Origin of the sequence: Pontibacter beigongshangensis (assembly GCF_014332515.1) — a bacterium.
In the GTDB taxonomy this organism is placed as follows: domain Bacteria; phylum Bacteroidota; class Bacteroidia; order Cytophagales; family Hymenobacteraceae; genus Pontibacter; species Pontibacter beigongshangensis.
Map to the genome: position 1 here is coordinate 57,672 of NZ_VFSD01000016.1, position 56,117 is coordinate 113,788.

The window sequence follows — 56,117 nt, forward strand, 5'->3', positions numbered from 1 at the left end:
ATTGAACGGGTCGTTTATGTTTGCCTCAGACCTGCTGAAACGGGTAACGGTGCCCTGCGAGATTGCTTTTGTGCGCCTCTCCTCGTACCAGGATATGCAGAGCACCGGCAAGGTAAAAGAGGTGTTGGGGCTGGTAGAAGACATTAAAGGGCGCCATGTCATAATATTAGAAGACATTGTAGACACCGGGCACACCCTGCAGCTTCTGGAGCAGCAGCTTCTGGAGAAGCAGCCTGCCTCGCTGGAGGTGGCGGCGCTGCTAGTCAAGCCCGAATGCCTGCAATACCCCCTGGAACTCAAATACGTCGCGAAAAATATTCCAAACGATTTTGTGGTAGGGTATGGGCTCGATTATAACGGAACAGGTAGAAACCTGCGCGATATTTACAAGATCGTGTCCTGACCGCAGCCCGCAGAACTTCTGCATCAGAGGCAATAAATAACATTTTTTGTGAAGGTTGTCTCCAGAAAAACGAACAAAATATTAATTTTATACTTACTTTTGCCTTTTACATTCACGAAAAGATATGCTCAACATTGTTTTGTTTGGCCCTCCAGGAGCTGGCAAGGGAACACAAAGTCAGAAATTAATCGAGAAGTACAACCTGATCCACCTCTCAACCGGAGATTTGTTACGGTCAGAGATTGCAGCTGGTTCTGAGCTAGGGCTTAAGGCCAAGTCTCTGATGGACAGTGGTTTGCTTGTTCCTGATGAAGTGGTGATCGGCATGATTGCAAACAAAGTGAAGGAGCATACCCATGCCTCCGGATTTATTTTCGACGGGTTTCCGCGCACCGTGCCGCAGGCGCAAAGCTTGGACAAACTGCTGCAGGACAACGGAACAGAAATTACTGCCATGCTGGCCCTGAAGGTCGATGATGAGGAACTGACCAAGCGCTTGCTGCTTCGTGGCCAGACTTCAGGCCGCCCTGACGACCAGAATGAAGAACTGATCCGGAAGCGGGTGCAGGAGTATAACACCAAAACAACCCCCGTGGCAGATTTTTATGCTGGCCAGGGCAAGTTCTTTGCCGTGGATGGAATCGGTGAGATAGACGAGATCTTTGATCAGCTCTGCCAGCACATCGATAGCCTGAAACAATAGCAGCAAAGTTTCGAACTAAACATTTTCATAGTTTTAAAAACCAGGTTTGGCATCATCAAACTTTATAGATTACGTTAAGATCTGCTCGCGCTCCGGCCGTGGCGGCGGCGGTTCTGCCCACTTGCACCGCGACAAGAGAACCGCCAAAGGCGGCCCTGACGGCGGCGACGGCGGCAGAGGCGGGCACGTTATCCTGCGCGGCAACTCACAGCTCTGGACTTTACTGCACCTGCAGTACCGGAAGCATGTAATCGCCGAAAACGGACTTAACGGAGGCTCCGACCACTCTTCAGGAGCGCAGGGGCATGATGAGGTGCTGGAGGTGCCTTTAGGTACTATTGCCCGGGATGCCGAAACAGGCGAGTTTAAATGTGAGATAACGCAGCACGGGCAGGAAATAATACTGACGCCCGGTGGTCGTGGAGGCCTCGGCAACGCGCACTTTAAATCGCCCACCAACCAGACACCGCGTTACGCTCAGCCCGGCGAACCCGGCATAGAGGAGTGGGTGGTGCTGGAACTGAAGCTGCTGGCCGACGTGGGGCTGGTTGGTTTCCCGAATGCGGGCAAATCTACGCTGCTCTCTGTTGTGTCTGCCGCCAAACCCAAAATAGCCAACTACGCCTTTACCACGCTGGTCCCCAACCTGGGCGTGGTCGCCTACCGCGATTACAAATCGTTTGTGATGGCCGACATACCAGGTATTATTGAGGGAGCCTCTGAGGGCAAAGGCCTGGGGCTGCGCTTTTTGCGGCACATAGAACGAAACTCGATGCTGCTGTTTATGATCTCCTGCGATAGTCCTGATATTGCAGAAGAGTATAAGGTGCTGCTGACAGAACTGGAGAAATACAACCCGGAGCTGCTCGACAAAAAGCGGATACTGGCCATCACCAAAACAGATATGATTGATGAGGAACTGGAGGCAGAGATAAAAGCGACCCTGCCAGAGGACCTGCCAACCGTCTTCATCTCTAGCATCACCCAAAAGAACCTTGGTCAGCTAAAGGATATGATCTGGGCCGCGCTGAATGGCTAACTGGCTTGTTTAGTGGGCCTTGTCGCCTGGCTCTGTATCAGGCATCAGTGAGTATTCTGTGAGTATTCTGATAAATTACGAGATCGGTAGAGGGTTTGTCAGCCCTCTACCGATTTTTTTATAGTCGAAGCAGGCAGAACAGCCTGGGGGAGGGCTGCTAAAGTCTGCAGCTGATGAACCTAATTTTTGTTTATAACATTAAAGTTAAAGCACAGGTAGAGTGGAGACTTGGTAGCATTAAGAAGGTTGTACCTCAACCAATGCTGCTTATTACTCAAATACTCATTCAAAATTATAAACAGTCACTCATTCACAATTCCAAACGTGCCACTATGTCACGGGGCCAGGTTTGGCAAGTTAATTGAAAAGGAAAGAGAGACTTATCAACCGAAATTTTTAAGGCATTATGTCAGATAAAAAGAACAGGAAAGAGCAGAACCCCGAGGAATTACAGGATGCTACTGCCAATTTGGAAGAAATCGGTCAGGAGCAGGCAGAGGCAGACGAGCAGTCTGACCTGACGGCCGAAGCAGCTGACACTGATACGACTGCCATAGAACTGGCAGAAATGAAAGATAAATATATACGCCTGATGGCTGAGTTTGAGAACTTCAGACGCAGAACGGCTAAAGAGCGGATCGATCTGACAAAAACAGCCACCGAGGACCTGATGAGCAACCTGCTGCCTGTGCTCGACGATATGGACCGGGCTAAACAGGCATTAGTGGAGGTGCATGACGTAGAGTCTGCCCTGCAGGGCCTGGACCTGGTTTTTCATAAACTTGACGGTGTGTTGCAGCAGAAAGGGCTGAAAGTGATAGAGATAGGCGTGGGTAGCGAATTTGACAGCGACTTCCACGAGGCTGTTACCCAGATTCCGGCTCCGTCAGAAGACCTGAAAGGCAGGATAGTAGATGTGATTGAGAAGGGATATATCTTAAACGAGAAGGTAATCCGGTTCGCGAAAGTAATTATAGGAGCGTAACGAATGGCTAAGAGAGATTATTACGAGGTTTTGGGGTTAAGCAAGGGAGCCAGTCCGGAAGAAATAAAGAAGGCTTACCGCAAGATCGCCATTAAATTTCACCCCGATAAAAACCCGGACGACCCGACTGCCGAGGACAAGTTTAAGGAAGCAGCCGAGGCGTATGAGGTGCTGAGCAACGAACAGAAGCGGCAGCGCTACGACCAGTTCGGGCACCAGGGTATGAACGGCGGCTTCGGCGGCGGTGGCGGCATGAACATGGAAGATATCTTCTCCCAGTTCGGCGACATCTTTGGCGGTGGCGGCGGCAGCCCTTTCGAAAGCTTTTTTGGAGGTGGCAGGCAAGGCGGCGGCCGGCGTACGCGCAAGGGCTCTAACCTGCGCATTAAGCTCAAACTCAACCTCGAGGAAATTGCCAACGGAGTAGAGAAAAAGATAAAGGTGAAACGGCATGTGGCCTGTGGCACCTGTGGAGGCAACGGCGCCAAAAACGGCACTGACATGCAAACCTGTAACTCCTGCCAGGGATCAGGGCAGGTGCGCAAGGTGGTAAACACCATGCTGGGCCAGATGGTATCTACCGCTACGTGCCCTACCTGTAACGGCGAGGGCCGTATTGTAACCAAAAACTGCGACGTGTGCCATGGCAGCGGCCGGGAACTGCAGGAAGAGGTAATCACCATCAACGTGCCAGCCGGCGTAATGGATGGCATGCAGCTCTCCATGAGCGGCAAAGGCAACGTGCCGGAGCGCGGCGGCGTGCCGGGCGACCTTCTGATCCAGATAGAGGAAGAGGTGCACCCATCCCTGAAACGTGACGGCAATAACGTCATTTTCGACCAGTACATCAGCTTTGTAGATGCTGCACTTGGCGCCGACATAGAAGTGCCGACCATTACGGGCAAAGTAAAAGTAAACATAAAGCCGGGCACGCAAAGCGGCGAAATATTCAGGCTGCGCGGCAAAGGCATTAAAGATATAAACGGCTACGGCAAAGGCGACCAGCTGATCCATATCAACGTCTGGACTCCGAAATCGCTGAACAGTGAAGAGCGTGCCGCCCTGGAGCGCCTGCGCGAATCAGATAATTTTGCGCCGCACCCAGGCAAAAACGACAAGGGCTTCTTTGAGAAAGTAAAAGATTATTTTCAATAAATAGCTCCCGCTACAGTTTCTACAAAAGCCTGCCTTTTACCTAAAAGGCAGGCTTTTTTGGCTTTACAAGTGCAGCAGCGGAGCCTCCGGAGGGGCTTTTTGATTCAAATAATTGCTGATTGTTATACCTAACCGCCTAAACCCTCTTCCATTAAAACCTTTATTCTTTTGTCAGTTGGGAAAAATCTTGTGGGCAAGATCCGTCTGTGGTCGAGAAGGGCAGTGAGTAGGCAAAACTGCTATGGGAGGATCTGATATTGACTGGTTGTTGGTTGCTGCCTGTGGAATGGTTGATAAGGGAGTATTGGAAGATGTGAAGATTTGAAAATTTGAGGATGAGGTGCAATAATTTTATATGAATTTCAGATCAGACTTTAGAAATATCAACTCTTACCTCAGAACTATTAACTCAAAACTCTTTGGGGTTCTGATTCAGACAAAAAATATAATGTCTATAATCTAGTCTCTATCATCTAAAAAAGCGTTCTGTTACAAAAATATTGCCCTATCGCCAGAATAAAACTATTTTTACCTAAACTTAAATGCAGCACCTTGAGCATCCTGAAAATTGATGGCGTTTCTAAGCGCTACGCCAATCATACCGCCCTCGACAATGTCAGCTTCGTTATTCCGACTGGCTGTATTTTCGGTTTGCTGGGCCCTAACGGTGCCGGTAAAACCTCCCTGATCCGGATTATAACCCAGATTACCGGAGCCGATACCGGCGAAATACTATTTAGAGGAGAGCGTCTGAAGCCGCACCACATCCGGGAGATGGGCTACCTGCCCGAAGAGCGGGGGCTTTATAAGAAAATGAAGGTGGGTGAGCAACTCCTGTACCTGGCGCAGCTCAAGGGCCTGACGAAAGCAGACGCCACCGAACGCATAAAAGGCTGGATAGACCGGCTCGAAATCAGGGAATGGGTAGGCAAAAACATTGAGGACCTCTCCAAAGGGATGCAGCAGAAGGTGCAGTTCATCGCCACGGTGCTGCACGAGCCCTCGCTGATTATTCTGGATGAGCCTTTCTCCGGCTTCGACCCGATAAACGCCAACCTGATTAAAGACGAGATACTACGGCTGCGCGAAAGAGGCGCCTCTATTATTTTCTCGACCCACCGCATGGAGTCGGTGGAGGAGCTTTGCGACAATATTGCGCTCATTAACCGGGCCCAAAAAGTGCTCGACGGTTCTGTGAAAGAGATAAAGGAAGCTTATAAAACGGATACCTACCAGGTAATTGGCAACGGCAAGCTCCTGATCCTGAACCCGGATTTTGAGGTGCTGGAGCAGCACGAGAACCATGGCGTGTTCAGGGCTTCTATAAAGCTCCTGAATGGCACGCAACCAAACGACCTGCTCCGGTACCTGATCGAGCGGGTAGAGATTCACTCCTTTATAGAGCTGGTACCGAGCATAAACGACATCTTTATCAGAAAAGTAAAAGAAACACACCATGCATAAAATCTGGTTGATTATTCAGCGGGAGTACCTGACGCGTGTCCGGAAAAAAAGCTTCATCATCATGACTTTTCTGACGCCGCTGCTCCTGGCTGCCTTTATGGTGGTGCCCGCCTGGCTGGCCACCGTGTCCGACAGCTCCGACGTGGTGATGGTGCTGGACGAAAGCGGCCTGTTTGTCGACAAACTGGAGACAAAGAAAGACCTGCTTTTTATACCCATACAAGGCGACCTGGAGAGTGCCAAGGAGTTGTACCAGGAAACCGGGAACACAGCTCTGCTCTACATCCCGCAGATGGATATCAACGATCCGCAGGGTTTTAAAGTCTACTCCAAAAAGAACACCAACATCCAGACAAAAGCCAGGCTGGAGAATATGCTGGAGAAGGAGATCGAAAACCAGCGTTTTATAGCCTCCGGCATAGATCGGGAGCAGCTCAACAAAATGAAAGCCGACATCAGCATTGCCACCGTAAACCTGAGCGAAGAGGGCGAGCGCGATAACAACGCCTGGGTGACCTCAGGGGCCGGCATTATAGCGGCGGTAATTATTTACTTCTTCATTTTTATGTACGGCGTGCAGATTATGCGTGGCGTAATTGAGGAGAAGACCAACCGGATTGTGGAGGTTATCATTTCGTCGGTTAAGCCATTTCAGCTCATGATGGGCAAGATTGTGGGCATTGCCGCTGTGGGCCTGACGCAGTTCCTGCTCTGGGTTATCCTGTCGATGGTGGTGGTAACGGGGGTGCAGGCCGCCTTTGGCATTAAGGCCGCTCCCACGCCTGCCGAACAAATAATGTCGGGGCAGGCAGCGGCAACAGGGGCCGACCTGACCGAAGAAGAGCAGGCGGCAGAAGACAACAGGGCCAAAGAGGTGATGGGCACTACGCTAAGCGCCCTCGGCAACCTGAATATTCCACTTATACTTGGCTGCTTCCTGTTTTACTTCCTGGGTGGCTACCTGCTCTACGGCTCCCTGTTCGGGGCAGTGGGTGCGGCTGTAGACAACGAGACCGACACGCAGCAGTTCATGTTCCCGATCACCATTCCACTGGTTATCTCGTTTATTTTATCGTATTCTGTGGTGCTGCAGAACCCCGATGGGCCGGTGGCTTTCTGGCTGTCTGTTATTCCGCTCACATCGCCTATTATTATGATGGTGCGGGTGCCGTTTGGAGTTCCGGCCTGGGAACTGCTGGTTTCTATGGGTGCTCTGATCCTGGGCTTTATCTTCACCACCTGGATTGCCGCCCGCATTTACAGAGTTGGTATCCTGATGTATGGCAAAAAAGTAAGTTACCGGGAGCTGTCTAAGTGGCTGTTTTATAGGGTTTAGTTTCCAGACAAAGACAACCATAGTGCACTGCTGTACTGCTGCAGCACGAGGAGGAGCACTTCCGCAGTGGCTATTTTGATTAGAATAATCTGCCTTTGCTTAAACCTCGCAGCGTGCGCAGCTCCTGCGAGTGTTCTGGCCACCTTTTCTAGGTGTAGTTTATAACTACACCAAAATATTAAGCTGGAATACTAGTTACCTGCAGATTTGTCTGCAGTTCGAAACGTTCTTCAGATCTGCCCGGAACAGAGTTCCTCCTGATCCATTATTAGTTTGAAGTCCACCTGCGGAAGGCTCCAAACAGCGGGGGTTGGAAATAGATAGTTTATCATATTGTCTTTATACTAATCCTTCTTCTTAATTACAATATCACCTATATAGGTATCCTCTTCTCCGTGACCTGTTTGTATAAAGACACCTAAAATAATCGTTTGAGGAATATTATCAACTTCAATTCTTAATATTCTATTTCCAGTACTATAATGCTTATTATATTCAGTCGTATTCTTCTTTGCAAATTTTATAGAAGGATAAAATTGGTCCTGTGGCCCTATGGAAGCTGGATCTGTGATAAGTAGTCTATTGCCTTCTGCATAATAAATTTTTCTGAAAAATAAGTATTCATACCTCGCTCCCCATTTTTGTTCAACCCAGTACTCAAGGTTGGAAAGATCTAAGTGAGGAAAGCCGTATTTACTTAGTGAGTCTGATAAAAATGGTGATAAAGACTCTACCTGGTATTCTGCATGAAATGCAGACACTTCTTTTGATTCTTCAATAGTTTGTGAATCAAATATCATCCCTCTATTTATAGAGTTCGAAATATGAACCAGAGCTGCATATGCTACTAAAAATAGAACACAGAGTGATCCTATAATTATGTATATTTTTTTTGCCATTTATTTACTAGTAGTTATTGTCTTATTGTCAATTTAAGTACATTCTGTTACCCAATTCCCCCCGCTGGCGCGGGCTTGTAGCCCGTGCCGACATTGCAGGTTAAATTACAAAAGCCCATCCTCTGACGGATGGGCTTTCTACTTTAGCTGCTACCGGTGCTGCGGAACAGAATTATTCCAATGAAAACAGCCTTCCGGAGCATTCTGCTGTTCCTGCTGCTGCTGATTAATGGCAAATACAGCCTCACGCTCCTTAAAAAGATTTATTGAACCAGCCTTTGCGGTAGAAGAAGTAAAGCTGCAGCAGGATGAGCAGCATCATCAGGCTGATCAGAATAGGGTAGGCGTAGGGCTGGTAGATTTCCGGCATACTGTAGCGATATACTTCGCCGGTTTCGGGGTTCTCGCGCGCGAAGTTCATGCCGTACACGCCTGCTATAAAACTGAGCGGTATAAAAATACTGGAGATGATGGTGAGCACCTTCATGATCTCGTTCATCCGGTTGCTGACCGTAGACATGTACAGGTCCACCAGGCTGGAGGCCATTTCTTTGTGGCTGTCGATCAGGTCAATGAGTTGGATGGTGTGGTCGTAGGCGTCGCGGAAGTATACTTTCAGGTTCTCGGGCAGTACGTCCTCTTCCATCCGCAGCAGCTCCACCAGCTTGTCGCGCTCTGGCCAGGCGATGCGGCGGAGTTTTACCAGTTCGTTTTTCAGGTCGAGGATATGCTGCAGTGTCACCTTTGAGGAAGCTTTCAATACCCTGTGCTCCAGCTCATCCACATATTTCCCGATTTCGGCTACTACCGGAAAGTAAAAATCGAGCACAACATCCAGCATGGCATACACCATATAAATAGGCGGGCGCTGCCGGATAATGCCACGCCCGGCACGGATGCGCTCGCGCAGTGGGTCCAGGCAATCGGCATAGTCGCTTTGCAGGGTGAGCACAAAATTGGCGTTTGAGAAAACAGAAAGCTGCACATCTTCTACCGATTTCTGTTCTTCGGACCAGCGCAGCATGCGGGTGATCATAAAAAGGCCCTCCTGGTACTCGTCTACCTTTGGCCGCTGGTAGTCGTTTATCACGTCTTCCATCTGCAGCGGGTGTATCTGGAAATCAGTTACCAGCTGCTCCTGTATGCTCAGGTCGCCATAGCCTCTTATATCGATCCAGTGCTTTGCATCTGGAAGTTCCCTGAAGCGCTTCAGCATTAGCGTGTAGCTGGCAAACTCCTGCTCCTCAAACATCTCCTCATTAAACGACATCAGGAAGAACCGGGGCGCAAACGCCTCGGAGGGAACAAACAAATGGCCGGGTTTGATCCCCACTTTCCGGTCTAGTATTTTATTGTTTCTGGATCGCCTGGATTTTCGTTTTGCCATGGGCAGGGGAGAAATTAAAAATTAGAAATTAAACATGCCCCCTGTAGCCTCAGCCCTTGCGGGTGCTCATGACCCCAAACAAGCAGCAGCAAAAATACTGTGGAGGGCCATTTTCATTAGAATAATTCAGTTATTCACTCAATCACTCAATCAAAACTCAAAATTATAAAAGCTCCTGCACCAGCACACCCGGCATGCTTTCGAGTTTAGACGTTACCTCCTTCTGCAGGTTTTTCCTGACCTCCAGCGTGAGTTGGCAGCTGAGCTCGAACTGCTGATCGCGCATCTCGAGGTTATATTCCTTTACCAGGCTCATCACCTCGTTCATCTGCAAATACTCAAATTTTACCTGCAGCAGGGTTGTCTCGTGCTGTTCTACAATAGTGGCGTGGGCCAGGGCATCGGCAGTGGCCGTTTTGTAGGCGGTTATCAGGCCGCTTACGCCCAGCTTAATGCCGCCGAAATACCGGATTACCACCACCAGCACGTTGCTCAGGTCAGCGGAGCGGATCTGCCCCAGTATCGGGTCCCCGGCCGAGTGGTTGGGCTCGCCATCGTCGTTGGCGCGGTAGCGGCTCTTGTCGGCTCCCAACACATAGGCGTAGCAGTGGTGGCGGGCATCGTAATACTGTTTTTTGATGACTGCATAAATTTCCTTTACCTCCTCTTCGGAATAGACAGGGTACGCCAGGGAGATAAACTTGCTTCCCTTCTCCTTATAAAGTCCCTCTGCCGGTGCCGCAATGGTGCGATAAGTGTCCTCCATTAATTTGTAAGCTGCCAATGATGTAAGGCAAGTATAGCAAATTAAGCTGATTTGGGTTAATTTGTAGCTGAAATTAAAGATACAGATTTGGCTATCGTACCCTATATTTTAAAATTCGACCAGTTTGGCGATGCGTCTGAAGGATTTATTGCCTCCACGCAATACGCCGAAAGGCTGCCCTTTGCTGTGCGCCGTGTTTTCTGGACCTACGATACGCCCATAGATGTGGTGCGGGGGCACCATGCCAATAAAACCACCGAAGAGGTGCTGGTAGCCCTGACCGGATCCGTAACAGTGGTAGCCGAAACCAAAGCTGGCAAAAATACCTTTACCCTGTCCTCGCCTGCCACAGGGTTGTATATACCAGCCATGTGCTGGACCCAGATCATCTTCTCGCCCGATGCCATCGCCCTCTGCATGACCTCCACCGACTACGACCCGGACGACTACCTGCGTGATTACGAGGAGTTTAAGCGCCTGACAGCCCATCGCTAATTATACTCTAATGGCAGCAATTCCTTATTTTGAGTTCAGAGATTTTCCGGAGGGGAGCATGGCTGCCGTGGAAGAAGCTTTGTTGCAGGCCGTGCGTAGCAACAGGTACATCCTCAGCGAAAAAGTAACTGCATTCGAAACATCGTTTGCTGCCATGTTAGGAGCAGCGCATGCCATTGGCGTAGGCAACGGTTACGATGCGCTGGTGCTGGCCCTGAAAGCGATAGGCACAGGCCCTGGCGACGAAATAATTGTGCCGGCCAACACCTTTATTGCTTCTGCCAATGCCGTGGTGCAGGCAGGCGGCGTGCCGGTGCTGGTGGAGCCAGATCGGAATACGTACAACCTGACGGCTGCTGTAGCCGAACGCGCCATAACAGCACGCACCAAAGCCATTATGCCGGTGCACCTCTACGGCCAGGCCTGTGAAATGGGCACTTTAGTAAAACTGGCCACCCAGCACAAGCTCCACCTGATCGAGGATTTTGCCCAGGCACACGGAGCCACCTATGCCGGTAAGGCGGTCGGGACCTTCGGAACCGTGAATGCCACCAGCTTTTACCCCACCAAAAACCTGGGAGCCCTCGGCGATGCAGGTGCCGTGGTAACCAACGATGCTTCCATAGCGGCTTTTGTGCACAGCTACCACAACTACGGCGAAACAGAAAAGTACCACAACAAACTTATTGGTGTAAACTCCCGCCTCGATGTGCTGCAGGCGGCTATGCTGCAGGTAAAACTTGCTTCTCTTCAGAAAACCAATGCCGAGCGACAGCGGCAGGCGCAGCTGTACCTGCAGAAACTGGAGGGGGTGGGAGACGTGGTGCTGCCAATCACTGCTCCGGATTGCAGCCATGTGTACCATGTGTTCAACATCCGGAGCAGTCGCCGCGATGCGCTGAAGGCCTACTTGCAGGAGCAAGGCATCCAGACGGCCATTCATTACCCGGTGCCGGTGCACCTGCAGCCTGCCTACCGCTACCTTGGTTATAAATCCTGCGACCTGCCCATCGCGGAGGAACTGGCTGCCGACAGCCTGAGCCTTCCGCTGTTCCCGGGGCTGCGGGAGGAGGAGCAGCTAGCGGTGGTGAAGGCGGTGAAGGAGTTTTTTGGGTAGGGGTAGGGATGTGATTATTCTAATGATTTTGACCCTCCAGAGGTGCTGTTGCTCCTGTCTGTCTGAATCAGGATTTACAGGATGAGAGGATTAGCAGGATGACTTTTGTCTGAATCAGAATTTACAGAATAAAAGAATGTACAGAATAGTTGAGTGCTGATATTGCCTGAAAATTTGCGACTCCGTTATTGTCAGCCAAAAAATCATTTCTAAATCTTTGTATCTTCAAATTTCCAAACCTTCTAATCTGCAAATCCCCAAATTAACCATTTAACCTTTATCAATTAGCACATCAGCACATTACACCATTAGCACATTATTTTCCCCTCTTGAGCCTCTACTACTCCTGGTCCAACTCCTCCTCCCAACCTGCTAATTTTTAATTCTAATTTTTAATTTGGCGCAGCTTGAGCCGGGTACCCGATCAGGTAGATAACGTGCTTGCCGGGCTTGTCGCCGGCTTTTCCGGCTTGCCAGGTGTAGTTGGGTGCCTGCACATGGGCAACCATTTTGCGAAGCATGTCAGGCGTGTACATGCGGAGCAGCGATACCGTTCCATCCCAGATAATGCCAACCGGGATAAGCGGTACCAGGTAAGTGAAAAAAAGCCTGCTGAACTTGAACGGGCGGATAAATGGCGTTACGATCAGGATAATGAAGGGAAATACCAACCAGAGAATGGCTAACTCCCACCAGCTTTTGCTGGCTCCCTCAAACACGCCGATAGGGACCCTTTTAGAGGCCGCATCCTGCAGTATAGCCTGCGCCTGCTCCGGCCTGAAATGATGGAACGAGGAGAAAATAGTGCGGGTGCCCTGTACAGCAGCTGGCACGGCGGTGGCATCAACAGGGTCAGGGATGTAATCAATCAGGCCACCGGAGCGCTCCTGCAGGTATTGGTAGGCTTCCAGGTTGGGGTACAGGTCCGATAGTGTAACTTTTACGGGAGTGCCCATTTGCCTGCCAAGTTCCTCCCTTATTACTTCTATGCCTCCTCCGGCACCTGAGCACAGATCCGTAAAATGTGCCTGCCGGGTTTTGCGGAGGAGTTGTTGGAGGAGCGGAATGGCCGCTTCGTAGGCTCCCAGCCTGGAGATCATGAAGCGCAGGAAGTCCAGCATTCCTTGCCGGATAATGTGCGGAAACCAGGCCTGGTCCTCGAACTCAAAAAGATGTACGCGAAAGTTCACAGCAGTTTTTGATGGCATACTGTGCTGTACTTAAAAGGTTGCTGCTGCCTTAGCGTATTAATCCTGCAGGACCCGCCTCAGCTTTAAACCCATCGCCCAGGTTGCTGAAAATCTGCCAGAAAAATTCGCCCTTATCGGCAGGTGTGGGTGTAACAGAAAGCATAGCTCCATTGGTAAAGTAAAGTTTAAAACCAAAGTTCTCTCCTGGTTCGGCTTTTTCTGCCACCATCGGGTAGCCGCCTTTCAGCAGATCCTTTAGCCGCTGGTCGCGCATGTTAGAGCCGGGCACTTTCCAGTCGAAGGTAGGGTCAGGCAGGCCGGCTGCCTGTTTCTGCAGGAAAATTTGCCTGTGCGTAATCGCTTCGCCCTGTGGGAGCTCCAGTTGCCAGGGGCAATCGAGGGCCAGAGTATAAGCCCCGATGTCGAGCACCAGGCCCTGGCTGGTGGTGTAGTGGGTGCTGCCGAAGTGGAAGTACTGCACCTGCCCGTTTCGGGTAGTGCGTGTCAGGGGCAGGCTGATTATAGGCTGGAACAACTCCTCTGGTTTCTGTTGCATAATGGTGTAGCTGAAAGCAGACAAAGATAGCCAGACGGCAGAAAGAAGGAAACATTCGCTAAGTTTTAAGATCTAAAATCACGTATATTAAGTACAAAGGGTATATTTGCAGTAGATTCGAAAGAAGCGTGAACTGGAATTTTAGAGACTGACTCTCTGTTTAATAAGCATGCCGCAAGAGCAAGAAAAAGTAGAAAAGCCCAAAAAAACGGTACACAGGTTTGTTGTTAGCTTTATCTGGAAGATTTTCTTTCTGGGTGTGGCTGTGGTTGGGCTCTACCTGTTTAGTGTTGAAAATAACCTTTTCTACCTGTTTGGGTCATCGCCGAGCCTCGACAGGCTGGAGAACCCGCGCAGCGATCAGGCCTCGGAACTGTATACAGCAGATGGGAAACTGATAGGAAAATACTTCCGCGAAAACCGTAGCCCGGTGTCTTACGACCAGGTGTCGCCGGTGCTGGTAAAGGCCTTGGTGGCGACCGAAGATATTCGTTTTTACGAGCATTCCGGCATCGACCCCTCTGCCCTGGCCTCTATTTTATATGGAACGCTGCAAGGTGGCGAGAGCCGCGGAGGCAGCACCATTTCGCAGCAGCTGGCCAAAAACCTCTACAAAACCCGAACCGACGACTCCAGAGGGGTGCTGGGGCGTGTGCCGGGCCTGAGCATCCTGATCTCCAAAACCAAAGAGTGGATTACGGCTATCAAGCTCGAAAAGCGCTACACCAAAGAAGAAATCCTGGCCATGTACCTCAACACGGTGGACTTCGGCAGTAACTCCTTCGGGATAAAGGTAGCCTCCAAAACCTTCTTCAATACCTCCCCCGACAGCCTGAAGCCGGAACAGGCGGCGGTGCTGGTGGGCCTGCTGAAGGCGCCCACCTTTTACAGCCCCCGTTTTAACCCCGAAAACTCCCGGCGCAGGCGCAACACCGTGCTGTCGCAAATGGCCAAGTACAACTTTATACCCCAGGCGGAGGCCGACTCGCTGAGCAAGCTGCCGCTGACGCTGGAGTATAAGGTTGAAAACCATTACGATGGGCCAGCCACCTATTTCCGGGGAGCTGTGGCCGATTACCTGAAAGAATGGTGCACCCAGAACGGCTATGACCTGTACCGCGACGGCCTGAAAATATATACCACCATAGATTCCAGGCTCCAGCAGCATGCCGAGAACGCTATGGAAAAGCACATGCGCGTGTTGCAGCGCCGCTTCGACAACCACTGGAAAGGCCAAAACCCCTGGGTAGATGAAAAGAACCGCGAAATTCCGGGCTTTATTGAGACCACCATTAAGCGAACCGCCTATTACAAGCGGCTGCAGCAGAAGTATGGCAACGACACGGAAGCTATTAACCGCGATCTGAACACGCCCCGCGACATGATGGTTTTCACCTGGGACAATCCGCAGCTGGAGAAGAAAGTAACCATGTCGCCACTTGATTCGCTTCGTTATTATAAACGTTTCCTGCACGGCGGCATGATGAGTATGGACCCCTTTAACGGGGAGATTAAGGCCTGGGTTGGCGGTATCAACTTCAAGTATTTTAAGTACGACCACGTAAAGCAGGCGCGGCGCCAGCCGGGATCTACCTTTAAGCCTTTTGTGTATGTAGCCGCCATTGATAACGGCTACTCGCCCTGCGATAAAATTGTGGACCACCGCATCACGATAAATTATGTAGAGAACGGCGAAAAGAAAAACTGGTCGCCGACAAATGCCGACTGGGAATACACAGGCGCTCCTATGACGCTGCGCCGTGCCATGGGTAAATCGGTAAACTCGGTTACGGCGCAGCTAACCGAACTGGTGGGCTGGGAAACGGTGGTGAAGTATGCCAGGCGGCTCGGCATTAGCAGCCCGCTGCAGGCGGTGCCATCTATAGGCTTAGGGCCGAGCGATGTGTCGGTGTACGAAATGGTGGGCGCTTACAGTACCTTTCCGAACCGTGGGTTCTATACCACACCCCGCTTTATTACCCGCATCGAAGACCGCAACGGCAACCTGATCCATCAGTTCGTGCCCAAGCAGAAGAAGGTGCTGAGCGAGGAAACCGCTTTCCTGATGATGCACATGCTCAAAGGCGGTATGGAAGAACCAGGAGGCACCTCGCAGGCGCTTTGGGAGTACGACCTCTGGAAAGGCAATGAGATAGGAGGGAAGACCGGCACCACCTCTAACCACTCCGATGGCTGGTTTATGGGCGTTACCAAAGACCTGGTAACAGGCGTGTGGGTAGGGGCTGAAGACAGGAGCATCCACTTCCGTACCTCCGCCCTTGGCGAAGGCTCCAAAACCGCGCTGCCTGTGTTTGGGCTGTTTATGGAGCAGGTGTACAAAGATACAGCACTTGGCTACACCCAGGGCCGATTTCCGAAACCAACCGTCGAGATCAGCAAAAAGTACAACTGCACCACCGTGCTGCCGAAAGCGGCGCCAGATTCTACGGCCATAATAGACGCGGAACTGGAGATACTGAACCTTGGTGACGGTAATATTTGATTTATACATTTAGCCTGCTTCTCCAATTGGTTCTCAGGGTTCTGATACCAAAACAATTCGGGACCTTCAGGCTTATGTGCGTTCTCTCAAACCACCGCCACCTCTGGTTTTTTGACTTTGCGTTACCGTGCACTGTCGCATGGCAGTGCTCTTTTGGAAATACAGAAAATGATTCTATTATTCAAAAGCAGAGACTGTCAGGGAACAGCTCACGGGAGTAGAGACGCAGAAAGAGATATGTAGTAAGATTATGTGCTGAATTATTCTAATCAAAAGGCCCCTCCAGAGCTGATTTCTACTGCTGTTGCTGCAGCACCTTGAGGCTTGCCGGAGTGTTGGCAGCTGAAGCCCTAGACCTCTTTTGCAAAAAAAGAATTGAGGGCATCGCCGAGCTGGCTGTACTCGAAGGTGAAGCCGGTTTGCAGTACCTTGTTGGCACTTACACGCTGCCCGCCTAACACGACCTCACTCATCTCGCCCAGCATGAGGCTTACGGCAAATGCCGGAACTTTAGGCAGCACCAAGGGGCGGTGCATCGCGCTGGCGAGCTCTTTTGTAAATTGGGAGTTGGTGACAGGGTGCGGGGCCACTGCATTATAGACGCCCTCAAACTGCGAATCTTCGATCGCCCTGATAAAGAGGCGGCAGGCATCGTCTATATGAATCCAGGACATGTACTGTTTGCCGGAGCCTAAGGGAGCGCCGGCCATCAGCTTCATGGGGCGCGCCAGTTGGGGCAGCGCGCCGCCTTTGGTGCTCAGCACAATCCCCATCCTGAAGATGACAGTACGCAGGCCAAGATCTCGGATCTGCCAGGAGGCTCCTTCCCAGGCCTTGCAAACCTGCGCCAGAAAATCATCGCCATACAGGCTCTCCTCCGACATCAGCTGGTCTCCTGAGTTGCCGTATATGCCTATACCAGAGGGCGCAAAGAAACCTTTTACATGGTGGTCCGCTTTCTGCAGGCAGTTGTAGAGCAGGTGCGTGCTTTCTACCCGGCTGTTGAGAATTTCCTTTTTATGTTCCTCCGTCCATTTCTCATCGGTAATGCCTGCCCCTGAGAGGTGCACAATATAATCGGCCCAGGTTATGGCGCTGTCGTCGATGTGCGGGTCTTTTATGTCCCACTTAAAGGTTTTGTAGTTGGAGAATTTATCAGGGGTTCTGCTCAGGTGAGCCACTTCATAGCCCAGATCAATCAGCATTTCTGATAAACGGGTGCCTACCAGTCCTGATCCGCCTGTAATAAGTATCTTACCTGGCATAATTTCTTTTTATATTAGAAGCATATCTTGTTCTGCCTATACGTATACAGGCCACTAAACAGTTTTCACTGCCCTATAAAGAGTTATATCAAGGATGTCTTCTGGTGAAGGTGGGTGGCGGCTACAATTTATTTCTGACGGATGTGGCTCAGAAATTCTTTGCGGTACTGCTCCTGCTCAAACAAGCCGGAGTACTCTGCGGTAATAGTGCTGCTGCTCACGTCGTTTACGCCACGGCTCATCACGCAGAGGTGGTCGGCCTCTATGAGCACGGCCACGTTCTCTGTTTTCAGCGCCTGCTTCATCTCATGGGCGATCTGCATCGTCATGCGCTCCTGCACCTGTGGGCGGCGGGCATAGTACTGCACAATCCTGTTGAGCTTCGACAAGCCTATTACGTGTTCGTTGGGCATATAGGCTACGTGGGCCTTGCCAATTATGGGCACAAAATGGTGCTCGCAGGAAGAATAAACGGTAATGTCGCGCTCAACCAGCATCTGGTTGTATTTGTATTTATTCTCAAACCGCCTGATCAGGGGCTTGTTCACAGGATTCAGGCCGCTGAAGATTTCCTCCACGTACATTTTGGCTACACGCATGGGGGTTCCCTTCAGGCTGTCATCAGCCAGGTTCAGGCCCAGGGTGTGCATAATTTTTTCGAAATGCGCGGCAATGATGGCTATTTTCTCTCCATCCGGCAATTCAAAGGCATCGGGGCGCAGCGGTGTTTCGAGCGAACTCATGATATGGTCTCCCATCGCCTCCAGATCGTGCTCCTTGTCCTGCTTATCCATTATATTCAACAAAGTTTCGTTCAGTTTCATAAAGCGTTACAGCTAGTTCCAGGTCTTCCCTGATATTTGGCCGGAGGATGTCCCAGATAACCCTGGCAATGTTCTCGGCCGAGGGGTTCAGGTGCCTGAACTCCTCAGTGTCCAGGTTCAGGTTCTTATGGTCAAACCGGTCCAGAATCTCCGTTTTTAGCAGGTCGCTCAGTTTTTTAAGGTCATAGACATAGCCCGTTTCCGGGTCTATGGCCCCGCTAAGCTTTACGATTAGTTCGTAATTGTGCCCGTGGTAATTCGGATTGCTGCACTTCCCGAAAATTTCAGCATTTTTTTCGTCAGACCAGGCCTGGTTGTAAAGCCTGTGTGCGGCATTAAAATGTTCTTTTCGGCAAACGGTTAGTTTCATAATCTAATCAACATCACCGGGTGGGTTAATGTTCGGCTTAGCACAAAAAACATTGTAGAAAGCTGTTGCTACAAGAGTACAAAGGTAGCGTTGCCAGCCTGATCCGCAAATCAAATGAACGCTAAATTAAATAATTCATTTTTTGCCCGAAAAATAAGCCTGATTACCTAAATTAGTAGCTGGAAGGTTTTAACAGTATAAGGACATTTTTTTAGTATGAGAACAAAATTACTTTTAGCCAGTGCGATGATGTTGATGACGGTATTTGCGAAGGCGCAGTCGGTGCGGGTGGAGGAGCGGGAGCAGCCCATAGACGGGGTGGCACGGCGGGGCCAGCAGCTTACGGTGCAGCTCGACCAGAAGGTGGTGGAAAAGTCGTGGAAGGAGCACCTGGGGCAGAAGGCTGGCAAGTTAAAGTACCGCAAAGGGGTGTATGCCGTAGAGAATGCCCAGATCGACACCATTACAAGCACACCGCTACGGGTGCTGTCGAAGGTGGGGAGCACGGCAGAAGATGGCAGCTACGTATGGTGGAGCCTGGATATGGGCACTGCCTATGTAGATAAAAGTGCCACGCCTGCCGAATATGCCGCCGCCGAGAACTTTATGCGCGGCTTTGCCCGGAAGTTATACCGGCAGGATGTGCTGCGCCAGATAAACGAGGCAGAGGATGTGTTGCGTACCACCAAGCTGGAGCAGGACCGCGTCGTGAAGCAGGCCAACGATTTGCAGCTGAGCATCGAGAAGAACAGGAAAAAGAAACAGGAACTGGAGGCCGAACTGGCCAAAAATGAGGAGGAGATGAAGCAGCTCGAGCTGAGTGTAGAGGCCAATGTGACCCAGCAGGAACTCAGCCGCCAGCAGGTGCTGGAAGTGGAAAAGTCCGTGGAAGGAGTGAGGCTGCAGCTGCAGGCAATTAAATAAGGATCAGGAAGTAGGGCACAAGACTTTTGGAGATTGATTGCCTTTGTAAATTTCAATTCAACACAAACGGCCGGCTACTTAGCCGGCCGTTTGTGTTAATCCTGTTTGCACAAACTATTTGCTGACGTTATGCAATGGCTTCAGTCTTTAAAGATGGTTCGAACAAGCTACCCATCAACCTATAGGTGTGCTGTAAATTCTTGGCAACAGCAGCCAAGGACTGCGCACGGTGCGAGGTTTCTACAAAGCCCGATTATTCTAATCAAAAAGCCCCTGCGGAGCTTATTATGCCGGCTGATACTGCTCCTTTACATCCAACCAGTTTTATTCAACAGCCAGTTACAGCTTCATCCAGCGCTGTATCATCTGGTTGGCGAACTTTTCGTCGCGCCAGCCGCCCAGGCGCGCCGGGGCAGCCGGGTTGTGGTGCAGGAACCATTGCTCCAGAATTGTTTTGATGGCAGGGTAGCGCTTGCTGAAGCTGGCAAAGTCGTGGGCGGTAATCAGCTGCTCGCTGGGCCGGGCCGGGATGGCTATGATCTGGGGGTGCAGCTCGCCGCTGATGTCGAGCTGCAGCACACCGACGGGGATTATTTCCAGCACCGTGCCGGGCGCCGCGCTTTCGGCAATCACGAGCACTTGCAGTGGGGCACTTTTTCCGCCTACCTCCGTGGAGGGAATAAACCCGTAGTTGCCCGGGTAAGGCAGAAACCGGATCACACGGTCTTTGCCAGCCTCTTTCTCGTTCACAAACGCTTTGGTCGCCCTATCGAAGAGCAGTTTATGACTGCTGCCGGCTGGCGTTTCTACTACGGCCTGCAGTTGCTTGTTGGGCGTGTAGGTGGGCAGGTTGGCATAATCTGTGGTGCAGGCGGAGCAGAGCAGCGCTAGCCCGAGCAGGAGAAAGGTGAAGCGTTTCATCGGCAGGATAATGGTTGGTTCTGAATCAGCACAAAGGTACGGTGCAGCAAAGTTACATCGCTTGCACCGGCTGCGTTACAAAAACAGAGCAAAAAAAAGAGGAGTCGGACTTAACCGGCTCCTCCTTACTAAAACTATACTTATGAAAACAGGTATTTTTATCTTCTTTCTTTGATTCTGGCAGCTTTACCTTGTAAACCTCTCAGGTAGTACAGGCGCGCTCTTCTTACTTTACCTCTTCTTATAAGATCAATTTTCTCGATGTTAGGTGAAAGAAGTGGGAAAATACGCTCTAAGCCAATTTGGTTAGACACTTTTCTTACAGTGAAGGTCTCACCGTTGGTGTTTATGTTCTTGCGCTGGATTACAACACCCTGAAACTGCTGCACACGCTCTTTGTTTCCTTCGCGGATCTTAACGTGTACATTAATGGTATCACCAGATTGGAAAGCAGGGAAAGAGGCACGCTTCTCTGTTGATTCCTGCTCAATTAATTTTAATAGTTCGCTCATGGCTATGTTCTTAAAGCTAAATATCTTCTTCAGATTTCGGACTGCAAAGATAGATAAATATTTCTTAGTTAGGAATGTTTAAGAGGAAAAATGTTTAAAATTGTTGCAGCGGCTGCTTTTAGTTCCCGATGCTGTAATTATTTGAATGAAAAAGCCCCTCCGAAGCGTTTTTGCTGCTGCTCTTTTAAAAAGGACACAAGACGCAGGACTTTCCTTAATAAAGTAATGAGTGAAGAGTTGATCGGTTTTAATGCCTGTTATGGTCATTCATTTCCAAATCAGCCATTTAACAATTAAGCCATTTCACCATACATGAATTAGCACATCAGCACATTAAAAAATCAGCTCATTACCTTTAGTCCAGCAGATCGGGGCGGCGCTCGCGGGTGCGGGCTACGGCCTGCTCAAAGCGCCACTGCTCTACCCTGGGCGTGTCGCCGGATAGCAGCACCTCCGGCACCTGCAGGCCTTTGTAGTCGGCCGGACGGGTGTATACGGGCGGGGCCAGCAAGCCATCCTGAAAAGAATCGGTCAGGGCTGACGACTCATCGTTGAGCACGCCTGGCACAATCCGGATAATGGCATCGGCGAGTACGGCTGCCCCGAGCTCACCACCCGAAAGTACATAATCGCCGATGCTGATTTCGTGCGTTATAAACTGCTGCCGTACGCGCTCGTCCACGCCCTTGTAGTGGCCGCAGAGAATGATCACGTTTTGGAGCAGCGAGAACTGGTTAACTATTTTCTGGTTGAGGGGCTGCCCATCGGGCGTCATGTAGATGATGGCGTCGTAATCACGCTCGGCCCTAAGTCCGGATATGCATTTGTCGATCGGCTCGATCATCATCACCATGCCAGCACCTCCGCCAAAGGCATAATCATCTATCTGGCCGTATTTGTTGATGGCGAACTTTCGCAGGTCGTGGAGGTGGATTTCTACGAGGCCTTTGTTCTGGGCTCTTTTTACGATAGAGTGGCTGAAAGGGCTTTCCAGTAAGTCGGGCTGACAACTGATTATATCGAAGCGCATGGGGTTATTCGGTCTCCTCGTCGTCCTGATCGTCGGGTGTGCCGGGTTGGGTATATACTTCGAGCAAGCCTTCGGGCAGGCTCACGTGCAGTATTTTTGCCTGGTGGTCGGCACGCTGCATTACCTCATCAATTACGGGTACCAGCATTTCCTGGCCCAGGTATTCCATGGCCATCAGCTGCTGCTGGGGCATGTCGTAAAAGTCCTTCACAATGCCCAGCTCCCCATGGTTTTCGTCCACCACCTGGTAGCCGATCACATCATGAAAATAGAACTGGCCATCTTCGAGTTCGGGCAGCTCGTTTAGTGGCAGGTACAGCGCCGTGTTGCGCAGTTTTTCGGCCTGTTCCATGGTTTTTACTTCTTCAAACCTGATGATGAAACGGCCTTTCTGCTGAGGCTCCATGTCCTCAATAAAAAATGGAACCAGTCTTCCCCCTTGTTCGAGGAAGACTGATTCCAGATCATCATAATCTTCGGGGTAGTCCACGTCGAAAAACGCCACTACCTGCCCCTTGGTGCCATGGGTCTTGACAATATAGCCTAACAGGAAGCAGTCATCAATGTTCATGGCAGCCTGAATTATGCTTGTTCTTCTGTAGCAGGAGCTTCGCCTTCGGCAGGAGCCTCTGTTTCGGCTTCAGCAGGAGCCGGTGTGTTAGCGGCAACTTTAGCAGCTTCACGCTGGCGGATGGCCTCTGCACGTGCTTCTTTCACTTTTGTCTCAGCATCGAAAGCGGCTTTCTTGGCGGCTTCTTTCGTAGCTCCAAGCGCCTGACGCTTGCTTTCAACTTTAGCTTCTTTGGCCTCTTTCCACTCGGCAAGACGGGCATCAGCAGTTTCCTGGGTGATAGCGCCTTTTACAACACCAATCTGCAGGTGCTTTCTGAAAAGGATTCCACTGCTAGAAAGCATGCCTTTTACAGTTTCGGTAGGTTGAGCACCGTTCATCAGCCACTGGAACGCTTTGTCCTCGTCGTAGTTGATAGAAGCAGGGTTTGTGTTCGGGTTGTAAATACCCAGTTTCTCGATGAACTTACCATCACGTGGTGATCGAGCGTCAGCAATTACGATATCATAGATTGCTGCCTTTTTGCGGCCTCTGCGGGCCAGTCTGATTTTTACTGCCATTTTTTTATTTAAGTAAAGTCGGCGGAACCCGTCCGCCAGTTTTTTTTAGAACCGCAAAGATAGTGAAAAGCGCGGGTATATACCAAATTTCTGGAAATCAATGTTGTGGGGGAGTGGCAGCAGGAGGCACAGCAGACCCGGAGGGCTGTTTTGATTGGAATAATTGGTTGGCGGGGCAACAGTTCTTATAAGTAAAATGGTCGCACCTAGGTGTAGTTTAAAACTACACCTATAATATTCTTCTCTCGCGACACATCTATTCGCCTTCACTTCGACTTTCTGTACAGCTTTGGCTATTGCGCTGTAAATAAGAAAGGTGTAGTTACAAACTACACCTGGTGACAATTACCCTGATCCTTTGTTTTGCCACGCAGTCTAATGTTGAACAGCAGCAGCAGCAGCAGCAGCAGCGCTTCAGGAGGACCTTTTTCATTAGAATAATTTGGCCGGATTTGCCGTTGAGGCTACCTGTGCCTGACAGCAGTTCATTCTCACCAGGTTGTAAGCTATGTAACATTGGGTGCTCGCTGCTTTTATCTTTGTCCGATCTTCCTTCTTCCACGGCTAATTTAGTACTTTGCAGCCTGAACCTGCTGTGCCACATGCTCCGTCACCTGAAATCTTCTTTCTGGTCTTTCTGCTCCATCTTTATTCGAACCATCGGGAGTTTGGGCATCAATAAACTGATTGCCCTGTACTATGGGCCGAACGGTATCACCCTGTATGCGCACTTTCAGAACCTGGTCTCTATCGTTACCACCGTGCCCGACGGGGGCATCAACATCGGGACCATTAAGTTTTTGGCAAACGAGGACCCTACCTCGCAAAAGTACCGGCAATACTTTTGGGCAGGCATCTGGCTGAACCTGCTGTGTGTGTTGGTGGCGCTGGCGCTGATCTTCTCCTTTTCTGATTATTACCTGGGAGTTTTTCTGGAAGAGGCCGGCATGGTGCAGTGGTGGTGGGCAGGAAGTTTTGCCCTGGGCAGCCTGTTGCTCACTTACAACCTGTTCCTGCAGGCCATGCTGCTCTCCAAAAGGGTGCTGAAATGGCATGTGGTGAGCACCAGCACCATGAGCCTGGCAGGCCTGGCGGTCGTGTACCTGCTGGGAGGGGAGCTGTCGGTGGGGGCATTGCTGCCGGTGGTGCTGGGGGCACAGTGCGCCACCTTTTTTCTGATGCTGCCGGTCCTGTACCTTAAAAAGTTTATCGCCAGTTTCCGGCGGGTAAAAGTGCCGCAGGCCGTTTACTTCGAAATAGGGAAATACGTGGTGATGGCGCTGAGTGCAGTGGTATGTCTAAAGCTGACCAACTTCTTTGTCCGCGACTTCGTGATCAGCCGGTTTGAGCTGTATGAGACAGGGCTCTGGCAGGCGGTGGTGCGGGTGTCGGAGAACTACAGCCTTGTATATACCTCCGTAATCGGGATGCTGTATTACCCACGCATGGCGGCGCTGGTCAATGAGCCGGATGTGCTGCGGAAATTTGTGCGGTCTGCGTTCTACCTGGTTATGCCCGGGCTGCTGGTGGCGCTGCTGCTGGTTTACCTGCTGCGCGAATGGGTGCTCCGACTGCTGTTCAACGAAGATTTTGTGGTGGCCGAATACCTGTTCGATTACCAGTTGATCGGTGATTTTTTCAGGATGTGGAGCATTGTGCTCACCAACCTGATGGTGGTGCGGGCGCATGTGCGGCTTTACATAGGCTGGCAGATCGTTACGGCACTCTTTTACATGGCGCTCGTCTATTTCCTGGTGGAGCCATTTGGCCTGGAAGGCATCACCATGGCTCACGCCATCCGTTACGGCGCGGTGCTTATTTTCAGTATGGTGTATTATAATAAGTATATTCGCGTATGAGTCAACTGCCGCTGGTAACAATCGTCTGCCTCTGCTACAACCACGAGCGTTTCCTGGCCGAGGCGCTGGATTCGGTACTGGCTCAAACCTACCCCAACCTGGAACTGCTGGTCGTAGACGATTGCAGCACCGATAGCAGCCCTGCCATTCTACAGGATTACTGCCGGCGTTTTCCGCAGCTCTCCTATATCAGCACCGGGCACAACAGGGGCAATTGTGCGGCTTTTAACATGGCCTGGCGGAAGGCCAAAGGCGAATTTGTCATAGATTTTGCCACCGACGATGTGCTGCTGCCCAACCGCGTGACCGAGCAGGTGGCTGCCTTCGCCCGGCTCGACAACTCCTATGGCGTGCTTTACTCCGATGCCGAGTACATCGACGATGATTCCGGCCACCTCCGCTACCACTGCCAGCGCGATGAGTTGGGCAAGGTTATGTCTTTTGCTCCATCCGGCGATGTGTTTAAGGACATTCTGCAGCGCTACTTCATCTGCCCGCCTACCATGCTCATGCGGCGGCAGGTGCTGGAGGAGTTGGGTGGCTACGACGAAACGCTGGCTTATGAGGATTTTGATTTTTGGGTGAGGTCCTCCCGGAACTACAAATATTACTTTTTGAATAAAGTCACGACCAAACGCCGGGTGCATGGCAACTCCTTGTCGGGGAGCTGGTATAAAGCGGGCAGCAGGCTCCTGAGTTCTACCGTAAAGGTCTGCCGCAAGGCCGCACTGCTGGTCCGAACCCCTGACGAGCGGGCAGCGCTGGCCAAACGTCTGGAGTATGAGGCGCGCCATGCGTATTTAACCGCCAACTATACCGAGGCAGAACAGCTGTTGCGGCTGCTACAGCAGCTTGCCGGACTGTCTCCTTTATATAAACTAATCCTCTTCCTGACAAAGCAGAAGGTGAACCTGACGCTGGTGCGCAAGTTGTATTATAAGATTAAGTATAAGGATTAACTTCTTGTTTTATAGCTTATTTCAGTAAATTAATGCGTTTTGAATAACCCTTTATTCCCTTTACGTACATACTATTTACAGATGTGCTAATAACCAGTGGTAGTTTTGTAAAATATGCTACTGGTTGTATAGGATATTATATGTATATTTGATTTTTTTAAAATAACACCTAGTAAGATGATAACAACTGTTTCCTCCCGTGTAGAAGTAATGAAATGGATGGAAGATTTCGTTGCTGATAAATATAATGAGCTGCTAAAGTCGGTAGAAGATAGTTGGCAACCTGCAGATCTTCTGCCCGATTCTCGTTTCGAATCTTTTTTTGAGGAAGTTAAGAACTTACGGGAGCGTGCCAAAGACCTGTCGTACGACCTGATGGCCGTACTGGTAGGAGATACGATAACAGAAGAAGCCCTGCCTACCTACGAAAGCTGGCTGATGCAAATAGAAGGACTGTCGCAGGACCCCGATAGCCCCTGGATGAAATGGAACCGCAGCTGGACAGCAGAGGAAAACCGCCACGGCGACGCCCTTAACCGATACCTTTACCTCTCTGGCCGCATTAACATGCGCGAGATGGAAGCCTCTACCCAATACCTGATTGCAGACGGTTTCGACCTGCAGACGGACAGAGACCCTTATCGCAGCTTTGTATACACTAGCTACCAGGAAACAGCTACCAATATATCGCACCGCCGTGTGGCCCAGATCGCTAAAAAGCAAGGCGACCTGATGCTGGCCAAACTTTGTGGCCATGTGGCAGCCGATGAGGCGCGCCATGCCAAAGCCTATAAATCGTTTGTAGGAAAAATCTTCGAGGCTGACCCGAACGAGATGATGCTGGCCTTCGAAGATATGATGCGCAAAAAGATCGTGATGCCGGCCCACTACATGCGCGAGCTTGGTGTAGAGATCGGCAAGACCTTCGGGCACTTTACCGACGCCGCCCAGCGAATCGGCGTGTACACCGCCCACGACTATACCGCGATACTGGAAGAGTTGTTAGTGGAGTGGAAGATAGACACTGTCACAGGGCTGAACGAAGCCGGCGAGCGTGCCCGCGACTATGTGATGGCCTTGCCTAACAGGCTTAAACGTGTGGCAGAGCGTATGAAAGCGCCAGGCCTGGAGTACAAGTTCCGCTGGATCGACTAATGCTCCTCCAATTTGATTTTTAGAAAGGTTTGATGCTCATTAAGCTATTCAAAAGTAGCTTTACCATAATTTCTAATTCCTAAATTGAATAAGCACTAGACTGACTTACAGTCCATAAAAACAGGAGGGCCTGCTACAACATGTGGCAGGCCCTCCTGTTTTTATGGAGATGGTGCGCTTTTTACTCAAAAAGCGCCTGATATTCCCTATTCTTGCATTACCACACCTTTCCAGAAGGCAATATGGTGTTTTATCTCAGAGGCGGCTTCTTTAGGCTCCGGGTAGTACCAGGCGGCATCTGTGTTCACTTCGCCATTCACTTTCACGTGGTAGTAGGAGGCCTCGCCTTTCCAGGGGCAATGCGTGTAGGTCTGGCTCCGCTCCAGGTACTCCTGCTTCACTGTGTTCTCCGGAAAATAGTAGTTTCCTTCCAGTTTTACCGTGTCATCGCTATCAGCAACAACCACATTATTCCAAATTGCTTTCATAGTTTTGGGGTGTAAATTTTCATTTCTCATAAATAATGTTTAGTATTTACTATTCCATCAACCAAAGAGTTGTTTTAGTTGATAAATTGGCAGTGACGTATACGACAGGAACCACCGCCGCAGGAGCAGGATTTGGGAGGATGTAGAACAAGTGCAGTAGTTAATTTGTTCTGATACAGCGGCCGGTGGTGAGTGGGCCCAAGCCTGACAGGCACTACATGATCTGCCCGTAAAACCCGCGTCAAGTTCTTAGAAAGAAGTATGTTATGAGTTTAGGATTTCGATTTTCAGAATATATACCAGCACCCGAGGAGAATAATGGCTTCGAATCGCTGCTCAAGCTGTTTATGCAGCTGATCACCATCACATCCGGCGATGTGGCAGAGGCGCTAGCCTGGCTGAACTCTCTGGACAAGCAATACAACCTGACCAACGACCAGTATGGCATGGGCGATTTTATTGAAGACCTGAAGAAGAAAGGCTACCTGGACGAGGACCCGCAGCGACAGGGCACCTTTAAGATCACGGCCAAAAGTGAGCAGCAAATCCGGAAGAGCGCCCTAGAGGAAATTTTCGGTAAGCTGAAGAAAGGAACAAAAGGCACCCATGCCACTCCCCACACCGGCGTAGGCGACGAAGCCAGCACCGATCAGCGGGAATACCGGTTTGGCGATGCCATAGAGCAGATCTCCATGACCGACTCGCTCCGCAATGCCCAGATAAACCACGGTCTCTCCGACTTTATGCTCACCGAGCAGGACCTGGAGGTAACCGAAACGGAGCACAAAACACAGGCCTCTACCGTGCTGATGATCGACATCTCCCACTCCATGATCCTGTACGGCGAAGACCGTATTACCCCCGCCAAAAAAGTGGCCATGGCGTTGGCGGAGCTCGTAAAGCAGAAATACCCCAAAGATACGCTTGATGTGATCGTGTTCGGCAACGATGCCTGGCAGATCGAGATCAAGGATCTGCCTTACCTGGAAGTCGGGCCTTACCATACCAACACCGTGGCAGGCCTGGAACTGGCCATGGACATTCTGCGCAAGCGCAAAACCCCGAACAAGCAGATCTTCATGATCACCGACGGCAAGCCGACCTGCCTCAAAGAGGGGCTGCGCTACTATAAAAACAGCTTTGGCCTGGACCGTAAGGTGGTGAACAAAACCATTAACCTGGCGGCGCAGTGCCGGAAACTCAAAATTCCGATCACTACCTTTATGATCGCCACCGACCCGTACCTGCAGCAGTTCGTAGATGAGTTTACGAAAGTGAACAACGGGCAGGCGTACTACAGCAGCCTGAAGGGGCTGGGGCACCTGGTGTTTAAAGACTACCGCCAGAACCGCCGGAAAACCTTTTAAACTTAACTTTGCATCAGCTTACATAAATATAAAAGGATTATCAGTGCGGACAGGTGAGGCTGGTGCCTTGCTCAATAGCATTTTTTGTCCTGTTACTCGTGTCAGTTAACATTTGCAACCAAACGAATAAATGCACTACAGAGAGATTCCTTCTGAAAACTTACTCAAGATAAAGACACTGGGCCAGCTGAAGGCAGCCGGCTACCAACCCCAAACTGTAAAGCAAGAGCTGCGGAACAACCTGATCCGGAAACTGCGGAACAAGGAAGATGCCTTTCCGGGTATCTGGGGCTACGAAGAAACCGTGATCCCGGACATGCAGCGGGCCATCCTCTCAATGCACCACATTAACCTGCTGGGCCTGCGGGGGCAGGCTAAAACCCGCATTGCCCGTATGATGGTGGACTTGTTGGATGAATACATTCCGGTAGTCAAAGGCTCCGAACTGAACGACGATCCGCTGCAGCCCCTGTCGCGGTTTGCCAAGGACCAGTTGCACGAGCACGGCGACGACACCCCGATTGCCTGGATGCACCGCAACGAGCGCTATACCGAAAAGCTGGCTACGCCCGATGTATCGGTGGCCGACCTGATCGGAGATGCCGACCCGATAAAAGCCGCCACTATGAAACTGCCTTATTCTGACGAGCGGGTGATTCATTTCGGACTGATCCCACGTTCGCACCGGGGCATTTTCGTGATCAACGAGATCCCGGATCTGCAGGCACGCATACAGGTGGCGCTGTTTAACATTTTGCAGGAAGGCGATATTCAGATACGGGGTTTCAAGGTGCGCCTGCCGCTTGATATCCAGTTCGTTTTCACGGCCAACCCGGAAGATTACACCAACCGGGGCTCCATTGTCACGCCACTGAAAGACCGCATCGACAGCCAGATTATTACGCACTATCCTAAATCCATTGAAGTCGGGAAGAAAATAACCCGGCAGGAAGCACATATTAAAGAGGAGCAGGAGCAACTGGTGCAGCTCAACGACCTGGTAGGCGACCTGATTGAGCAAGTTGCCTTTGAGGCACGGGAGAGCGAGTACGTAGATGCCAAAAGCGGTGTGTCGGCGCGCCTCACTATCTCTGCCTTCGAGAACCTGCTGAGCGCTGCCGAGCGGCGGGCTCTGCTCAACGGCGAAACCTCTACTTATGTGCGCGTATCTGATTTCATGAACACCATACCGGCCGTAACCGGCAAGGTGGAACTGGTGTACGAGGGCGAGCAGGAGGGGGCTGGTCATGTGGCGCAGGTACTGATGGGCAAGGCCATCCGGTCGCAGTTCCTGAAATATTTCCCGGACCCCGATAAAGCCAAAAAGACCAAAAACGGCGCCAACCCGTACAAAAAGATAGTAGACTGGTTCGGCGACGGCAACAAACTCGATATCCTGAGCGATGCCTCTGATGCGGAGTATGCCAAAGCCCTGAACAGCGTGCCTGGTTTAGCAGAGCTGGCGGAAAAGAATCAGCCGAAAAAGAATGCAAAAGAGAAGCTCTTTATGATGGAATTTGCCCTGCACGGACTAGCGGAGCATAGCCAGATCAGCAAAAACAGGCTGAGCACCGGCCTCCAGTTCAAAGACCTGCTCAGTGGCATGTTTACCATGCCAAGCTTCGGCGAAGAGGACGATGACGATTCCTATTGATTAAGACAGGTATTTCGGGCAGTGAGAAGAGGCAGGAATCGGCGGCGATGTTCTGCCTCTTCTCATTTAACCAGATGATACCCAAATTAATTGCTTTACTCGTCTTTGCCCCAGTCCCTGTCCTCGGACAGAACCTTCATCAGCTGCTGAGAAAGCGGAAGTCTAACTAACTGGGCAGGCTGGGGACAGCACACGGAAGTGTAATAGGCCCGAACCAGCTGCCTTTTGGTTAAGTAGTGCGGCTGCGGATTTTTCTAATGAAAATGCCCCTCAGGAGCATTTGCCGCTCCTGCTGCCCTGTACCTGCCTCAGTCCTGTGCCTCATCTAAAACAAATCTGAAGTAGCCAACGGAGTAGTTTTGGCACATGGACCATCCTATTCCTATCTGACCAGTACTGGCGATGGGCCTGATTCATTTTTAGGGTATCTTTAATTTGGTAAGGTGCCGGCCTTCTCCGGGTTAGCAGTCTAATTTATTCTAAAGGCCCGGCGCCTGTATCGCAATACCCTCCTGCTGCAGCGCTTCCCGTATCTGGCGGGCAAAGGAGAGGGCATGGGGGCCGTCGCCATGTATACAAACGGTGTCGGCCTGGATGGCTGCCAGCTGCCCCTGCTGCGACAGTATGTTACCTTCTTTTACCATCCGGAGCACCTGCTGCACGGCCAGTGTCTCGTTCTGCACCAGGGCATTGGGGTGGGTTCTGGGGGTAAGGGTGCCGCCTTGCTGGTAGGTTCGGTCTGCAAAAACTTCGCTGGCAGTTTTCAGGCCCAGTTTTTTACCTGCCCTTATCAGCTCGCTTCCGGCAAGACCATACAAAAATGCTTCGGGATGTATCTTGTAAACGGCTTCTGCTATGGCCTCTGATAAACCCGGACTTGTGGCGGCCATGTTGTACAAAGCTCCGTGAGGTTTCACGTGGTGCAGGTATCCTCCTGCAGCTTTCGCAAAAGCAGACAGGGCTCCTACCTGATACACGACCATCTCGAAAGCCTCTTCCGCCGAGATACTCATATTTCTCCGCCCGAAGCCCACCAGGTCGGGAAGGCCAGGGTGTGCGCCTATGGCTACCTGGTGCTCCAGTGCCAGTTGCACCGTTTCCCGCATCACGGCCGGGTCTCCGGCATGGAAACCGCAGGCTATATTGGCGGAGCTCACAAAAGGCAGGATGGCCGCATCGTTGCCCAGGCTATAGGCGCCAAAGCTCTCACCGAGGTCACAGTTCAGGTCAACTACAAGTCGGGTCATGAAAATAAACGTTTTAGCTCAATGCCTCTTTTCAGGATTTCGAGGTTCTGCTCCTGTTGCAGGTAATGCTGCTGCGCTTCAGGTAGGGTTACTTCTGCAAACCGTAAAATTGTGCCCGGACCAGCCTGCGCCAGTATCGGAAGGTCGGCAGTGATTACCTGTGCAATGCGTGGGTAACCTCCTGTTGTCTGGTGGTCTGCCATCAGCACGATCGGGCTGCCCTGGTGAGGCACCTGTATCGTGCCGAAGGTAACGGCGCAGGAAATAAGTTCTTCCGGAAGAACCATAGCCAGCGGAGCTCCCTGTAGCTGCAGACCCATACGGTCAGCCTGACGGGTAATCTGGTATTTTTCTGTCCAGAGGTACTGCTTGCTGTTCTCTGAAAGCAAGTCGTACTCAGGTCCGCGCACTGCCCGTAGAGTAGGCTGCTCCTGGTAAACCGGGCAAAGCCTCGGGTCAGGAGTCCAGCGGGCCGGCACACAGCCTGACGTATCAGAAGCCGGACTCCGGAACATTTTATCTCTAAATCCATTGCCAGCTGCTGCTTTTCCAGGTGTAAGGATGTCGCCGGCCTGCAGGGCCCGGCCATGCAGGCCTCCGATGCCAGCCTTCAGATAGGTGGAATGGCTACCCAGCACCTGCGGCAGCTCGAAGCTGCCGGCCACGGCCACATACGTGTAGCAGCCGGAGCGTGGCGCGCCGAACTCCAGCAAGCTGCCCTGCCGCACCAGCACCGGCCTGCCCATTAGTACGGACTCTCCTGCTATGGTTGGCGACAAGTCTGCTCCTGTTATGGCTATTACTGCATCTTTCCGGAAGCGGACAGTAGGGCCGGGGGCTACAGCCTCTATAACAGCTGCCTGTTCGTGGTTGCCTACCAGCAGGTTGGCGATGCGCATGGCCATACGGTCCATGGCACCACTTACAATAATGCCTTCTTTCTGATGGCCAAACCTGCCCCCATCCTGAATGGTGGTCAGGAGCCCGGGCTTTTCAATCAACAGACTCATGCACCTGCTCCTTTCTCTGTAGGAATTCCTTCTGGGTGATGGGTACAAACCGCAGCCTGTCGCCGGCTTTCAGCAGGCAGGGGCTTGGGTGGTGAGGCTGGAACAGGGGTAGCGGTGTGCGGCCAATCAGCTGCCAGCCTCCCGGTGTTTCGAGAGGGTACACACCTGTTTGGTTGCCGGCTATGCCAACGGAACCCGGTGGAATGGCGGCACGGGGAGTGCCGTGGCGGGGCGCGGCGATCAGCCTGTTCATGCCGCCCAGGTACGGAAAGCCAGGCGCAAAGCCGATCATATACACCAGGTACTCTGTGGCAGCATGCAGGGAGATGACCATTTCGGGGGAGAGGTGGTTGTGCGTTGCCACAAATTCCAGGTCGGGGCCGAACTCGCCGCCGTAGCAAACCGGGATTTCGACCAGCCGCGAAGGTTGTTCCTCCTGGTGATGGGTTTTTGTGAGCAGGGGCAGCAGCAAGTCAATTACGGCCTGGTACGGGTCGTGTTGTCCCCGTTGGCTCACCTGCCAGGGATTATAATAGACCGTAACTGTTCTGAAGGCTGGCACCAGCTCCACAAAACCCTCGAAGGTGTTTTCGTCCAGCAAAGCGGCAAAAGCCCTGACTTTTTTATGTACTTCTAAGGATATTTTATCTCCGAACTGCACCACAATTGCGGCGTCTCCCAGCGGAAACAACTGATAAGCAGAAGGAAACGCATGGGCAGCCTTGATTTTTTTCATAGCTTATTGCGTAATTGCAGTAAATAACGGCCTCCACAGTTGCAGCAGGTGACCGTATTGGCTCGGGTACCGTTCCACTCAGATTTTAGTCTGGCATAGAGCCCCGGTACAAGTGCTGCTGTGGCGTGAGGTGTGGTGAACCGGCTAAAACCCTTTCCTTTAGTTTGGCAGCAACCCTTCAACAAGTTAGCAAATCAATGACAAGCTGCGCAACAAGCAGCAATTATTTAAATAAAATGTGCCCTCCGGAGTCTTCTGCTGCTGCTTATCTTGGCTCTCAGATTGCCAAACTGGTACTGTTTAGTTTATGGGCGACTCTTTTTATTGGACTGAGCAGAGAGTAAAAAGGTTGTGTGACTCAGTAAATAGGGTCAGGCTGAGGTATTTCGCCCTCTGAGCGGGCTATTATGGTGGTAACAGTAGCATCGCCGGTAATATTTATGACCGTCCGGCACATGTCCAGGAGGCGGTCGGGTGCCATAATCAGGGCAATGCCTTCGATGGGGATATTGGCCTGCTGCAGCACGATAACCAGCATAACCACCCCAGCGCCCGGCACGGCGGCAGAGCCGATGGAGGCCAGCGTGGCCGTGAGCACGATGCCAAGCTGGGTGGTCAGGCTCAGGTCCATGCCAAAAGCCTGGGCTATAAACACAGCGGCTACGGCCTGGTAGAGGCTGGTGCCATCCATGTTAATGGTGGCGCCAAGCGGGAGCACAAAACTGCTCACTTCTTTGGATAGCCCCAGGTTCCGTTCGCAGCACTCCATGGTTACCGGCAGCGTAGCAGCGCTCGAGGAAGTCGAAAAAGCCAGCATCTGGGCAGGAAACATTCCTTTCAGGAACTGGCCATATTTCATTTTGCCAATAAAAGTGGCCAGCAACGGGTACATGCCAAACAGCAGAATTGCCAGCCCTACCAGCACCACAAGGCAGTAATAGCCCAGTACCAGTAGCAGCTCGATGGCAGCAGCAGGATCGTCGCCGGCAAAATCTACCACCAGGCCCGCCAGCAGCGCAAATACGCCATAAGGAGCCGCCAGCATAATGATGTCCACAATTTTGAGCACGACCAGGTTTACCCCGTCAAAGAAAGCAACCACGGGAGCGCCTTTGTCCGGAGGGATCAGGATGAGGGCAATGCCGAACAGGAGGGCGAAAAAGATAACCTGCAGCATATTGCCATTGTCGGTCATGGCGCCAAAAATGTTGCTGGGCACAATATCTACCAGTGGCTGCAGCGGCGTGGCGCTTTGTAGCTGGGCTGCATCAGCCGATTTGGAGGAGGTGGCGGCGGCAAACTGTTCTTTGAACTCTTCCCGCTTCTCCTGAGAGAAAGCCTTGCCCGGAGCGGTAATGTTCACCAGCACCAGCCCTAGCACAACAGCAATAACCGTGGTGCCGAGGTAAATGCCGATCGTTTTGGTGCCGATACGCGACAATTTGCTGATGTCGCTCAAGCCGGCTACACCTGTGATCAGCGATGCCAGCACGAGCGGCACGGCTATAAGCTTAAGCAGGTTTATAAAAATGGTGCCGAAGGGTTTGATCCAGTCTGCGGTAACATCGGTCAGACCTGTAGAGCTGGCCATGATACCCCAAAGTACGCCCAGCGTCATGCCAATAAGGATCTGCCAGTGCAAGGCTAATCTTTTCATAAGGTAGGGTAATAGTTCTTTCCGAATGGCCTGTAGCCAGTGTTTTGAGTTAATGCTGCTTAAGAAGAGACCTGGTGGGCCTGTTCAGGTTAATAGAATTTGTGCGCACAAGGTTAGCTACAATAAAGCTAAGCATAAATCTTTAGCTACACGGGATATTTATGAAGAAGGGGTAAAAATTGATGCTGACTGAGACACAGGCAGATAAGAAAACCAAAATGATGGTGCCGCTGCTTGCAGAACAGCAAGACGCTGGCTTCCTTGTTAAAAATAAAATTGGCTGTGTACTGGCAAATGCATAGCGGGCTATCAATTATTCTAATAAAAAATGCCCTCCGGAGCCCTCTTCTGCTCCTGCCGCTGCTGATCAGGTTTGCGGGCAACAAATTTTACTTGAATGTACTGAGGGATGCAGGTGTGAGCTGGAACATAAATGCAAGCGCCACTACTGGAGCGGCGCTTGCATTATTCTTAAGCCTAAAAAAGGCTTACTCCTCGTTAACTACAATCTTCTCTATTCTGTCGTTTGCTTTTATCTGGTCGATCACGTCGAGGCCCTCTACCACTTTGCCGAAGCAGGTGTGGTTACGGTCGAGGTGCGCCGTGTTTTTGCGGCTGTGCACGATAAAGAACTGGGAACCGCCCGTATTGCGCCCGGCATGGGCCATAGACAAAACGCCACGGTCGTGGTACTGGTTTTCGCCGGAAAGCTCGCAGTCGATCTTATAGCCGGGGCCGCCGGTGCCCGGCACTCCTTTGGCTCCCTCACGTGAGTTAGGGCAGCCTCCCTGTATCACAAAATCAGGAATAACCCGGTGGAAGGTAAGGCCGTCGTAAAAGCCTTTTTTGGCAAGGTCTATAAAGTTCTGCACAGTTTTTGGAGCGTCCTCTTCATAGAACTCCACTTTCATGACTCCTTTGGCGGTATGAATTTCAGCAGTTTTCATGTTTTTCTAATTAATGTAAGTTAAAAAGCAATTGCAAAAGTAAGCAAAATATAGTTTAAGGCTGCCTTATTTAGGCCCTTGCCTGTACTTTGTTCAAAAAATATACAGCCCTTCGAAAAATTATACCGTAAATATTAAGAAGGAGGGCGTACCACACCGATGAAACGAGGAGTTGTTAAATCAGAAACGAGCTATGAGAATGGATGTTGTTAAAGGGATGGGGATAGGACTACTGGCTGGTGCTATCCTGATGGGCTGTGGAGAGGCTCCATCTACACAAGAAGAAGGAAACGAAGTTATGCAGAGCCGGGTTGCCAGTCATCTGAGCCCGGGCTTGCATCCGGAACCCGGCAATAATGCGATTTCCCCGGAAAATACAGAAAATCATGAGCTGGCACCCCAACGGCCAAGCGTCTTGCAGCACATAGATGTTGAGGATAAACTCAGCACGTTCTCTTCGGCACTTAAAGAAACAGACCTGATAAATAGCCTGAATGGTACGGGTCCCTACACGGTGTTTGCTCCTTCCGACGATGCTTTCAGCGCGCTGAGTAGCGATACCACCCTGCAGCATCTGATGGCACCGGAAAACAGGGAGCAGCTCAGGCAACTGCTAAGCAACCACCTGGTTACCGGCAAGCTGGCCATAACCGACCTGCAGGATGGCACCACCCTCAAAACAGCAGGTGGCCAGCAGCTGAACGTGACAAAACGGAACGGGAAGGTCCTGATAAACGATGCCGCCCTCGAAGCCACAGAAGATGGCAGCAGCAATGGTGTAGTACACGTGCTGAACAAGGTGCTGCTACCATCTTCCTGAAACAGCCTCCGGAGGGCCTTTTTTATTGGAATAATTTAACGGTTGATAGTTGCGGGTTGTTAATTGCTAAATGGTTGATTTTTGATTTGAAAATTGGAGATGTAAAAATTTAGAAATGAATTCTCCAGATATTTAAAGAACAATCAACTTATTACGCTCAACTCAAAGCTCTTAACTATAGCTCCGTCTTGTGTCTTTTTTGCCTCCGGAGGGCCGATTTCATTAGAATAAATGCCAGAAGTGGCTTGCTTGCCTACCGTCTGTTGTCTTCGCCATGTAATATGCTCAGGTAGCTCTGGTAGCGGGTAAGGGCGATCTGGTTGTGGCGCACGGCCTCTACCACGGCACAACCCGGCTCGTTAAAATGGGTGCAGTTGTTAAAGCGGCATTGGTTGAGCAGCTCCCGCATTTCGGGGAAGAAATGGCTCAGCTCATTTTTCGGGATATCGATTACACCCAGTTCTTTGATGCCTGGAGTGTCTATAATAAAGGTGCCTTCTTCTACCTCAAACATCTCCGCAAAGGTGGTAGTGTGCACACCCTTATCTGAAAAAGCCGAAATTTCGGAAGTCTTCAGAGCCAGGTCGGGCACCAGCTGGTTGATGAGCGACGATTTACCGACGCCAGAATGACCGGCGAAAAGCGTGGTTTTTCCTTTAATCAGCTTTTCAATCTCATCAATGCCTTCGTTCCGGAAGGCAGACACCGACAAGCTGTTGTAACCTGCCAGGCTGTACATGTGGCTGATCTGGCGCTGGTAATCTTCCATGTCGGCATCGTACAGGTCAGATTTGTTGTAGATGATCGTGACTGGAATATCGTAGGCCTCTGCCGTAACCAGAAAGCGGTCTATAAACCCGAAAGAGGTGCGCGGCGACACCAGGGTGGCGATGAGCAGGGCATGATCCAGGTTAGCCGCAATAATATGCGAGTAGCCCGATTTGTGGGTAGACTGCCGGATAATATAGTTTTCCCGGTCTTCGATCTTATGAATAACGGCAGTTTCCTCGTCTACCTCCTCCAGGTCGAACTCCACGCGGTCGCCTACAGCCAGCGGGTTGCTCACTTTCATGCCCTTCAGCTTAAACTTGCCGCGCAGGCGTGCCTTGTAGAGGGTGCCGTTTTCGGCACGCACCAGGTACCACGACCCTGTAGATTTAATAACGACTCCTTTCATGCTGTAGGGGCTAGCAATTGCTTTATATCAGACATAATCTTAGCGGTGGCGCCTGCCTGTTTGTGTACGTATTGTTTTTCGGTTTCGGATATGTGCCGGTGTTTCTCCGGTTGCCGATGCACCTGCTCAAAGGCGGCAATCAGTTCTTCGGGAGTATTTATCGAAAAAGCACAACCTAGTCTTACCAGATCCTGCGCCTCCTGAAACTTCTCGTAGCGTGGCCCGAAAAAGAGCGGGAGCCCGAACACGGCCGCCTCCAGCGTGTTGTGGAGACCGGCTCCAAAAGCACCGCCAATATAAGCGTAAGTGCCATAGCTGTAGAGCGACGACAGCATGCCCACATTATCGATCACCAAAACAGCATTTTCTGCCACAGTTGCCTCACTTGCCTCCGAAAAACGAATAGCGCCGGGACCTAAGGTGGCCATCAGGGCGGATATATTCTTAGGATTTACCTCGTGCGGAGCAATAATGAACTTAACTGTGTTTTTATACTTATCAATCAGCGGGAGCAGCACCTCTATGTCGGCGGGCCAACTGCTGCCAATCATAAACACAGGCTGCTGCTGCACAAAGGCCTCTACCAGCGGAATAGCCTTTACCCCTGCCGCTGTCTGCAACACCCTGTCGAAACGGGTATCGCCGGCCACACTAACCTGCTGAATCTGCAACTGCTGCAAAAGTGCGGCCGAATCCTGGTTCTGGGTGTAGATGTGGGTAAAGTGTTTTAAAATGTTTCTGTAGAAGCCGCCATAGGGTTTAAAGAAAACCTGGTCGGGCCGGAAAATGGCGGAGATGGAAATAACCGGGATGCCTTGCTGCTGCAGTGCCTGCAGGTAATAATGCCAGAACTCGTATTTTACAAACACGGCCAGCTTCGGCTTTGCCAGCTGCACAAAACGCCTGGCGGCAGCGGGGCTATCGAGGGGCAGGTAAAAAATATAGTCGGCGCCGGCGTAGTTCTTGCGCACTTCGTAGCCGGAAGGGGAGAAGAAGGTAAGCAGTATCTTATAAGCCGGAAACTCAGCCCGGAATGCCTCCATAACCGGCCGCCCCTGCTCAAACTCACCCAGCGAGGCACAATGAAACCAGGCAACAGGCGCTGTGTTTTGCTGCAGGGCTTCCTCCAGCCGCTCAAACTGCTGCATGCGCCCCTGCTGCATCAGGCGGGCCTTCTGGTGGAAAGGAGCCGCCAGTGCAATGGCTGTTTTGTATGCCTGCAGGCCTAGGTCGTAGAGTAGCTTCACCGGTTCGTGTTCGTGAAATATGTGTTTGCGGATGCTGTTATTGCAAAAATAAGAAAAGCCTCTGCACCGGCAGAGGCTTTTCTGTTTATTCGGCTACAAATTAAGGAATTAGCGGTTGGCCAGGTAGTTAGATACGCCTTCTTTGGTGGCTTGCATCGCTTCTTTGCCTTCTTCCCAGTCAGCTGGGCAAACTTCGCCTTTCTCCTCGAAGTACTGCAGGGCGTCTACCATACGGATAGCTTCGTCGATGCTGCGGCCAAGTGGCAGGTCGTTTACCACCTGGTGGCGCACAATGCCTTCTTTGTCAATCAGGAACAGGCCACGATAAGCAACCGGCTCGCCCACAAAAGTTACTTCACCGTCTTCGTTGTACTCGTAGTGCCCGGCCAGTACGTCGTAGTTCTGCGAAATAGTTTTGGAGGCATCGGCTACCAGCGGGTAAGTTACGTCTGCAATGCCGCCCTGGTCGCGTGGCGTGTTCAGCCAGGCAAAGTGGGAGAAGTGGGTATCGGTAGAGCAACCCACTACGGCTACGTTTTTACGCTCAAATTCTTCCATCCGGTCCTGGAAGGCTATAATTTCTGTAGGACAAACAAAGGTGAAGTCCATTGGGTAAAAATAGAAGATGACGTGTTTCTTGCCCAGGTATTGGTCTAAAGAGAAATCCTCTACAAACTCTCCGTCTGCTACGGCTGTTGCTTTAAAAGAAGGGGCTTTTTTGCCTACTAATACTGCCATTTTCGATAGTTAAATTAAAGTTAAAAATTAAGAATTATAGTTTGGTGATGCTGATGTGCTTTTCAGGTTCTTTTTTGTTGCCGGTGAGCTGAATGGCAAAACTGTGCATGTCGAAGTTTTGCAGGTTTCGGCGCTGAAAAAAGTTTTGGAGAAGCTCCTCCAGCTCTGCGTCTTCAAAATCGATGATCTCGCGGGTATTGTTGCAGTAGATGTGGTTGTGCGCCATGGTGTTGGCATCGTACCGTTTGCAACCCTGCTCCGAAAGCACGCGCCGCACGAGCCCGTTTTCTGCAAATACATCAAGGGTCTTATACACGGTGCCGAGCGAGATGCTGGGATTGGCGGGCTTTAAAAGCCGGTACACTTCTTCTGCTGCCGGGTGGTGCCCATGCAACTCCAGCAAAGCCTCATACACCACAATACGCTGGTGCGTGGCCTTCAGGCTGCACGACATTAGCCGTTTTCTTACTTCCTCCCGGTTTAGTTGCTGCATGTTCTCAGATAAGAATCTTTCCTGTTTAAGAAGAATTGTGGCAAAGATAAAGGAAAGTGCGGGACGGTGCAAGGTGCCGTTGCAGAAGCTGTAGTTGTTACTTGGATTAAAAGCTGTGGATAGGAGCAATAGCTGCCACCTGATGGAGCAAAGCTATGGTTGACATAAAACCAGGGTGGAGGGGCTGTAGCTGGGAGGAAGCTGGCAACTAAGGCGAATTATTTGAATGAAAAAGGCCCTCCGGAGGCAAACGAACTGCTGATGTTACTGCTGCTCTTTCAAGATAGTGGATGCCAGATTTTAGATGTTAAATTTTCTAATTTGAATCAGGAGGCTGGAGAAGTATGTGTCACAGGTGAAGAGTTCTTAAAGCCTGCCTGAGGTTTATTCCTCAATCCCTCTCATCTCCAAATCTTCAAATTGAAAAATTAGCACATCAGCACATTAATTCTATTAGCACATTAATTACTTGCCTTGAAAGTGAGGGGGGCGTTTTTCTATAAAAGCCTGCATGCCTTCCTGCTGATCTTCGGAGGCAAAAGAGAGGTAGAAGTTCTTTCGCTCAAAATGAAGGCCTTCGTCCAGGTCGGTTTCGAAAGCCCGGTTCACAGACTCTTTTGCCAGCCGCACTGCCACCGGCGACATAGCCGCGATCTCATCGGCCAGTCTCATGGCTTCGTCTAAATAAAGATCTACAGGCACTACTTTGTTTACCAGTCCGTAGCGCTCAGCCTCCAGGGCGGGCAGGTGTTTGCCGGTGAGCACCATTTCCATGGCTTTGGCTTTGCCGATGGCGCGGGTGAGCCGTTGGGTACCGCCTGCTCCGGGCATAATTCCCAGCTTAATCTCGGGTTGGCCGAACACAGCCGTTTCTGATGCGATGATCATGTCGCAGGTCATGGCGAGTTCGCAGCCACCACCCAGCGCGAAACCTGATACGGCCGCAATCAGGGGCTTTCTGGTTTTTCGAATCTGGTCCCAGGTGGCAAACTGGTCTATCAGAAACATGTCTATGGCCGATTTGCCAGCCATTTCCTTAATGTCGGCACCGGCGGCAAAGGCGCGCTCGTTGCCGGTTATCACAATAGCGCGTACCTCCTCATCGGCGTCCAGTTGCTTCAGGGTTTCCCGGAGCTGGGCCATCAACTGAAGGTTGAGCGCGTTGAGCTCCTTAGGCCGGTTGAGCTGAACTAAGGCTACGTGCGGGTGAAAATGAGGTCTTACAAGTATCAGATCCATGGTTTGAATGGCAGCTAAGGGTATGTGAAGTTACACTTTTACCGCTAACCTTACAACCTCTGGTCTGGTATTGAAATTTTTTAAGAAGTGCGTAAAGTATACTTACAGGCTGTCTAGTTTAATAAACAACGGTGATTTGAGCAGATGGCAGATCAGTGTCCTGCAGGGAGGCAGCGTCGTTAATGTTGCGTGAGTGGTTAAAGGTTGAGCCTTTATCCGCTTTGGGAGCTTTGAGCATGGCCCCAGAAAGGAGCAGGGCAAAAAGGATCAGGAGTTTAAAGATGAAAGGACGTGTTATTTTTTCAGATGTTTGCATAGGTAAATGTGTTAGAGTGGCTGGATCGAGGCACAAATGTACGGAAATTAATCCGCATATTTATTTTCTATCTGTTAAAGCCACGCTAAATTATTGTTAAGAAATACTGGTTGTTCAGGAAAGCATGTTTTCTTCTATACATGGCACAGGCAGGCCGGTAACTGCTGCCGTTTTCGGCGGTAGCGTGAGTATCCTCAGAAAGTCTTTTAAGTTTGCATGATTGTTAAAGTCTCGATAATGCATTGCTGCCGAATCCGGCATACGCATTCAGGAACGCAGTGTTTAATGTCAAGAACAGAACTATTAGAACTGTTAGTTGATAAGAAAGATCTAAAGGCGTATGAACCAGCGATATCTGAAAAAATAAATATTTTGATTTTTATGATGTGGCGGCAGTAAGCCGGATGCCTCATGGTGTGGCAACGACAGCATGAGGCAGGATACATAATTGCATGTTGTAACATAGGATGTGAAGCGGCACGTCACCTCTGTATCAGGCACGAAAAATATTTTCTACACGGAGTGTGGCGGCAACAGCAGGTAAAGAGGCATGGGGGCAGCCAGATGGAGGAGGTGGTGCTATAAAAAATTGCCTGATGGAACGTTTTGTTTTAAATTTACGTAATGGGCAATTATATAGCTGCAGGTAATCCCTCTGAGAGAAGAGGCCTTTGCAGCTATTCTTATTGAATATTTTAATTTATATTTTCAGGATATAAATTGGTGTTTTGTTAGGTTGTTGCGTATCTTTCCGGAATAATCTCTAATTTTAGAGGCTCTAAACCCAAAGATGTTTCAGTTCTAGAATTATTGAGATTGCCGAATATTTTTTTTAAAGCTTATGCAAACGTTTGCAGGTTCCTGTAGGGCTATATCGGTTAGAGGGAAGGCGCCGGGGAATGCACTGATGGCAGCAACCTCTTGTGCTTGCCTTTGTGCCAGCAGCATTATTTAGGTGCAGAAATGGCAATCATTATATGGCCAGGTACTTCTGAAGGAGTTGCTTTCCTGCAGAATGCCAGGCAGAAACAGTTTGCTTGTAGTGTTGGCCGCCCGCCTTCCTTCAAAATCTGAAATTGCTTAAAAGAACTATCAATATATAACTTACTCTATAGTTAAAATTTTACGCTTTATGAATGACAAACTTGCCCTGCCTGTAGGCACTACGCTCGATAGGTTTATAATGAGGAAACAAGAGGAGTTTCCGTATGCCAGTGGAGAACTGTCGCAGTTGCTGCGCGATATAGCTTTGGCCGCCAAGATCGTGAACCGCGAGATCAACCGTGCCGGGTTAATTGGCGTGACAGGTGCATTCGGAAATCAGAACGTGCAGGGAGAAGAGCAGCAGAAACTGGATGTGATCGCCAACATCCGCTTTATCCGGGCTTTACGCAACGGAGGCGAGGTTTGTGCTATTCTCTCTGAGGAAGAGGATGATATTATTCTTACCGGCAACAACAAGGGCAAGTATATTGTTGCCATTGATCCGCTGGATGGCTCTTCTAATATTGATGTGAACGTTTCGATCGGGACCATTTTCTCTATCTACAGAAGAATCAGCGATTCTGCCCTCACCAGCACACCTGCTGACTGCCTTCAGAAAGGTACCTGCCAGGTGGCGGCCGGCTATATTGTGTACGGCTCCTCTACCATGCTGGTCTATACCACAGGGCACGGGGTCAATGGGTTCACGTACGATAGCACGCTTGGGGAATTCTTTATGTCGAACCCCAACATTACAACTCCTAAAACAGGCACTATTTACTCCTGCAACGAAGGGGGGCTGAACAGTTTTCCGGAGGGAATAAAAAATTACCTGCAGTACTGCAAGGATGAGGTGTACTCTGCGCGCTACATCGGGTCTTTGGTGGCAGACTTCCACCGAAATCTGCTGAAGGGAGGAATTTATTTGTATCCTCAGACCTCAAAGGCTCCCAAAGGCAAACTGCGCCTGATGTATGAGTGCAACGCGCTGGCCTTTATTATAGAACAGGCCGGCGGCAGGGCTACCGACGGCACACGCCGTATTATGGAGATTGAGCCCACAGAGCTGCACCAGCGCTGCCCGCTTATTATTGGGTCTGCCGAAATGGTTGCGAAAGTAGAGGAAATGCTGGAGAAAGAAGTGGCCGTGCATCCCGACACTCTCTAGGTGCTCGGCAGGCACAAATGGTATAGGAGGATGAAATTATGCTAATGAAAATGGAGCTCCGGAGGCTTTTTATGGCCAGGGCATAGGATACACGTGTCACCTAATACGGCTCAGGGCACAAGACCTTTTAAAGAGTTAAAAGGGAAGAGTCTTCTGAGCCTGCTCTGGTAATTCATCTTCACATCTCCAGATCAGCCATTCAACCATCAGCAACAATTAATAACCACCAACCAGCAACCGAATTATTCTAATCAAAAAGCCCCTCCGGAGCACTTTGCTGCTGCTGACCGGCATGGACTTTAACAGATTTCATGACTGGTGCTTCGTGTGATCTGATCTTAATTCTGACGATTATACATAAAGCGGGTCTGCACTTTTTGCAGTTCCCGCTTTATGATTAAATGGGCCATGTTGTCGGCCACCTCGTCTGTGGTCTGGCAGGCCATCACCATTCTTACCTTTTGCTCATCCACATCTATCCGGTAAAGTATCTGCAGCAGGCGGCTCAGGTTGTGGCGCAGCAGGTAGCTAACAGCCCGGGCGGTTTGCCGCTGCAGGTCGTCTAAGGTGCTGGCCTCAAAGTCGGTTGTGCTGAAGTGCTTGTTCAACAGACTCCTGGTGCCCGCTAGTATTGCACTGGAATAGTCCATCTGTCTGGCAGTCAAATGTTCATGCAAAATAAGAATCCTGCCCAAAGCCAGGAACAGGCTTTATAACCAGAACCGATTGCTTTTTATAAAGTAGTCAGTGCCATGTCAGCAATTCAGAAATGGTACACCAGCTACAAAACGCTTCTACTGCCGTGAAGGAGCAGTTCTGTGAAAAACCTGGTTTTTAGTCTGGAGCTGCTACCGAAAGGGTTCAGTGCGCGCCCTGGTAGGGGCATAACAGGAAAGGTGCAGAGAGACTCCGGCCAGAAGGAGCGGGAATCTCTCCACACAGTAATCAGGCTTCTTTTTTAGCTTTTTCGTCTTGTTTGGCAGAGGCTTCTTTTTTGCCTGGTGCTGCCTTTTCCTCTTTTTCGGCCGGGGCTTCTGGTGTGGCTTTGGTAAACTGCAGGTGCTTGTTCACGATGTTGTACCAGGTGGCCAGTTTCTTCATGTCCGATACGTACACGCGGTCCTGGTCGTAGTCCGGCAGAATCTCTTCCATAAAGGCCTTGTACTCCTCATCGGTCGGTTTGCTGCTCAGTGGCAGTTCATCGCCGTATTTTTCATGAATACGGTCGAACACATCGGCGAGGGGAACGGTTGTTTCCTCATCTGTGGTGTAAATAGAGATCTCCTCCAGCAGCGACATGCGGTGGCGTGCCTGAGCCACCAGCCTGTTTGGTTTGTCGGCCAGGCTCTCTATAATCACGCCCGTTCGTGTTGGCTTTACCACGCGGTAAAGCCCGTTCATGCCAGAAACGGCAGCAATTTGTTTTAGATCAATCGGCATAATAAGGTGTAAGCTTTGTTTATAACTTGAACTTGATCGGAATGCTGGCCAGCATGCTGTAGCCCGGGGCATTAAATTTTAACTGCCTGGCTACCCGTAAAGCTTCTTCGCCGGTGCCAGCTCCAATCTCTTTAATTATTTTCAGTCCTGAAATGGAGCCGTCTTCATTCAGGGTAAATCCGATAATGCAGTCTCCCTGTACACGGTTGCGCTTTGCCAGGGGCGGGTACTTCAGCTCGTTGTAAATAAACTGGTACATGGCCTCCATACCACCTTCGTAGTGCTCTGCCACCGGAGGGGTTTTCTCGGGTGTCCAGACCTTTACTTCAGGTGTGGCAGCAGCCTTTTGAGTAGAAGTTTGGGCAGAAGCTCCGATGGCCATCAAGGCAAATAAGCAAAATAAGAATGAAAATTTACGATTCATGTGGTAAAAATTAATTGAGGTTTTTAAACAATGTCTTGCCGCACCGCCATCCCTGGCGGCACAAAAGTTAAATTGTGAACACGGTCTTACGTCAAAGCAAGGCTTATTGGTTCTGCTTTAGCTGCAAATTCACCTCCTGTATAAAGTTCAGGATCTCATCGCGTCCGGTTTTGGCTGTTGACGATGTCCTGAAAATCTGAGGCAACTCATCCCAGGTCTCTTTTAGCTTGCGGGTGAAGGCGGCAATGTTAACATCTGTCTTGGTATTAGACTGTTTATCAGCTTTGGTAAAAACCAGGACAAACGGTACACCAATCGTGCCAAGTTGATTAATAAATTCAAGGTCTGGCTTCAGTGGCTCGTGCCTGGAGTCAATCAGCACAAAAACGCAGGTAAGGTTCTCCCGCTGCTGAAAGTAGAAGTTGATCATCTTTCTCCAGCTCTCGCGCGAGGTTTTGCTTACCTTGGCATAGCCGTAACCGGGCAGGTCTACCAGGTACCATTCGTTGTTGATCAGGAAATGGTTGATCAGCTGCGTTTTGCCAGGCGAAGCGGACGTTTTGGCTAGTTTGCTCTGGTTTGTAAGCATGTTGATGAGCGACGACTTGCCTACATTAGACCGGCCTATAAAGGCATACTCGGGCTTGTCGGGGGCAGGGCAAAGCTCTACCCGGGTATTACTCATCAGAAATTTAGCTTCCTTAATCACCATAATTTAAATATTAAGAGGCAAGCTTCTGACTATCTTGGTTAGTTAGAAGCTTTTATTTGTAAATTTCGGAATCTTATAGCAAGTTTAACACAGGTTTTGCCGCAAAAGTTTGTCTTGGAAAGGCGCTGGCAACACCATGTTTTCGCTCACAGGCAGCTCTGGTTTCAAAACCAGGAGGGCTGTAGCAATGGCTATAGTTTTTACCTGCTCCCGGTAACTGATAATAGGAGAGCCGGTAAGGGTGCAAAGTTACCACATATTTTTTTAACACGAACAGCGCCTCAAAATGTTCGCCTGGCTTTAAACTCAAGCCAGCCTCTGACACGGAAGTACAATGTATAATGTATAGCATGAGAAAGTTTTGGTTTGCGCTGATAAGCCTGGGGGTGGTGCTCACACTTAGTGGCGGTATGGTGCCCGCTGGCCGGGAGGGAGGCAAAAACCTGAAAAAAGCAGACAAGGCCTATGCCGCACAGAATTTTGAGTTGGCAGCAGCCCTTTATCACAAGGTGCTGCTGCAGAACCCGGGGCATCTGAAGGCAAACCTGGGGGCAGGCCTCTGTTACCTGGAGCTTATTGAGCCCGGCAAGGCGCTGGAGCACCTGCAGCGGGCTTATGATCAGAATCCCGCCGTATCTGACGAGATACTGGTACTGCTTGGGGAGGCGCATCAGCAGCTTTACAATTTTGAGCAGGCCATGGACTACTTCCGTGCGGAACTGGCTCGTCTTTCCCGTGCAGAATCCTGGAACAAGCAGTTTCTGCAGAAGCGGCTAAGAGAGTGCGAATCAGGTCTGGAGCTGTCCGCCAGTCCTGTGGCGGCCACCATCACCAACCTGGGGCCCGCTATTAACTCCCCCTACTCCGACTTTGTGCCGGTGCTGCTCCCCGGCAATACCCTTTTATTGTACACCACCCGCAGGCCGGTAGCAGCCACACGGGGGAGGGTGGAGGCCGTGGAGCAGATCCATGTCTCGCGGTTCAGGCACAACGCCTGGCAGCCAGCAGAACTGTTCCTGAAGCCAGACCACAGCCTGCCTGATCATGCGGTAGTGTCGGTGGCGCCCCATGGGCAGGAACTCTACACTTATTTTGGGGGCAAAGCGGGTGGTCTTCATATGGCTAAAAGAGCAGGGGCCGGATGGGGTACACCAGAGCGGCTCCCGAGCCCGTTTAACGAGGGGGCGGTGGAGCCATCGATGCATGTGACAGATGATGGCAAGTTTGCCTTTTTTTCCAGCGACAGGCCCGGCGGCTTTGGTGGGCTCGACCTTTACATCTGTTATAAATTGATGGATGGCACCTGGAGCCAGGCCTTAAACCTGGGCCCGGCCATTAATACCGCCTACGATGAGGATGCTCCCTGTGTAGACGTTGCCACCAACACCCTCTACTTCAGTTCCAGGGGCCACAACAGCATGGGTGGGTACGATGTTTTTAAGTCCGGCATCAGAGACTCGGTCTGGAGCCAGGCGCAGAACCTGGGCATGCCAGTAAACTCTCCCTTCGATGATATTTACTTCTCCCTGACTGATGACCGGCAGAAGGCCTATTTCTCATCAGACAGGCCGGGAGGGCAGGGCAGAAAAGATATTTACCTTATACTTTTCAGGTAAAGCTAGTAATTTATAGGCCCAGCTTCTGATGTTTTTAATTTCAAGTTGCTGATATTCAATATATCTGGGTTGGGGAGCAAGGTGCCGGGAAATCATCGGGCGGGGCATTAGATAGACTAAATTGTTTTTTTTTTGGTAATATCTATATACCTTTACCTATATATTGCAAAAAAATGCCTCCTTTGCCTGCTGGAGCAATCCCTGTAAAAACTGTTATTCACTTTTTTAAATCTTATCTGGATATTCATATACATAAGTTTTTGATTATCGTATAGAAGCCTGTAAAATAGCAAACGACAACTATTTTAGTTAACACCATAAACTACCGAACTATAACAAACCTTTTACAGCATGAACAAGTTAGCCAATACACTCTCGAGGTTTTCGTTGCTTCTTGCCTTGATCTGCCTTACAGGCACCATGGTCAATGCCCAGAGCAACAGAAAGCTGATACGGAGTGGAAATAAGTTCTTTGACAAAGAGAATTACAGAGCAGCCGTACCATTTTATGAGCAGGTAATAGCCAAAGATCCGGAAAACGCCAGAGCCCTGTATCAGGCGGGCATCAGTTATATGACTTTTGATAAAGAGAAAGCCGTTGACTATATCTACCGGGCACAAAGCTTAAAACCTAACCTGGACCGTGAAATGGAGTACTGGCTCGGACGGGTAAACCACATCAACTACCGCTTCGACGAAGCCATTCAGCATTATCAGAACTATGTGCCCAGAATTCCGAGGCGCGACCAGGCCCGGAAGGAAGAAGTAGCCAGGCTGATACAGCACAGCAAAAATGCAAAGAATGAAGTAGCTAACCAGAAAGACGTGTTTGTGCGGAACCTGGGTTCAGTAGTAAATACCTCTTACTCCGAGCATAGCCCTGTCATTTCTTCTGACGATAACTACCTGCTCTTTACCTCCCGCAGCGAGGCTGCCTCAGGCGGTAAATCGGCCGCAGACGGTGAGTATTACGAAGATATCTTTGAATCGACCAGAAACGAAAGTGGCGAGTGGAGTGCTCCAAGATCCTTGGCTGGCGCACTGAGCAGCAACGGCCATGATGCCTCCATCCAGTTGTATAATAACGACACCAAAATGCTGCTGTACCGGCAGCAGAACAATGGCGATATCATGGTTTCTGAGCGTGGCACCGATGGCCAGTGGGGAACTCCTCAGAGTATTGGCACCACCATCAACACGCGTGGGTTTGAGTCTGATGCGTTTATCTCACCAGATGGCAACACACTTTATTTCTCTACCAGCAACTACTCCGAAGATGGCGACCTGGATATTTATGTGGCGCAGCGCCAGCGCAACGGGCAGTGGGGCAAACCCAGAAGCATCGGCAATACCATCAACACAAAGTTTGATGACGACAGCCCTTACCTTGCCAGCGACGGCACTTTGTACTTTAGCTCAAGAGGCCATAACACCATGGGCGGGTACGATATCTTCTCCTCGAAATACGATTCTGTAGCCAGAAGATGGAGCAAGCCAGTAAACCTGGGCGCCCCTGTAAACACGCCAGACGATGACACCTATTACCGCCTGAGCCCAGATGGCAGCTATGCTTTCCTTTCGTCTTATCGTATTGGCGGTGTTGGCGAGAAAGACATCTATACCATTAACTACATCAGAAACCTGCGTGTAAAAGGTCAGGTATTTGCTGCTGCCGACAGCACAACGGCCATCCCTGGCGTAGAACTGATCTTTAACAGTACCCAGGCCGACAGACGCGCTATCAGCTACCGCGACATCTCCAAGCCCGACTCTGCCACCTATCAGGTATCTGTGCTGTCAGGCCGAACCTACCAGATCGAGGTGCTGAAAGACGGAAAGTCTATTGCGACAGAAGAGTTTGAGATGCCGGTTGTGCTAAATGACACCACTTCGCTCGTTAAAAACTTCTACGTGCCTGTTTCTGTGGATGTGGACCCAGGCCGCTTCGCCATGAAAAATATCTACTTTGCAACAGACAGGTTTGAGCTTCGCACTGAGTCTGTTCGGGAACTGGATAACATTGCAGAGGTGATGAAAGCAAACCCAACTATCAACATCAGCATAGATGGCCACACCGACTCGCGGGCAAGCGACTCTTACAACATGACGCTGGGTGACAATCGTGCCAAAGCCGCATTTGATTATCTGGTGCAGCAAGGCATTTCGCCACGCCGGATGGTTACGGTAAGCTACGGCGAGCGCCGCCCTGCTGTGCCTAACACCTCGGCCGAGAACATGCAGCTGAACAGAAGAACAGAATTTAAGGTAATACCAAGACAGCAGGAGAACACGAATCCTGATCTGTAAGCGGTTTTAAGTTTTTTGTGCTGGCAGCAGCACAACAGTTTAGAGGACAGGCCGGGCAATTGCCCGGCCTGTTTTTTTATATTTTTTAAATAATACATGTATTATAGGTAAAGGAAGAGTATTTTTGCCTGCGTATTATTTTAAATAGCTAAATGGCGGTAGTTCCTTACAAAGACCAGAACGAAAACAAGAAATCGCAGGTAGCCCAGATGTTTAACAACATTGCAGGCAACTACGATTTTCTGAACCACTTCTTAAGTGCCGGTATAGATATTATCTGGCGGAAGAAGGCGGTAAAGCTCCTGGCTCCCGAAAAACCGAAACTCATGCTCGACATTGCCACCGGCACAGGCGACTTTGCCATAGAGGCGCTAAGCCTGCAGCCGGATAACATAATCGGGGTAGATATATCGGAGGGCATGATGGCTGTTGGCAGGGAAAAAATAAAGCGCAAAGGCCTGGAACATAAAATTGAGCTGCTGTACGGCGACTCAGAAAACCTGCCCTTCGAAGACAATACCTTCGATGCCATTACGGTGGCTTTTGGCGTCCGCAACTTCGAGAACCTAGCCAAGGGTCTCTCCGAGATGCACCGGGTCCTTAAGCCTGGAGGCACCGCCGTAGTACTGGAGTTCTCTAAGCCGAGAGCCTTCCCGATGAAGCAACTCTATCATTTTTATTTCAAAAATATACTACCGGTAGTAGGTAAGTTCGTTTCAAAGGACCGGGCTGCCTACACGTATCTGCCTGAGTCGGTGCAGGCTTTCCCGGACGGGCAGGAATTTCTCAATATTTATCAGCAAGTTGGATTTAAATCAACGAAATGGCATTCACTTACATTTGGCATAAGCTCCATCTACACAGGAAAAAAATAGTTTTTGCAGTCTTTTCTGCTCTGCTCTTAAGTGGTGGCATGGCCTCGGCCCAAAAAAAGATATCGCAGCAGAACAAAGCCAATTACGATGATAAGCGGGTGCATTACGGCTTTTACCTGGCTTTGCCGCTTACCAAATTCAACCTGGAGCACTCGCAGGAATATGTAAACCAGCTCGACTCAGGCTCTCCCATGACCGTGAATGCCCGCAGTACACCCGGCTTCTATACCGGGCTGGTGCTGAACGTAGGGCTGGCTCAGTACCTGGACTTCCGGTTTGTGCCTGGTGTGGGCTTTTATGGCCGAACCATAGAGTATGCCAATGCCACCCAGGACGATGGCACCCGGGGCACGAACAACGTCACGATTAGCTCCACCATGGTGGAGTTACCCTTCCTGTTAAAGTACAAGTCGAAGCGGAGGACTAATTACCGCATGTATTTTGTGGGTGGCGTAAAACCCGGCATTGACCTGAACAGCGAGAAAGACAATGCCTCCGGCGATGGCCTGCGGACAGAAAAGTTCGACCTGGCCCTGGAGTATGGGGTAGGAGTCGATATTTTTTACCCGTTCTTTAAGTTTGCGCCTGAGTTGCGCTTTTCGCATGGCTTGCTTAACCAGCACATCCGCGACAACAACGTGTACAGCCGCAGCATACAGCGACTCACGAACCATAATATTTCTTTGATCCTATTCTTTGAATAAGCCGATGACTAAAATTGCGCTGGTGACTGGTGCTACTTCTGGTATAGGCCGTGCCACTGCCCTGGTGCTGGCCAGGCAGGGCTATCACATCATTGCCACAGGCCGCAGAACCGAACGCCTGGAAGAACTGAAACAGGAAATAAAGGAAGTGCCCGTGCTTACCCTGGCTTTTGATGTGCGGGATAAGGAGGCGGTGCAGCAGGCCATCAGGACCTTGCCGGAAGAGTGGAAGCAGATAGAGGTACTTGTGAACAATGCTGGCAACGCACACGGCATGTCGCCCATTCAGGAAGGATCTCTTGATGACTGGGACGCCATGCTCGACATAAACGTGAAAGGCCTGCTCTACGTCACGCACGAAGTACTTCCGCTGATGATCGAGCGCAAAAAAGGCCATATCGTCAATATTGGCTCCATAGCTGGCAAAGAGGTGTACCCGAACGGCAATGTGTATTGTGCCTCTAAGTATGCGGTAGATGCGCTCTCGAAGGCCATGCGCCTTGACCTGGTGCACGAAGGCATAAAAGTATCGGAGGTGAATCCTGGCCTGGTGCAGACTGAGTTCTCCGAAGTACGGTTTAAAGGCGATAAAGAGCGCGCTGCCAGTGTATACAAAGGCATAGACCCACTCCGCGCCGAAGACATAGCCGATGTGATCGCTTTTATAGTAACACGCCCCGCCCATGTAAACATTGCCGAAGTGCTGGTACTGGCAGGTGCCCAGGCTTCCGCTACCATCGCCAGCAGAAAGTAAGCAAAACGCACTGCCGCGAGTTTCCAGCTCGTGGTGTATAGGATGGCGAGCATTCAGCTCGCGAGATAGGGCCTGCAGGCGATAGAAGTGGTGCGCGCGAGTTGAAAACTCGGTCCATTTGAAATTACGGACTGGAAGCTCGCGGCAGGACTAATGGTTTTACTGTTCTGGCCTATATATCAACCCCCTGCCAGGTTATACACTTCAATTATTTGAATGATTTAGCCCTTCCGGATGCTTACATCAGAACAGCTGCTCCACTACTCGAAGTGAGCTGTAAGGCGAAACAAGGAGAAAACCGGATTCTGCTGGTATTAGCAATCAGCAACCGAATTATTCTAATGATTTAGCCCCTCATCAACCTAAATGAACTGTTGATGCTCCTGAGGCACTTAGTTCAGGCAGTAGCGAAGGAGCCAGCCAGGCCCATCAAAAATTATGGCGGGCGGCGCATCATTTACCACAACTTTTGTTTTCTTGTCTACCTCGTAGGTGTTTCTGTATTTTGAATCTTCCAGGTACACTTTTTTGCCGAGTTTGCTTCCTTCGGCCTCTACCAGGTAACTGTGTGCCCCGACTCCTCTCTACACCCTGATATTTATTTTAGGTTTATGTTGTCCGGTAATCCTGAAATGGTCATCCCCGTTAAGCCCGAAAATCTGAATCTCCCTCGTGACGGTTGACTGGTAAATGCGATCAAATAGCAACTCCTGGTTCTCACTATCTTTTCCGAGTTTATACATGTGCACCCATACCTGGTTCTTCGACAGCACCTCCACCTCAAAAAGCTCTTTTTTGTCGGTTCTCACTACAAAAGCATGCTCCGTTACCTCTTCAAAATAAGCTGTTGCGATCTGCTGCAGCTAATCTCTTCTTGATTTTAGCTTGGATATAATGCGCTGTGCCCTAAGATAATAGGCCGTATCCGGCATTTGCCGGAACGTCTGTTCAATTACCTCATCAGGGAGAGCCAGGGGCACACCCTCAGAAGCCTTCGCGATCGAAGGCATGTACCCGGACATCGCTCTTTCTTTTATCTTTAGTCTCCGGACCGGCGTCTAATTCAGTTCCCCGTATAGTGTCGAATACAACGGTTTTTCTGCGCAAGCCTTTTACACGCGAGGTGTCCTTTATTTCATCTTCCCCACGGCCTCCCACAATTTTCACTTTTATTCCCTTGTTCACTTCGCCACTCACCTCGAATTCATCGTCCTCGGCCAGGCCATGCAGTGTTATCTGGTCGGTTTCGGAGCGGTTGTAAATGCGGTGGAAGAGCTGTTTTTTGTCGGAGCCGCGGAATACAGTTACCGAAGTCTCCTCATCGTTGAGTCGCTTCACTTCAAAAATATCTTCTTCGTCGGTACCTACCACGAGCGCCTCTTTTGCCAGGATCCTGTAAAACTCATGCGCGGCAGCAGGGAGCCTGTCTCTTCTGCTTTTCAGTTTGCTGATGGTGCTCTCACCTACCAGTTTATAGACAGAATCGGGAAACTGGCGCACCGCCTCCTCAATTACCTGGTCGGTTAGCGCTGCCTGAAGTTCTGAGGCGAGTTCTGCAAAATCGCGGGAGGTTAGCTCCGGCAGCGCCCGCTCGTCTATAAAGGAGGCGTTCATCATCAGGGCGTACACATCCTTGTACCGCACGTCAAAAGATTCGAATTTCCGGATGGCCCATTTCCTGCTAAACAGCCAGGTAATAATGCCATCGTCGAACTGGAAGAAGGCATTGTCGCGGTCTTTGGGAATGGGGCGGTACACAGTTTCTCCGTCTTCTTTATACTCGGCCCAGTTCCACTGTCCTTCGTGCCTGTCCCAGTCGTTGATCAAAAGGTCGAACAGCCGGGCTTTGGCAAATGCACGCTGGTCTATAAAATGGGAGTCTTTGTTAAAGCGTTTGTTGATCATCTTTTTGGAGGAGACCACATCTTCGGCATCGCCCAGCTCGTCGGTTATGGAGTTGCTGTCGGTATATTTCTCTTCTATCATAAAGAGCCGGTCCTGAAACTCGGCATTGTATTCGCCAAATGTAGTGTCGGAAGGCAGCACATATACCAGTTCGGGTTTGGAATGCGGAATGCCGGCCGCCTCGGCCATGCGAGGCAGTATAAATGCCCCGTAAGGGTTTATGGCAGAAGTCTGGTTCCGGATAACATTTGCCACAAACGATTTTCGCCAGATTTTTGGCAGCACCTCTACCGGGTCTTTGTCGAGAGAGCGGAGCGCGTATGAGAAACCATCCTCATCTACCAGGGTAAGGCTGGTGGTTTGCATACCGCCGCCCAGCTTTTCTATTTCCAGGCCTCCTTTTGCCTCCTTCATGTTAAAAACTTTCACTTTTACGGGAGCTGCCCACACGTCGCGGTAATGTTTGCCCCAGAAAAGGGTATGGAAGCCGCTCCGTTGGTAATGGCTGCCGGCCTGCAGGGTCACACTGTCGATAGTGCCGGGCGCAGCAGTTTTTACCTGCTGGTACTGCTCCTCACCCAGAATGGGAGTCTTGGAGAAAAAGTTTTTTTTCGCGCACCCAAACCCAAGTGTCGAAAAAAATAAGAGTAGGCAGAGTTGCCTGAAGGTATAGTTCATATAGCGTTTGTGATTCTCATTTGATGAAGTATCTAACGTAAATTAGCTATAATGTTTTCAGCCTGAAGGAGTCGGAGCTGAGGCTAGGGCTGGTTTTGCAAGCTCAGGAGGCAGGAAGTAAGACTATAGCAGGATGCGATGTAAAGGAAGGAGGCGGAGAGGCTGAAGCTGGCAGTCAGGCCAGGATCTTTTTCTATTGTAATTTATGGAGAGCGGTAAATTATTCTAATGAAAACTACCTTCCGGCAACTCTGCTGCTCCTGCTGCTGCCTAAAAGATAGCAGCAGGAGTGTATGCAGGCAATCTGAAACGCTTACACTGGCCACTCTTCCAGCCGCCAGGCGCTGTCCCAGAACATCCACTCCAGTTTGGACGCTGTTACAAATGCGTCTGTCATGGCTGTTTGCTGGGCGGGGGTGCAGGTGGTGGCCACCTCGTCGCAGATATGGAGGGCGCGCTGCACAAT

The 56,117-nt window shown here is 50.5% G+C and carries 56 protein-coding genes (2 of these 56 cut by a window edge); 23 read left to right on the plus strand and 33 right to left on the minus strand.

Features of this window, described 5'->3' with window-relative positions; all coding sequences use genetic code 11:
• The 7 genes from hpt to FJM74_RS13820 form a co-directional block, all read left to right on the plus strand.
• Positions 1-403, plus strand: the 3' portion of a protein-coding gene (gene hpt / locus FJM74_RS13790) for a hypoxanthine phosphoribosyltransferase (protein WP_187263201.1). 140 nt of this gene lie to the left of the window's left edge; 403 of the gene's 543 nt are visible here — the last part of the coding sequence; its start codon lies off the left edge, out of view; it ends in the stop codon at positions 401-403.
• Between the two features lie 124 nt (positions 404-527).
• Positions 528-1,106, plus strand: coding sequence for an adenylate kinase (locus FJM74_RS13795; protein ID WP_187263202.1), 579 nt, complete (start codon positions 528-530; stop codon positions 1,104-1,106).
• 46 nt (positions 1,107-1,152) lie between these two features.
• Positions 1,153-2,145 carry a GTPase ObgE gene (gene obgE / locus FJM74_RS13800; protein WP_187263203.1) on the plus strand — a complete coding sequence of 331 codons (993 nt, stop codon included), beginning with the start codon at positions 1,153-1,155 and terminating at the stop codon, positions 2,143-2,145.
• A gap of 406 nt (positions 2,146-2,551) precedes the next feature.
• The gene (locus tag FJM74_RS13805) at positions 2,552-3,130 is read left to right on the plus strand and encodes a nucleotide exchange factor GrpE (RefSeq protein ID WP_187263204.1); all 579 of its coding nucleotides are present in this window, start codon (positions 2,552-2,554) and stop codon (positions 3,128-3,130) included.
• Positions 3,131-3,133: 3 nt separating this feature from the next.
• Entirely contained in the window at positions 3,134-4,285 is a 1,152-nt protein-coding gene (gene dnaJ / locus FJM74_RS13810) for a molecular chaperone DnaJ (RefSeq protein ID WP_187263205.1), read from the plus strand.
• A 552-nt stretch (positions 4,286-4,837) separates the two neighbouring features.
• Positions 4,838-5,749: an ABC transporter ATP-binding protein gene (locus tag FJM74_RS13815; protein ID WP_187263206.1), complete on the plus strand. Its 912-nt coding sequence runs from the start codon at positions 4,838-4,840 to the stop codon at positions 5,747-5,749.
• Positions 5,742-7,085 carry an ABC transporter permease gene (locus tag FJM74_RS13820; RefSeq protein WP_187263207.1) on the plus strand — a complete coding sequence of 448 codons (1,344 nt, stop codon included), beginning with the start codon at positions 5,742-5,744 and terminating at the stop codon, positions 7,083-7,085. The genes FJM74_RS13815 and FJM74_RS13820 overlap by 8 nt, the downstream gene beginning before the upstream one ends.
• A gap of 344 nt (positions 7,086-7,429) precedes the next feature.
• Here the strand turns inward: FJM74_RS13820 and FJM74_RS13825 are convergent, their stop codons facing one another.
• From FJM74_RS13825 to FJM74_RS13835, 3 genes are all read right to left on the minus strand, one after another.
• Entirely contained in the window at positions 7,430-7,984 is a 555-nt protein-coding gene (locus FJM74_RS13825) for a hypothetical protein (protein WP_187263208.1), read from the minus strand.
• A 253-nt stretch (positions 7,985-8,237) separates the two neighbouring features.
• Positions 8,238-9,371, minus strand: coding sequence for a magnesium/cobalt transporter CorA (gene corA / locus FJM74_RS13830; protein ID WP_187263209.1), 1,134 nt, complete (start codon positions 9,369-9,371; stop codon positions 8,238-8,240).
• Positions 9,372-9,534: 163 nt separating this feature from the next.
• A complete protein-coding gene (locus tag FJM74_RS13835) occupies positions 9,535-10,137 on the minus strand; it encodes an IMPACT family protein (protein ID WP_187263210.1) in 603 nt (200 codons plus the stop codon).
• An 87-nt stretch (positions 10,138-10,224) separates the two neighbouring features.
• Between FJM74_RS13835 and FJM74_RS13840 the strand changes: the two genes are divergently transcribed.
• Positions 10,225-10,632 (plus strand): sugar 3,4-ketoisomerase, encoded by a 408-nt coding sequence (locus tag FJM74_RS13840; protein WP_187263211.1) that lies wholly within the window; start codon positions 10,225-10,227, stop codon positions 10,630-10,632.
• 10 nt (positions 10,633-10,642) lie between these two features.
• Positions 10,643-11,749, plus strand: a complete 1,107-nt coding sequence (locus FJM74_RS13845) for a DegT/DnrJ/EryC1/StrS family aminotransferase (RefSeq protein ID WP_187263212.1) — start codon at positions 10,643-10,645, stop codon at positions 11,747-11,749.
• A 392-nt stretch (positions 11,750-12,141) separates the two neighbouring features.
• Here FJM74_RS13845 and FJM74_RS13850 read toward each other — a convergent pair whose 3' ends face one another.
• Together FJM74_RS13850 and FJM74_RS13855 are read right to left on the minus strand one after the other, a co-directional pair.
• A complete protein-coding gene (locus FJM74_RS13850; RefSeq protein ID WP_187263213.1) occupies positions 12,142-12,957 on the minus strand; it encodes a class I SAM-dependent methyltransferase in 816 nt (271 codons plus the stop codon).
• A gap of 31 nt (positions 12,958-12,988) precedes the next feature.
• Positions 12,989-13,495: a hypothetical protein gene (locus FJM74_RS13855; RefSeq protein WP_187263214.1), complete on the minus strand. Its 507-nt coding sequence runs from the start codon at positions 13,493-13,495 to the stop codon at positions 12,989-12,991.
• A gap of 169 nt (positions 13,496-13,664) precedes the next feature.
• On the opposite strand from FJM74_RS13855, the gene FJM74_RS13860 reads away from it, so the two are divergent.
• The gene (locus tag FJM74_RS13860; RefSeq protein WP_194350008.1) at positions 13,665-15,998 is read left to right on the plus strand and encodes a penicillin-binding protein 1A; all 2,334 of its coding nucleotides are present in this window, start codon (positions 13,665-13,667) and stop codon (positions 15,996-15,998) included.
• 350 nt (positions 15,999-16,348) lie between these two features.
• Here FJM74_RS13860 and FJM74_RS13865 read toward each other — a convergent pair whose 3' ends face one another.
• From FJM74_RS13865 to FJM74_RS13875, 3 genes are all read right to left on the minus strand, one after another.
• Positions 16,349-17,263: a TIGR01777 family oxidoreductase gene (locus FJM74_RS13865; RefSeq protein ID WP_187263215.1), complete on the minus strand. Its 915-nt coding sequence runs from the start codon at positions 17,261-17,263 to the stop codon at positions 16,349-16,351.
• A gap of 128 nt (positions 17,264-17,391) precedes the next feature.
• A complete protein-coding gene (gene folE, locus FJM74_RS13870; RefSeq protein WP_241739156.1) occupies positions 17,392-18,087 on the minus strand; it encodes a GTP cyclohydrolase I FolE in 696 nt (231 codons plus the stop codon).
• The gene (locus tag FJM74_RS13875) at positions 18,050-18,457 is read right to left on the minus strand and encodes a 6-pyruvoyl trahydropterin synthase family protein (RefSeq protein ID WP_187263216.1); all 408 of its coding nucleotides are present in this window, start codon (positions 18,455-18,457) and stop codon (positions 18,050-18,052) included. Before FJM74_RS13875 ends, folE begins: the two co-directional genes overlap by 38 nt.
• Positions 18,458-18,673: 216 nt before the next feature.
• Between FJM74_RS13875 and FJM74_RS13880 the strand changes: the two genes are divergently transcribed.
• Positions 18,674-19,381: a DNA repair ATPase gene (locus FJM74_RS13880; protein ID WP_241739158.1), complete on the plus strand. Its 708-nt coding sequence runs from the start codon at positions 18,674-18,676 to the stop codon at positions 19,379-19,381.
• Positions 19,382-19,720: 339 nt separating this feature from the next.
• On the opposite strand, the gene FJM74_RS13885 is transcribed toward FJM74_RS13880, so the two are convergent.
• The 5 genes from FJM74_RS13885 to FJM74_RS13905 all read right to left on the minus strand — a co-directional run bounded on the left by FJM74_RS13885 (position 19,721) and on the right by FJM74_RS13905 (position 22,975).
• Positions 19,721-20,302 carry an inorganic diphosphatase gene (locus tag FJM74_RS13885; protein WP_194350009.1) on the minus strand — a complete coding sequence of 194 codons (582 nt, stop codon included), beginning with the start codon at positions 20,300-20,302 and terminating at the stop codon, positions 19,721-19,723.
• Between the two features lie 158 nt (positions 20,303-20,460).
• Complete coding sequence (gene rplS / locus FJM74_RS13890) at positions 20,461-20,814, minus strand: 50S ribosomal protein L19 (protein ID WP_187263217.1); 354 nt, start codon at positions 20,812-20,814, stop codon at positions 20,461-20,463.
• Between the two features lie 355 nt (positions 20,815-21,169).
• Positions 21,170-21,844, minus strand: a complete 675-nt coding sequence (gene trmD, locus FJM74_RS13895; RefSeq protein ID WP_187263218.1) for a tRNA (guanosine(37)-N1)-methyltransferase TrmD — start codon at positions 21,842-21,844, stop codon at positions 21,170-21,172.
• Positions 21,845-21,848: 4 nt separating this feature from the next.
• On the minus strand, positions 21,849-22,415 hold the full coding sequence (gene rimM, locus FJM74_RS13900; RefSeq protein ID WP_187263219.1) for a ribosome maturation factor RimM: 567 nt from the start codon (positions 22,413-22,415) through the stop codon (positions 21,849-21,851).
• 11 nt (positions 22,416-22,426) lie between these two features.
• Positions 22,427-22,975: a 30S ribosomal protein S16 gene (locus tag FJM74_RS13905; protein WP_187263220.1), complete on the minus strand. Its 549-nt coding sequence runs from the start codon at positions 22,973-22,975 to the stop codon at positions 22,427-22,429.
• A 602-nt stretch (positions 22,976-23,577) separates the two neighbouring features.
• Here FJM74_RS13905 and FJM74_RS13910 point away from each other — a divergent pair.
• From FJM74_RS13910 to FJM74_RS13920, 3 genes are all read left to right on the plus strand, one after another.
• Positions 23,578-24,834 (plus strand): MATE family efflux transporter, encoded by a 1,257-nt coding sequence (locus FJM74_RS13910; protein ID WP_187263221.1) that lies wholly within the window; start codon positions 23,578-23,580, stop codon positions 24,832-24,834.
• Positions 24,831-25,793: a glycosyltransferase gene (locus FJM74_RS13915; RefSeq protein WP_187263222.1), complete on the plus strand. Its 963-nt coding sequence runs from the start codon at positions 24,831-24,833 to the stop codon at positions 25,791-25,793. Before FJM74_RS13910 ends, FJM74_RS13915 begins: the two co-directional genes overlap by 4 nt.
• Positions 25,794-25,970: 177 nt before the next feature.
• Positions 25,971-26,948 carry an acyl-ACP desaturase gene (locus FJM74_RS13920; protein WP_187263223.1) on the plus strand — a complete coding sequence of 326 codons (978 nt, stop codon included), beginning with the start codon at positions 25,971-25,973 and terminating at the stop codon, positions 26,946-26,948.
• Positions 26,949-27,154: 206 nt separating this feature from the next.
• Here FJM74_RS13920 and FJM74_RS13925 read toward each other — a convergent pair whose 3' ends face one another.
• Complete coding sequence (locus tag FJM74_RS13925) at positions 27,155-27,436, minus strand: DUF427 domain-containing protein (protein WP_187263224.1); 282 nt, start codon at positions 27,434-27,436, stop codon at positions 27,155-27,157.
• Positions 27,437-27,702: 266 nt separating this feature from the next.
• On the opposite strand from FJM74_RS13925, the gene FJM74_RS13930 reads away from it, so the two are divergent.
• Both FJM74_RS13930 and FJM74_RS13935 read left to right on the plus strand, forming a co-directional pair.
• Positions 27,703-28,803 (plus strand): vWA domain-containing protein, encoded by a 1,101-nt coding sequence (locus FJM74_RS13930; protein ID WP_187263225.1) that lies wholly within the window; start codon positions 27,703-27,705, stop codon positions 28,801-28,803.
• 130 nt (positions 28,804-28,933) lie between these two features.
• Positions 28,934-30,457, plus strand: coding sequence for a sigma 54-interacting transcriptional regulator (locus tag FJM74_RS13935; protein WP_187263226.1), 1,524 nt, complete (start codon positions 28,934-28,936; stop codon positions 30,455-30,457).
• Between the two features lie 479 nt (positions 30,458-30,936).
• On the opposite strand, the gene FJM74_RS13940 is transcribed toward FJM74_RS13935, so the two are convergent.
• The 5 genes from FJM74_RS13940 to FJM74_RS13960 form a co-directional block, all read right to left on the minus strand.
• Entirely contained in the window at positions 30,937-31,704 is a 768-nt protein-coding gene (locus FJM74_RS13940; RefSeq protein ID WP_187263227.1) for a LamB/YcsF family protein, read from the minus strand.
• Positions 31,701-32,714 (minus strand): 5-oxoprolinase subunit C family protein, encoded by a 1,014-nt coding sequence (locus FJM74_RS13945; RefSeq protein ID WP_187263228.1) that lies wholly within the window; start codon positions 32,712-32,714, stop codon positions 31,701-31,703. Before FJM74_RS13945 ends, FJM74_RS13940 begins: the two co-directional genes overlap by 4 nt.
• The gene (pxpB, locus tag FJM74_RS13950) at positions 32,698-33,450 is read right to left on the minus strand and encodes a 5-oxoprolinase subunit PxpB (protein WP_187263229.1); all 753 of its coding nucleotides are present in this window, start codon (positions 33,448-33,450) and stop codon (positions 32,698-32,700) included. The genes FJM74_RS13945 and pxpB overlap by 17 nt, the downstream gene beginning before the upstream one ends.
• Before the next feature lie 358 nt (positions 33,451-33,808).
• Positions 33,809-35,107 (minus strand): dicarboxylate/amino acid:cation symporter, encoded by a 1,299-nt coding sequence (locus tag FJM74_RS13955; RefSeq protein WP_187263230.1) that lies wholly within the window; start codon positions 35,105-35,107, stop codon positions 33,809-33,811.
• A 488-nt stretch (positions 35,108-35,595) separates the two neighbouring features.
• Positions 35,596-36,054: a peptidylprolyl isomerase gene (locus FJM74_RS13960; protein WP_187263231.1), complete on the minus strand. Its 459-nt coding sequence runs from the start codon at positions 36,052-36,054 to the stop codon at positions 35,596-35,598.
• Positions 36,055-36,253: 199 nt separating this feature from the next.
• Here FJM74_RS13960 and FJM74_RS13965 point away from each other — a divergent pair, with 199 nt between their 5' ends.
• Entirely contained in the window at positions 36,254-36,874 is a 621-nt protein-coding gene (locus tag FJM74_RS13965; RefSeq protein WP_187263232.1) for a fasciclin domain-containing protein, read from the plus strand.
• A gap of 253 nt (positions 36,875-37,127) precedes the next feature.
• Here FJM74_RS13965 and rsgA read toward each other — a convergent pair whose 3' ends face one another.
• From rsgA to FJM74_RS13995, 6 genes are all read right to left on the minus strand, one after another.
• Positions 37,128-38,051 carry a ribosome small subunit-dependent GTPase A gene (gene rsgA / locus FJM74_RS13970; protein ID WP_187263233.1) on the minus strand — a complete coding sequence of 308 codons (924 nt, stop codon included), beginning with the start codon at positions 38,049-38,051 and terminating at the stop codon, positions 37,128-37,130.
• Positions 38,048-39,298 carry a 3-deoxy-D-manno-octulosonic acid transferase gene (locus tag FJM74_RS13975; RefSeq protein ID WP_187263234.1) on the minus strand — a complete coding sequence of 417 codons (1,251 nt, stop codon included), beginning with the start codon at positions 39,296-39,298 and terminating at the stop codon, positions 38,048-38,050. Before FJM74_RS13975 ends, rsgA begins: the two co-directional genes overlap by 4 nt.
• 108 nt (positions 39,299-39,406) lie before the next feature.
• Positions 39,407-40,036 carry a peroxiredoxin gene (locus FJM74_RS13980; RefSeq protein ID WP_187263235.1) on the minus strand — a complete coding sequence of 210 codons (630 nt, stop codon included), beginning with the start codon at positions 40,034-40,036 and terminating at the stop codon, positions 39,407-39,409.
• Between the two features lie 34 nt (positions 40,037-40,070).
• Positions 40,071-40,529 carry a Fur family transcriptional regulator gene (locus FJM74_RS13985; RefSeq protein ID WP_187263236.1) on the minus strand — a complete coding sequence of 153 codons (459 nt, stop codon included), beginning with the start codon at positions 40,527-40,529 and terminating at the stop codon, positions 40,071-40,073.
• A 465-nt stretch (positions 40,530-40,994) separates the two neighbouring features.
• Positions 40,995-41,768 carry an enoyl-CoA hydratase-related protein gene (locus FJM74_RS13990; RefSeq protein ID WP_187263237.1) on the minus strand — a complete coding sequence of 258 codons (774 nt, stop codon included), beginning with the start codon at positions 41,766-41,768 and terminating at the stop codon, positions 40,995-40,997.
• 118 nt (positions 41,769-41,886) lie between these two features.
• Complete coding sequence (locus FJM74_RS13995) at positions 41,887-42,084, minus strand: hypothetical protein (protein WP_187263238.1); 198 nt, start codon at positions 42,082-42,084, stop codon at positions 41,887-41,889.
• Positions 42,085-43,216: 1,132 nt separating this feature from the next.
• Between FJM74_RS13995 and fbp the strand changes: the two genes are divergently transcribed.
• Positions 43,217-44,236 (plus strand): class 1 fructose-bisphosphatase, encoded by a 1,020-nt coding sequence (gene fbp, locus FJM74_RS14000; protein WP_187263239.1) that lies wholly within the window; start codon positions 43,217-43,219, stop codon positions 44,234-44,236.
• 338 nt (positions 44,237-44,574) lie between these two features.
• Here the strand turns inward: fbp and FJM74_RS14005 are convergent, their stop codons facing one another.
• The 4 genes from FJM74_RS14005 to yihA all read right to left on the minus strand — a co-directional run bounded on the left by FJM74_RS14005 (position 44,575) and on the right by yihA (position 46,812).
• Entirely contained in the window at positions 44,575-44,886 is a 312-nt protein-coding gene (locus FJM74_RS14005) for a hypothetical protein (protein ID WP_187263240.1), read from the minus strand.
• Between the two features lie 295 nt (positions 44,887-45,181).
• Complete coding sequence (locus FJM74_RS14010; protein WP_187263241.1) at positions 45,182-45,676, minus strand: DUF5606 family protein; 495 nt, start codon at positions 45,674-45,676, stop codon at positions 45,182-45,184.
• A gap of 19 nt (positions 45,677-45,695) precedes the next feature.
• Positions 45,696-46,100 (minus strand): energy transducer TonB, encoded by a 405-nt coding sequence (locus tag FJM74_RS14015; RefSeq protein ID WP_187263242.1) that lies wholly within the window; start codon positions 46,098-46,100, stop codon positions 45,696-45,698.
• Positions 46,101-46,203: 103 nt separating this feature from the next.
• On the minus strand, positions 46,204-46,812 hold the full coding sequence (gene yihA, locus FJM74_RS14020; protein ID WP_187263243.1) for a ribosome biogenesis GTP-binding protein YihA/YsxC: 609 nt from the start codon (positions 46,810-46,812) through the stop codon (positions 46,204-46,206).
• A 350-nt stretch (positions 46,813-47,162) separates the two neighbouring features.
• Here yihA and FJM74_RS14025 point away from each other — a divergent pair, with 350 nt between their 5' ends.
• The 5 genes from FJM74_RS14025 to FJM74_RS14045 all read left to right on the plus strand — a co-directional run bounded on the left by FJM74_RS14025 (position 47,163) and on the right by FJM74_RS14045 (position 53,068).
• Positions 47,163-48,428, plus strand: a complete 1,266-nt coding sequence (locus FJM74_RS14025; RefSeq protein ID WP_187263244.1) for a PD40 domain-containing protein — start codon at positions 47,163-47,165, stop codon at positions 48,426-48,428.
• A gap of 351 nt (positions 48,429-48,779) precedes the next feature.
• Positions 48,780-50,735: an OmpA family protein gene (locus tag FJM74_RS14030; protein WP_187263245.1), complete on the plus strand. Its 1,956-nt coding sequence runs from the start codon at positions 48,780-48,782 to the stop codon at positions 50,733-50,735.
• Positions 50,736-50,887: 152 nt separating this feature from the next.
• Positions 50,888-51,610 (plus strand): bifunctional demethylmenaquinone methyltransferase/2-methoxy-6-polyprenyl-1,4-benzoquinol methylase UbiE, encoded by a 723-nt coding sequence (gene ubiE, locus FJM74_RS14035; RefSeq protein WP_187263246.1) that lies wholly within the window; start codon positions 50,888-50,890, stop codon positions 51,608-51,610.
• Positions 51,611-51,648: 38 nt separating this feature from the next.
• The gene (gene porT, locus FJM74_RS14040; RefSeq protein WP_241739159.1) at positions 51,649-52,314 is read left to right on the plus strand and encodes a type IX secretion/gliding motility protein PorT/SprT; all 666 of its coding nucleotides are present in this window, start codon (positions 51,649-51,651) and stop codon (positions 52,312-52,314) included.
• Positions 52,315-52,318: 4 nt separating this feature from the next.
• Positions 52,319-53,068, plus strand: coding sequence for an SDR family NAD(P)-dependent oxidoreductase (locus FJM74_RS14045; RefSeq protein ID WP_187263248.1), 750 nt, complete (start codon positions 52,319-52,321; stop codon positions 53,066-53,068).
• Between the two features lie 392 nt (positions 53,069-53,460).
• On the opposite strand, the gene FJM74_RS22585 is transcribed toward FJM74_RS14045, so the two are convergent.
• The 4 genes from FJM74_RS22585 to FJM74_RS14060 all read right to left on the minus strand — a co-directional run.
• Positions 53,461-53,592, minus strand: a complete 132-nt coding sequence (locus FJM74_RS22585) for a hypothetical protein (protein ID WP_262890440.1) — start codon at positions 53,590-53,592, stop codon at positions 53,461-53,463.
• 60 nt (positions 53,593-53,652) lie between these two features.
• Positions 53,653-53,877, minus strand: a complete 225-nt coding sequence (locus tag FJM74_RS14050; protein ID WP_187263249.1) for a hypothetical protein — start codon at positions 53,875-53,877, stop codon at positions 53,653-53,655.
• Positions 53,878-54,052: 175 nt separating this feature from the next.
• A complete protein-coding gene (locus FJM74_RS14055; protein ID WP_187263250.1) occupies positions 54,053-55,651 on the minus strand; it encodes a hypothetical protein in 1,599 nt (532 codons plus the stop codon).
• A 313-nt stretch (positions 55,652-55,964) separates the two neighbouring features.
• Positions 55,965-56,117, minus strand: partial view of a TenA family protein gene (locus FJM74_RS14060; protein WP_187263251.1) — the end only. The gene runs 501 nt beyond the window's last position; the window shows 153 of its 654 coding nt (coding positions 502-654); its start codon lies off the right edge, out of view; the stop codon is at positions 55,965-55,967.

What these genes read in the sequence shown, in the direction of transcription:
- FJM74_RS13795 (WP_187263202.1), top strand. Translation starts at nt 528, where the DNA reads ATGCTCAACATTGTTTTGTTTGGCCCTCCAGGAGCTGGCAAGGGAACA.
- FJM74_RS13805 (WP_187263204.1), top strand. Translation starts at nt 2,552, where the DNA reads ATGTCAGATAAAAAGAACAGGAAAGAGCAGAACCCCGAGGAATTACAG.
- dnaJ (WP_187263205.1), top strand. Translation starts at nt 3,134, where the DNA reads ATGGCTAAGAGAGATTATTACGAGGTTTTGGGGTTAAGCAAGGGAGCC.
- FJM74_RS13820 (WP_187263207.1), top strand. Translation starts at nt 5,742, where the DNA reads ATGCATAAAATCTGGTTGATTATTCAGCGGGAGTACCTGACGCGTGTC.
- FJM74_RS13825 (WP_187263208.1), bottom strand. Translation starts at nt 7,984, where the DNA reads ATGGCAAAAAAAATATACATAATTATAGGATCACTCTGTGTTCTATTT.
- corA (WP_187263209.1), bottom strand. Translation starts at nt 9,371, where the DNA reads ATGGCAAAACGAAAATCCAGGCGATCCAGAAACAATAAAATACTAGAC.
- FJM74_RS13835 (WP_187263210.1), bottom strand. Translation starts at nt 10,137, where the DNA reads ATGGAGGACACTTATCGCACCATTGCGGCACCGGCAGAGGGACTTTAT.
- FJM74_RS13845 (WP_187263212.1), top strand. Translation starts at nt 10,643, where the DNA reads ATGGCAGCAATTCCTTATTTTGAGTTCAGAGATTTTCCGGAGGGGAGC.
- FJM74_RS13850 (WP_187263213.1), bottom strand. Translation starts at nt 12,957, where the DNA reads ATGCCATCAAAAACTGCTGTGAACTTTCGCGTACATCTTTTTGAGTTC.
- FJM74_RS13855 (WP_187263214.1), bottom strand. Translation starts at nt 13,495, where the DNA reads ATGCAACAGAAACCAGAGGAGTTGTTCCAGCCTATAATCAGCCTGCCC.
- FJM74_RS13860 (WP_194350008.1), top strand. Translation starts at nt 13,665, where the DNA reads ATGCCGCAAGAGCAAGAAAAAGTAGAAAAGCCCAAAAAAACGGTACAC.
- FJM74_RS13865 (WP_187263215.1), bottom strand. Translation starts at nt 17,263, where the DNA reads ATGCCAGGTAAGATACTTATTACAGGCGGATCAGGACTGGTAGGCACC.
- folE (WP_241739156.1), bottom strand. Translation starts at nt 18,087, where the DNA reads ATGAAACTGAACGAAACTTTGTTGAATATAATGGATAAGCAGGACAAG.
- FJM74_RS13875 (WP_187263216.1), bottom strand. Translation starts at nt 18,457, where the DNA reads ATGAAACTAACCGTTTGCCGAAAAGAACATTTTAATGCCGCACACAGG.
- FJM74_RS13880 (WP_241739158.1), top strand. Translation starts at nt 18,674, where the DNA reads ATGAGAACAAAATTACTTTTAGCCAGTGCGATGATGTTGATGACGGTA.
- FJM74_RS13885 (WP_194350009.1), bottom strand. Translation starts at nt 20,302, where the DNA reads ATGAAACGCTTCACCTTTCTCCTGCTCGGGCTAGCGCTGCTCTGCTCC.
- rplS (WP_187263217.1), bottom strand. Translation starts at nt 20,814, where the DNA reads ATGAGCGAACTATTAAAATTAATTGAGCAGGAATCAACAGAGAAGCGT.
- trmD (WP_187263218.1), bottom strand. Translation starts at nt 21,844, where the DNA reads ATGCGCTTCGATATAATCAGTTGTCAGCCCGACTTACTGGAAAGCCCT.
- rimM (WP_187263219.1), bottom strand. Translation starts at nt 22,415, where the DNA reads ATGAACATTGATGACTGCTTCCTGTTAGGCTATATTGTCAAGACCCAT.
- FJM74_RS13905 (WP_187263220.1), bottom strand. Translation starts at nt 22,975, where the DNA reads ATGGCAGTAAAAATCAGACTGGCCCGCAGAGGCCGCAAAAAGGCAGCA.
- FJM74_RS13910 (WP_187263221.1), top strand. Translation starts at nt 23,578, where the DNA reads ATGCTCCGTCACCTGAAATCTTCTTTCTGGTCTTTCTGCTCCATCTTT.
- FJM74_RS13915 (WP_187263222.1), top strand. Translation starts at nt 24,831, where the DNA reads ATGAGTCAACTGCCGCTGGTAACAATCGTCTGCCTCTGCTACAACCAC.
- FJM74_RS13920 (WP_187263223.1), top strand. Translation starts at nt 25,971, where the DNA reads ATGATAACAACTGTTTCCTCCCGTGTAGAAGTAATGAAATGGATGGAA.
- FJM74_RS13925 (WP_187263224.1), bottom strand. Translation starts at nt 27,436, where the DNA reads ATGAAAGCAATTTGGAATAATGTGGTTGTTGCTGATAGCGATGACACG.
- FJM74_RS13930 (WP_187263225.1), top strand. Translation starts at nt 27,703, where the DNA reads ATGAGTTTAGGATTTCGATTTTCAGAATATATACCAGCACCCGAGGAG.
- FJM74_RS13935 (WP_187263226.1), top strand. Translation starts at nt 28,934, where the DNA reads ATGCACTACAGAGAGATTCCTTCTGAAAACTTACTCAAGATAAAGACA.
- FJM74_RS13940 (WP_187263227.1), bottom strand. Translation starts at nt 31,704, where the DNA reads ATGACCCGACTTGTAGTTGACCTGAACTGTGACCTCGGTGAGAGCTTT.
- FJM74_RS13945 (WP_187263228.1), bottom strand. Translation starts at nt 32,714, where the DNA reads ATGAGTCTGTTGATTGAAAAGCCCGGGCTCCTGACCACCATTCAGGAT.
- pxpB (WP_187263229.1), bottom strand. Translation starts at nt 33,450, where the DNA reads ATGAAAAAAATCAAGGCTGCCCATGCGTTTCCTTCTGCTTATCAGTTG.
- FJM74_RS13955 (WP_187263230.1), bottom strand. Translation starts at nt 35,107, where the DNA reads ATGAAAAGATTAGCCTTGCACTGGCAGATCCTTATTGGCATGACGCTG.
- FJM74_RS13960 (WP_187263231.1), bottom strand. Translation starts at nt 36,054, where the DNA reads ATGAAAACTGCTGAAATTCATACCGCCAAAGGAGTCATGAAAGTGGAG.
- FJM74_RS13965 (WP_187263232.1), top strand. Translation starts at nt 36,254, where the DNA reads ATGGATGTTGTTAAAGGGATGGGGATAGGACTACTGGCTGGTGCTATC.
- rsgA (WP_187263233.1), bottom strand. Translation starts at nt 38,051, where the DNA reads ATGAAAGGAGTCGTTATTAAATCTACAGGGTCGTGGTACCTGGTGCGT.
- FJM74_RS13980 (WP_187263235.1), bottom strand. Translation starts at nt 40,036, where the DNA reads ATGGCAGTATTAGTAGGCAAAAAAGCCCCTTCTTTTAAAGCAACAGCC.
- FJM74_RS13985 (WP_187263236.1), bottom strand. Translation starts at nt 40,529, where the DNA reads ATGCAGCAACTAAACCGGGAGGAAGTAAGAAAACGGCTAATGTCGTGC.
- FJM74_RS13990 (WP_187263237.1), bottom strand. Translation starts at nt 41,768, where the DNA reads ATGGATCTGATACTTGTAAGACCTCATTTTCACCCGCACGTAGCCTTA.
- FJM74_RS13995 (WP_187263238.1), bottom strand. Translation starts at nt 42,084, where the DNA reads ATGCAAACATCTGAAAAAATAACACGTCCTTTCATCTTTAAACTCCTG.
- fbp (WP_187263239.1), top strand. Translation starts at nt 43,217, where the DNA reads ATGAATGACAAACTTGCCCTGCCTGTAGGCACTACGCTCGATAGGTTT.
- FJM74_RS14005 (WP_187263240.1), bottom strand. Translation starts at nt 44,886, where the DNA reads ATGGACTATTCCAGTGCAATACTAGCGGGCACCAGGAGTCTGTTGAAC.
- FJM74_RS14010 (WP_187263241.1), bottom strand. Translation starts at nt 45,676, where the DNA reads ATGCCGATTGATCTAAAACAAATTGCTGCCGTTTCTGGCATGAACGGG.
- FJM74_RS14015 (WP_187263242.1), bottom strand. Translation starts at nt 46,100, where the DNA reads ATGAATCGTAAATTTTCATTCTTATTTTGCTTATTTGCCTTGATGGCC.
- yihA (WP_187263243.1), bottom strand. Translation starts at nt 46,812, where the DNA reads ATGGTGATTAAGGAAGCTAAATTTCTGATGAGTAATACCCGGGTAGAG.
- FJM74_RS14025 (WP_187263244.1), top strand. Translation starts at nt 47,163, where the DNA reads ATGAGAAAGTTTTGGTTTGCGCTGATAAGCCTGGGGGTGGTGCTCACA.
- FJM74_RS14030 (WP_187263245.1), top strand. Translation starts at nt 48,780, where the DNA reads ATGAACAAGTTAGCCAATACACTCTCGAGGTTTTCGTTGCTTCTTGCC.
- ubiE (WP_187263246.1), top strand. Translation starts at nt 50,888, where the DNA reads ATGGCGGTAGTTCCTTACAAAGACCAGAACGAAAACAAGAAATCGCAG.
- porT (WP_241739159.1), top strand. Translation starts at nt 51,649, where the DNA reads ATGGCCTCGGCCCAAAAAAAGATATCGCAGCAGAACAAAGCCAATTAC.
- FJM74_RS14045 (WP_187263248.1), top strand. Translation starts at nt 52,319, where the DNA reads ATGACTAAAATTGCGCTGGTGACTGGTGCTACTTCTGGTATAGGCCGT.
- FJM74_RS14055 (WP_187263250.1), bottom strand. Translation starts at nt 55,651, where the DNA reads ATGAACTATACCTTCAGGCAACTCTGCCTACTCTTATTTTTTTCGACA.